This window comes from Micromonospora sp. R311 (assembly GCF_056780015.1).
The window spans coordinates 1-53,429 of sequence record NZ_JBSWCE010000043.1; the positions used below are offsets into that span (position 1 = coordinate 1).

Consider the following 53,429-nt stretch of genomic DNA (forward strand, 5'->3'; position numbering starts at 1 on the left):
CCGACGACGCGGTGCTCGCCGGCCGGACGGATATCGGCGACCTCGCGGCGCTGGTCGCGTACGCCCGGCTGGTGGTCAGCGGCGACACCGGGGTGGCGCACCTCGCGACCGGCTACCGCACCCCGTCGGTGGTGCTTTTCGGCCCGGTCTCCCCGGCCCGGTGGGGGCCGCCGCCGGGCCGGCCGTGGCACCGGGTGATCTGGGCCGCGACCAGGGATGACCCGGGCTGGGACGGGGTAGGAAGCCACCCGACGTTGGCGGCCGTCGGCGTCGACGAGGTGCTGGCCGCCGTGGACGAGGTGGAACGGGCGGTGCGGATCTCCGGTGCGGTTGCGGCGTAGTGATCCGGGCAGGCCGGGGTACGGGCGCCGCCGGCGCGGCAAGGGCTGGCTCTTCCTCGACCCCGCCGGCGAGCCGGTCCGTGACCCGGACGAGCTGGCCCGGTTGAGCGACCTGGTCATCCCACCCGCCTGGCAGGACGTCTGGATCTCGCCGTACCCCAACGGGCACATCCAGGCCACCGGCATCGACGCCGCCGGGCGCAAGCAGTACCTCTACCACCCGCTCTGGCGGCAGAAGCGGGACGAGGCGAAGTTCGACCACGTGCTGGAGGTGGCCCGCCGGCTGCCGGTGCTGCGCAAGCGGGTGGCGGAGGACCTGCACTGCCGGGGCCTGTGCCGGGACCGGGTGCTGGCCACGGTGACCCGGCTGCTGGACATGGGCATGTTCCGGGTCGGCAGCGACCAGTACGCGGCCGGCGACGACCCCACCTTCGGGGTGGCCACCCTGCGCCCGGAACACGCCCGGTCCCGGGGCGGCTGCGTGGTCTTCGAGTTTCCCGCCAAGGGCGGCATCGAGCAGGTGCGCCGCATCGAGGACCCGGAGCTGTGCCAGGTGCTGACCAACCTGCGTCGCCGGCGCCGCCGGGCGGAGCGGCTCTTCGGCTACTGGGACGGCCGGGACTGGCGCGACGTGCGCAGCGACGAGGTCAACGACTACCTGCGCGTGGCGAGCGGCGGGGAGATGACCGCCAAGGACTTCCGCACCTGGCACGCCACCGTGCTGGCGGCGACCCAACTGGCCACGGTCGGGTCGCAGCGCTCCGCCACCGCCCGCAGGCGGGCGGTCGCCGGGGTGATGCGGGAGGTCGCCGAGTTGCTCGGCAACACCCCGACGGTGGCCCGGACGTCCTACGTCGACCCCCGGGTGGTCGATCTCTACCACGACGGCGTGGTGGTGCCCGTGGATCCGGGCGCGCCCCGCGAGGAGGCCGAACGGGTGGTGCTGGAGCTGCTGGAGGAGGCCTGACCGGCTCCGCCGCGACGCTGGGGGGACGGGACGGAGCCGGGGGTCAGGACGTCGCCGGGCGCCACCGGGCGGCCGCCCGCCGCCGCCTGGGCGGCGGGCGCCTCGCCACGGCCCCCGTTCGCGGACGACCGGGCCGGGCGGCAGCGCCGGCGGTCGACCGCGTTGGTGGTCAGTCTGCCGGGCCCGAGTTGACTGCGGACGCCGAGCGGTTGACGATCCGTGCCGGCTCGGCCCGCATGGTGCGCCACGCCTGTGGCGTCACGCCGTGGGCGGCCCGGAACACCCGGCTGAAGTGCGCCTTGTCCCGGAATCCCCAGCGGGCCGCGATGGCCTGGATCGGCTGGTGGCGCAGGCTCGGGTCGAGCAGGTCGTGGCGGCAGCGGGCCAGCCGCAGGTCGCGCACGTAGCCGGCGACCGTGCCCTCCTCGGCCTCGAAGAGGCGGTGCAGCGTCCGGAGGGAGATGTGGTGGGCGTCCGCGATCACCTGGGGGTTCAGCGTCGCGTCGCCGAGGTGCCGCTGGACGTACGTCTGGATCTGGGTGAGCAGGGCCCGGCGGCGCACCTCGGCCGGAACGGCGTCCTCGGCGACCAGGTGCCGGCCGAGCATCGTGGACGCCAGGTCGAGCCCGATCGTGCCGAGCCGGACGGCGTCGCTGGCGTGGTACTGCTCGGGGCGGGTGGTCACCTGGAGCAGGTACTGGGCCAGCAGGGCGCCGATGCCCTCGGTGCCGGACATCCGGCTGCCGAGCAGGGGAGTCAGCCGCTGCGGCGGCAGGGGCAGCGCGGCGTGCGGGATGATCGCCACGACCGAGCTGGCCGGTCGCTGCCCGTGGTCGGCGCCGTGGTGGCTGACGTCGTGCGGGCGGGACCCGTCGTAGAAGGTGAAGTCGCCCGGCCCCAGGTTGCTGCGCCGGCCGGCCTGGCCGGCCGCGCTCTCGCCGTCCACCGTCAGTGCCAGCAGGTAACACTCCGGGTCGGACTGGCGGACCAGCCTGCGGGTGCGGGTGGCGTCCAGTGAGGGGTACCGGTAGGTCGCCAGCTGGATCGGCCCCAGGTCGATGAACTCGGCCCGGGCGGAAAAATCGTGCGCGTGGTCGGTGCGGATCCGCAGCGGTGCGGTGGAGCGCGCGACCAGGTCGAGCCACATGCCGAAGCGGTCGGCCGGGGCCACCAGCGTGGTGTCGACCGCGCTCGCCTGCAGCATCGCCGCCCCCTCCTCCCCGTCGAGGCTCCATTCTCCACGGCGGTCGCAGCACCGCTTTCGCCCGGCGCTCGGTCGCCGGGGCTCAGGCGGTCGCGGAGCGCTCCCGGACGAGCACCTCGATGCCGTCGAGCAGCCGGTCGAGGCCGAACCGCCACTCGGCGTCGAACTCCTCGGTGTCCTCCACGACCTCTTCGGTGAGCAGGCCCCGGATCTCGGGGTAGGAGCCGCCGCGGGTCAGCCGGTCCAACTGCTGCCAGTAGCGCACGCCCAGCTCCTCGGGGCTCTGCCCGGCCCGGGCCGCCGCCTCGGCGATGTCGGCGGTGAGCGACGCCCAGTTACGGGCGTACCCGCTGACCAGCAGGACGGTGGAGACCCGCTCGTTGGCGTGCAGCCCGGTGCCGCGCAGCGTGGCGAGCCCGTGTTCCAGCCAGCGCACCTGGTTCGGGCCCATCGGCGGGCCGCCGACCGGCACGTGCCGGATCCAGGGGTGCCGCCGGATGGCCTCGATGTTGCCCGACGCCCACCGGGCCAGCGCGGGCCGCCACCCCTCGTCCGGCCGGCGGGCCTGCGGCGGCGGCCCGTACGCGGCGTCCGCCATCAGTTCGAGCAGGTCGTGCTTGGCCGGCACGTAGCGGTACAGCGACATGGTGGCCACGCCCAGCTCACCCGCGACCCGGCTCATCGACACCGCGGCCAGACCGTCGGCCTCGGCGACCCGGATCCCGGCGGCCAGCACCTGGTCCAGGGTGAGGCTCCGCTTCGGCCCCTTGCCGGGGCGTTCGCGCAGGCCCCAGGCGAGCTCGATGCTCTCGGGCAGGTCGACGTCGGAGTCGCTCATCCTCACCTCTCGGTCCAGGTCTTGACGTCCATCCTAGCTTCTGCGTATGGTCTACGCAGTATAGCGTATGCTATACGCAGAACACGGAGGGTGAGACATGACAGCACCTCCGGCGGTGGAGACCGTCGACCTGTGCAAGTCGTACGGCGGGGTCGCCGTGCTCGACCGGCTGACCATGCGGGTGTCCCGGGGCAGCGTCCACGCCCTGCTCGGCCCGAACGGCGCGGGCAAGACCACGACCGTGCGGATCCTGGCCACCCTGACCGCGCCGGACGGCGGCACCGCCCGGGTGGACGGGCACGACGTGCTCCGCGACCGGCGGCGGGTACGGCGGGTGATCAGCCTCGCCGGCCAGCACGCGGCGGTCGACGACGGGCAGACCGGCCGGGAGAACCTGGAGATGATGGCCCGGCTGAGCGGGCTGACCCGGGCGGCCGCCCGCCGGCGGGCGGACGAGCTGCTGGAGCGGTTCGACCTGGTCGCCGCCGCCGGCCGCCGGGCGGCCACCTACTCGGGCGGGATGCGCCGCCGGCTCGACCTCGCCGCCAGCCTGGTCGGCGAGCCGTCGGTGATCTTCCTCGACGAGCCGACCACCGGGCTGGACCCGCGCAGCCGGCAGGCGCTCTGGGAGGTGGTCGGCGAACTGGCCGGGGCCGGGGTGAGCGTGCTGCTCACCACCCAGTACCTGGAGGAGGCCGACCGGCTCGCCGACCGGGTCGCGGTGCTGCACGGCGGCCGGCTCGCCGCCGAGGGCACCGCGGCCGAGCTGAAGCGCCGCTACGGCGCCCAGCGCCTGCACCTGACGCTGCGCGACGCGGCGAGCTTCACCGCCGTCGACCGTGGGCTCGGTGACCGGGTGACGCACCGCGACCCGGCCCGGCGCGAGCTGGAGGTGGTCACCGACGGCAGCGCGCCGGGGATCCGCGACCTGCTCGACGAGGTGGATCCGGGGCGGGCCGCGGTGGCCGCGTTCACCGTGCGCAGCGCCACCCTCGACGACGTCTTCCTCACCCTCACCGGCCGACCGGTGACCGCCGACCGGGAGGTGGCCCGTGTCTGAGCTGACCGCGCGTCCCGCCGCCGCCGTCGTGATGATCGGGCGCTGCGTACGGCTGTCCCGGCGCAACGTCGACGCGCTGCTGACCTCGCTGCTGCTGCCGGTGATCCTGATGCTGCTCTTCGTCTACCTCTTCGGCGGCGCGATCGACACCGGCACCGCGTACGTCACCTACGTGGTCCCCGGCGTGCTGCTGCTCTGCGCCGGCTTCGGTGCGGCGGGCACCGCGGTGAGCGTGACCACCGACCTCACCAACGGGGTGATCGAGCGGTTCCGCACCATGGACGTCAGCCCCACCGCCATCCTCGGCGGGCACGTGGTGGCCAGCGTGGTGCGGAACATGGTCTCCACCGTGCTGGTGCTCGCGGTCGCGGTCGCCATCGGCTTCCGGCCGACCCGCGACCCGCTGCTCTGGTCGGCCGCGGCGGGGGTGCTGCTGCTCTTCCTGCTCGCCGTCTCCTGGCTGTCGGCGGCGTTCGGGCTGCTGGCCCGCACCCCGGAGGCGGCCAGCGGGTTCACCTTCCTGGTGATGTTCCTGCCCTACCCGAGCAGCGCGTTCGTGCCGGTGGAGACGATGCCGAGCTGGCTGCGCGGGTTCGCCGACCACCAGCCGGTCACCCCGGTCATCGAGACGCTGCGGGGGCTGCTGCTGGACACGCCGGTGGGCTCCGCGCCGGCCCGGGCGGTGGCCTGGTGCCTCGGCATCCTGCTGGTCGCGATGGCGCTGTCGGGGGTGCTGTTCCGCCGCCGGGTCGGCTGACGCGCGGCACGGACGCGGCGCCGGACCCCGTCCGGCGCCGCCGTCCAGGTCAGTCGGTCAGGACGTGCGCGAGCCGGTCCCGGAACCGCCGCTCGGAGTCGCTCACCACGTCGCCGCCGAGGCCCAGCAGGCCGCCGGTGGACGCCGCGCCCACCACCTGGTCGGCGATAGCCACGAGCCAGTGCTTGTACGCCCCGGCCTGCCCCTCGTCCACCCGCTGGGCCAGCAGCGCCGCGGCCGCCTTGGCCCGGGCCAGCACATCGTCGATCATCGCCTGCGGGTCGGCGGGCTCGATCACCGGCATCTCCTCGCCGGCCTCCGGGTCGCCCACCCGGGTGACGATCTCCCCGGCCACCGCGGCGACCAGCGGGCTGGCCGACTCCCGGCCGGCCGAGATGGTCTCCAGCCCGGCTGCGTTCTCGGCCATGGTGCGCCGGGTGCCGTCCGACTCCGCGGCGCTCGCCGCGGTCAGCACCGACTGCGGCAGGCCGACCAGCAGCCCCCACTCCCCGTCGGAGAAACCGAACCCGGTGTACGCCGGCTGCTCGATCACGACAACGCCCCTTCCGCCCTGTCCTGCTCGTCGTTCACGTCCGCGGGCCCCGCAGCGGTGCCCGGCCCAGGCTAGTCCAGTGTCAACAGGCCCTGTTCGGACACCACGCTGACGGACAGCGTCTTGTACCCCACCTCGTCGAAGAGAACCGTCATCCGGTCGTCGTCGTAGCTGAGCACCAGCCCCGGACCCCACTCCGGATGGCGCACCTGGCTGTGCACCGGGAACGGCCCGACCGCGCCGTTGTCCGGGGTGCTGGTGCCGGCGTGGCAGTTGTCGCAGTGCCCGCAGACCTGGGTCATCTGCTCGCCGAAGTAGGCCAGCAGGGTCTGCCCGCGGCACGCGGAGGTCTCGGCGAAGGCCCGCATCATGTCGGTCCGTGACCTGGTCACGCTCTGCTGCCGTTCCGCCTCGGTCAGGGCGGCCGCCGCCGCGTCGACCGGGTTGGGCGAGTAGCGGGGCGCGCCGATCCGCTGCCGGCCCCGCGGCTCGGCCGCGCCGACCTGCTCCAGCAGGGCCAGGTACTGCCCGAGCTTGCGCGGCCCGAGCCCGGTCAGCTCGCGCAGCTCCTTCTTCGTGGCGGGCTCGCGGCGCAGCAGCGCGGCCAGGTCCCGCAGCTCGGTGGCGTCGGGCAGCCGCCGGTGAAGTAGCGCTGCAGGCCGACGTCCTCGGCCTGCCAGAGCAGCAGCACCCGGGCCGGTTCGCCGTCGCGGCCGGCCCGACCGATCTCCTGGAAGTAGCTGTCCGGCGAGTCGGGCAGTGCCATGTGGACCACCCAGGCGATGTTCGGCTTGTCGATGCCCATGCCGAACGCCGAGGTGGCCACCATGATCGGCACCCGGTCGGCGAGGAACGCCTCGTGCAGCTCGGCGCGGGCGCCGGCCGGCATGCCGCCGTGGTAGTACTGCGCCGGGAAGCCGGCATCGGTGAGCCGGGCGGCCAGCTCCTCGGCGGCGCGGCGGGTGGGCACGTAGCTGATGCCGGGTCGCCGGTCGTCGCGGAGCAGGGCGGTCAACCGCCGCCACCGGTAGTCCTCGGTGGGGCAGTGGGCGACCTCCAGGAACAGGTTGGGCCGGTCCAGTCCGGAGACCACCACCTCGGGCGCACGCAGCCGGAGCCGGCTGACGATGTCGTCGCGTACCGGCGGGGAGGCGGTGGCGGTCAGCGCGACCACCGGCGGCCGGCCGATGCCCTCGATGAGGTGGCCCAGCGCCAGGTAGTCGGGGCGGAAGTCGTGGCCCCAGGCGGAGATGCAGTGCGCCTCGTCGATCGCCACCAGGGCCGGCCCGAGCGAGCGCACCTCGGCCATCCGGTCCGGGTTGGCGAGCTGCTCCGGGGTGATGAAGAGGAACTCCGCCCGACCCTCGCGTACCTCGCTGATCGCCTCCGCCTGCTGGGCGGGCGACTCGTCGGAGCTGATCCGCACCGCGCGCAGCTCCGGCCGCTGCCGCTCGTTGAGCGCCGCGATCTGGTCCTGCTGCAGGGCGAGCAGCGGGGAGATCACCACGGTCGGGCCGGGGATCAGGCTGGCCGGGATCTGGTAGATCGCCGACTTGCCGGCGCCGGTGGGGAGCACCACCAGGGCGTCGCGCCGCTTCATCACCGCGCGCATGGCGGCCAGTTGGTTGGGCCGGAGCGCGGTCCAGCCGAACAGGCTGCGCGCCGCGCGGCGCAACGTCGTCGAGTGCGTGGTCAGCTTCATCGAGGGCCGGAGGTACCCGGGCTGATCACCGGCGAAACGCCGTCCCGGGATGGCGTGAGCGGCAGGTCGGAAACGGTGCGGGATCAGCGCAGCCGGGGGAGCACCTCCCGCTGGTAGAGGTCGAACAGCCCCGGCGAGTTCGGGCCGGTGTTGGCCACGTAGACCTCGTCGAAGCCGGCCTCGGCGTACTGGTTGATCATCTCCAGGTGCGCCTCGGCGTTGTTGCCGCAGACGAAGGACTCCTTCACCATCTCCGGCTTGACCAGCTGGGCGGCCTGCTCGAAATGGCGCGGCGAGGGGAGCACCTGGGACAGTTCGCCCGGCACGCCGGAGTTCGGCCAGCGCTCGTACGCGATCCGCATCCCCTCCTCCTCGCTGTCCGCGTACGCCGCCTTGAAGCCGGCCTGGCACGGCTTGTCGCCCCCGCCGCCCTGGCGGAAGCGCCGGACCAGCTCGGCGTCGGGCATGGTGCTGACGTAGCCGTCGCCGATCCGGGCCGCCAGGTCGACCGCCTTCGGGCCGAAGCCGGAGACGTAGACCTTCGGCGGGGTGTCCGGCAGCGTGTAGATCCGGGCGTGCTCGACGGTGTAGTGCCGGCCACGGTGGTTGACGAAGCCGCCCTGCCAGAGTTCGCGCATCACCGCGACCGCCTCCTCCAGCATCTCCAGCCGTACGTCGGTCTGCGGCCAGGCGTCGCCGAGGATGTGCTCGTTGAGCGCCTCCCCGGAGCCGACCCCGAGCACGAACCGTCCGGAGTGCAGCACCGCGCTGGTCGCCGCCGCCTGGGCGAGCACCGCCGGGTGGATCCGCACGGTCGGGCAGGTGACCGCGGTGGTCACCGGCAGCCGGCAGACCTGACTGAGCGCGCCGATCATCGACCAGACGAAGGGGCTCTGCCCCTGCGCGTCCACCCACGGGTGGTAGTGGTCGGAGATCCACAGCGCCTCGAAGCCGGCCCGCTCGGCGCCGCGCGCCTGCTCCAGCAGCTCGGCCGGCGTGAACTCCTCACAGGACAGGAAGTATCCGATCTTCATGGTTCCCCCTCGCCGCGTCGCGGTCGCCACGCACCTGGTCAACGAGGCAACCGGTACCCCGGCGGCCGCCGGCCACACCCGGCGGCGCCGCGACCGGCGGTCAGCGACGGAACATGGCCCGGATCGCGGCCAGCAGCAGCAGGCCGCCGACCACCAGCCCGAGCAGGCGTACGCCGGGGACGTCGGCCGGGCTCGTCGCGTCGGCCAGCAGCGCGGAATCCACCCCCGCACTCTCCCCAGCCCGCGCCCGCACGGCAACTGTAAGGTTTATTGACTATTTGATCGGCCGGTGTGACCATGGCAGCACCGCCGCCTTTGGCGGGACCGCCGCGGGCGGTGCGGACGGGGGTACGGGGGGCTGCATGATCGAGCGAACGGGCAACCTGGCGGAGCTGGCGGCCGCCGTCCTGCAGCCCGGATTCGTCGGCACCACCCCACCCCCCTGGATCTGCCGCTGGCTCGGCGAGGGCCTCGGCTCCGTGGTGCTCTTCGCCCGCAACGTGGTCGACCCGGCGCAGGTCGCCGCGCTCACCGCCACGCTGCGCGCCGAGCGGCCGGACGTCATCGTCGCGATCGACGAGGAGGCCGGCGACGTCACCCGGATCGAGTCCGCCCGTGGCAGCTCCCGGCCGGGCAACTACGCCCTCGGCGCGGTCGACGACCCGGCGCTGACCGAGGCGGTCGCCCGCGACCTGGGCGGGGAGCTCGCCGGGCTGGGAATCACCCTGGACTACGCCCCGGACGCCGACGTCAACTCCAACCCGGCGAACCCGGTGATCGGCGTCCGCTCCTTCGGCGCCGACCCGGCGCTGGTCGCCCGGCACACCGCCGCCTGGGTCCGCGGGCTGCAGGCCGGCGGGGTGGCCGCCTGCGCCAAGCACTTCCCCGGGCACGGCGACACCCGGGTCGACTCGCACCACGACCTGCCCCGGATCACCGGCGACCGGGCCCGGCTGGAGGCCGTGGAGCTGGCCCCGTTCCGGGCCGCGGTGGCCGCCGGGGTGCAGGCGGTGATGACCGGTCACCTGCTGGTCCCGGCGCTGGACCCGGAGCTGCCGGCCACCCTCAGCGGCCGGATCCTCGGCGGGCTGCTCCGCGACGAGCTGGGCTTCTGCGGGGTGGTGGTCACCGACGCGGTCGAGATGCGCGCGGTCGCCGACCGGTACGGCTTCGCGGGCGCGGCGGTGCGCGCGCTCGCCGCCGGTGCCGACGCGATCTGCATCGGTGGTGAGCGGGCCGACGAGGCCGCGGCCCGCGAGCTGCGGGACGCCATCGTCGCCGCGGTGGTCTCCGGCGAGCTGCCCGAGGAGCGCCTGGCCGAGGCGGCCAAGCGGGTCGGCCAGCTCGCCGCCTGGAGCGTCACCGCCCGCGCCGACCGGCCGGCCGGGGCGGCCATCCCGGCCGAGGGCTCGGCGGTCGGGCTGGCCGCCGCCCGCCGGGCGCTGCTGGTCACCACCGCGCCGGCCGGGCGGGGCGCGCTGCCGCTGACCCGCGCCGCGCACGTGGTGGAGTTCGAGCCGCCCCGCAACATCGCCATCGGGGCGGAGACCCCGTGGGGCGTCGGCGCCCCGCTGGCCGCCCTGCTGCCCGGCACCACCACCGTCCGGTACGCCGAGGCCGCGGTGCCGGCCGACCCGACCGGCGGGGCCGGCGACCGCCCGGTGGTGCTGGTCGTGCGGGACCTGCACCGGCACGGGTGGATGCGGGCCGCGGTGGCCCGGGCGCTGGCCGCCCGGCCGGACGCGGTGGTGGTGGAGCTGGGCGTGCCCGAACTGGTCACCGGGGCGGTGCACGTGGCCACGCACGGGGCAACCCGGGCCGGTGGCCGCGCCGCCGCCGAACTGCTCGCCGGCTGCTGACCCGCCGCCACGGCGTGGCTCGGCCGCGCCGCGTCGGCCGCTGACCGTTCGCCGCCCGGATCGCCGCGCGACGGGGCCGGGGCCCCGAGGTGGGTTGAGCCGTACAGAGCGATACCTCGGAGGCATCAAGATGACTCCGAGGTATCGCGCTACCGGGACAGCCTGTCGGTCGGTGCCGACCCGCCCTGCCGTGCCGCCGGGCGGACCGGGTCAGGGGCGGGCGATGACCAGGTCGTTGTACTCCGGATGGCGGTCGATGAAGGCGGCCACGAACGGGCACTGCGGCACCACCCGGCCGCCGCGTTCCCGCACCTTGTCCAGGGTGGCCCGGACCAGCGCCCCGCCCACGCCCATGTTCTGGAACTTCGGGTCCACCTCGGTGTGGGTGAAGACCAGCACCTCACCGCGGGGACGGTAGGCGGTGAACCCGGCCAGCGCGTCGTCGACCAGGATCTCGAAGCGGTTCTTGGCGGGATTGTCCTCGACCAGGGTGCTCACCCGGTCATTCTCCCCCCGGTGCCGGCCAGCCGGTCCAGTTCGGTGAGCAACCGGTCCACCTCGTCGGCGGTGTTGTAGTGGTAGATGCTGGCCCGCACCGCACCGCCGCTGTCCCGCAGCCCCATCGCCTGGAAGTACTCGTAGGCGTAGTAGTCGCCGGCGGAGAGGCAGCAGCCCGCCTCGCCCAGTGCCGCCTGGGTCCGCGCCGGGGAGAGCCCGTCGAGCCGGAAGGAGACCGTCGGGCAGCGGCCGGCCGGCGCGGCGAGCACCCGTACCGCGGGCAGCGCGGCGAGCCCGGTCAGCAGCCGGTCCAGCATCGACTGCTCGTACGCCTGGGCGGCGGCGAGGCTGGCCCGCAGCCGCTCCCGCCGGCTGCCGGTGGCCGACGGGTCCAGCCCGGCCAGATGGTCCACCGCGGCGGCGACCCCGGCCAGCAGCGGGAAGCTCGGGGTGCCGAACTCGAAGCGGTCCGGCACGGCGTCCGAGGAGGGGAGCAGCTTCGCCGGGCGCAGCCGCGCCCAGCGGGCCGGGTCGGCGACCATCGCGGCCAGGTGCGGCCCGGACCACTTGTAGGCGCTGGTCACCAGGAAGTCGGCACCGAGCGAGGCCAGGTCGGTGGGGCCGTGCGGCACCGCGTGCACCCCGTCCACGCAGACCAGGGCGCCCACCGCGTGCGCGGTCTTGGCGATCGCGGCCACGTCCGGGACGGTGCCGACGGCGTTGCTGCCGGCGGTCACCGCGACCAGCCGGGTCCGCTCGCCGACCAGGTCGGCGTACTGGCCGGCGGGCAGCTCGCCGGTGTCCCGGTCGAACTCCGCCCAGCGCACCGTGGCGCCGGCCGCCTCGGCGGCCTGCACCCACGGGCGCACGTTCGCGTCGTGGTCGAGCCGGGAGACCACCACCTCGTCACCCGGGCGCCAGTCGGCGCCGAGCGTGCGGGCCAGGGTGTACGTCAGCGCGGTCGCGCTCGGCCCGAGCACCACCCCGTCGGGCTCCCCGCCGACCAGGTCGGCCACCGCGGCCCGGGCCGCCGCCACCAGGTCCAGCGACCGCTGGCCGGGAGTGAACGCCGCGCTGCGGTTGCCGATCGCCGCCCGCATCGCCGCGGTCACCGCGTCGACCACCGGGGCGGCGGTCTGGGTGCCGCCGGCACCGTCGAGGTGGACGAAGCCCTCGGCCAGGGCGGGGTAGGCGGCCCGGATCCGGGCGATGTCGAACGGCATGCCCGGGACCCTAACCCCACCCGGTTGATCACCGCGCGCTGCCCGGTCGCCGGCGTCTCGTACCCTTGGCGGGGTGACGAACCGACGCGTTGACTCTCCGCTGACCCCCACCCGCCGCGCCGCCGGCCTGCTGGCCGGCCTGGCGCTCGGCCTCGCCGTGCTCGCCGGCTGCAGCTCCGACGGCGCCTCCACCGACTGCAGCATCGCCGGCTCCTGCACGGTCACCTTCCAGCGCGGCGTCGACGCGAGCGCCAGCATCCTCGGGGTCGAGGCCAAGCTGGTCGGCGCCAAGGGCGACCAGGTGACCGTCGAGGTCGCCGGCGAGCAGGTCACCCTGGTCACGGGCCAGCAGGCCGCCGAGGTGGGCGGCTTGGCGGTCACCCTGGACAGCGTCACCGACCAGGAGGTCAAGATCCGCGTTTCGCAGGGTTCCGGCGGCTGACCCCGGTGCGGGTGGCGGTGGCCGACGTTTGGGGATCTTCGCGTTCGGAGATTGTGGCGCCATGTCACTCACCCGGAACGCCGAAGCCACCGCCGCCCGCACGGCGAACAGCCGGTGGCTCGAACTACTGGCCCGGGCCGGTTTCATCGGCTACGGCATCGTGCATCTGCTCTTCGCCTGGCTGGCGTTGCAGATCGCGTTCGGCAACTCCGCCGACGACGGCGACCAGTCCGGCGCGCTGCGTACCATCGCCGCCCAGCCGCTGGGCAAGTTCCTGGTCATCACCATCGCGGTCGGCCTGCTCGCCATGGCGATCTGGCAGGCCCTCGAGGCGGCCGTCGGGCACCGCGTCGAGCGGGGCGGGGAGCGGGTCTGGGAGCGGCTGGCCTCGCTCGGCCGGACCCTCGTCTACCTCTACTTCGCCTGGACGGCCTTCAAGGTCTTCAAGGACGCCGGCTCCAACAGCGCCGACCAGCAGGAGGCGCTCACCGGCCGGGCGATGGAGTCCAGCGGCGGCCGCTGGCTGGTCGGCCTGGCCGGGCTGGTGCTCGCCGCGATCGGCGTCGGCCTGGTGATCTACGGGCTGGTCAAGCGCTTCGAGAAGCACCTCAAGCTGGGTGAGATGCGCCCGCGGACCCGCCAGTTGGCCCGCCGGCTCGGCATCGCCGGCTACGTCGCCAAGGGCGTCGCGTACGGCATCGCGGGCCTGCTGGTGATCGTGGCCGCGGTGAACTACGACCCGGAGAAGGCCCGCGGCCTGGACGCCGCGCTGCGCACGCTGCGCGAGCAGTCGTACGGCCAGGCGCTGCTCACCCTGGTCGCCCTCGGCATCGCCGCCTTCGGGACCTTCTGCTTCCTCCAGTCCCGCTACCGCAAGGTCTGAACTGGTTTATTCCGGGTCAGCCGGGCACCATTGGGCCTTCGCCCGAAGCACCGCAGCCTGGCTGGAGGGAGTAGTACCTGTGCAGAGTTACCTCGGTACGGTCGCCGCCGCGTTCGCCGCGGCGGCGATCGCGCTCGCTGTCGTCGAGGTGGTGCACCGGGTGATCCGCCGGTTCGGCCGGCGCTCGCTGCTGATGACCGAACTCACCGACCACGCGCACCGCCCGTTCCAGGCGGCCGCCACGGTCCTCGCCGTTCAGTTCGCCGTCCGGTTCAGCACCGGGTACGCGGTCGGCACCCCGTGGCGGCAGGTGCTGCTGCACCTGCTGGTGCTCGCGGTCATCGCCAGCGTGGCCTGGCTGGTCGCCGCGCTGCTGGTGGTGGTCGAGGACACCGCGCTGGCCCGGTTCCGGGTCGACGTGCCGGACAACCGGCACGCCCGCCGGGTACGGACCCAGGTGGTGATGCTGCGGCGGTTGACCATCGCGGTGATCGTCATCCTGACCGTCGGCGTGATGCTGATGACCTTCCCCAGCGTGCGCGGTATCGGCGCCGGCGTGCTGACCTCCGCCGGAGTGGCCGGTGTGGTGGCCGCGCTGGCCGCGCAGAGCCTGCTGGGCAACGTCTTCGCCGGTCTCCAGCTCGCCTTCAGCGACGCGGTGCGCCTCGACGACGTGGTCGTCGTCGAGGGGGAGTGGGGCCGGATCGAGGAGCTGACCCTCACCTACGCGGTGGTCCAGATCTGGGACGACCGGCGGCTCATCCTCCCCACCTCCTACTTCACCAGCACGCCGTTCCAGAACTGGACCCGCACCGAGGCGGCGGTGCTGGGCACCGCCGAGTTCGACCTGGACTGGGCGATCCCGGTGCAGGCGATGCGCGAGGAGCTGCGCCGCCTGGCGGAGAGCAGCGACCTGTGGGACGGCCGGGTCTGCGTGCTCCAGGTGACCGACGCGACCGGTGGCACGGTCACCGTCCGCGCGCTGGTCAGCGCGGCGGACGCGGGCAGCCTGTGGGACCTGCGCTGCCTGGTGCGGGAGCAGCTGGTCGCCTGGGTGCGCGACCAGCGTCCCACCGCCATGCCCCGGATGCGCGCCGAGGTCGGCGACGCCGGCGGCGGCCTGCCGTGGCAGTGGGTGCAGCCGCGCCGGCCGGTCCGCCGCCGGGCCGACGGCGACCTGCCCGACGACGCGCGGGTGTTCGGCGGCAGCGACGACGGCGACGCGCGCAGCGAGGCCTTCGTGGGCCCGGAGGAGCCCGTCGACGCCCGCCGCTGACCACCGACCGACCCCTCCCCAGGAGCCCCCGGCCGCCCCGCGCGGCCGGGGGCTCCGCCGTGCGGGCCGCGGTCGTGACCTGACGGGGTGGGGGGCGTTGGGACGGGTGGGCGGCTTGGTGTCGCCTGGGAGGGGGCGCGCCCATCGCGGCCGGCTCGGGAAGTTTGGCCGGGCGTTTCGTGGGGACGTGCTGCGCGACGCCGCTGATCCCTGCCCCGGCCCGGCTGGTGCGGGAGACGCGACGGTCCGGGCCCTCCGGCGGTCGTAGCCAGGATTGACGGGCGGCGACTCCGGGCATACAGCGCGGTGATGATGAAAGGAGGACAGCATGGCTGACGTGGCGAACGCCCGCACATCCCGCAACGGGAGCGAGCCGTCCACCGCCGAGCTGGTGCAGCGGGCCACGGAGCAGATCTCCCGGCTGGTCCGCGACGAGCTGGCGCTGGCCCGGGCGGAGCTGACCCAGAAGGGCAAGCACGCCGGCATCGGCATCGGCCTCTTCGGCGGTGGCGGTGCGCTGGCGCTCTACGGTCTCGGCGCCCTGGTCGCCGCCGCGATCCTGCTGCTCGACCTGGCCATGCCCGCGTGGCTCGCCGCCCTGATCGTGGGGGTGGCGCTCTTCGTGATGGCCGGCGTCCTCGCCCTGGTCGGCAAGAAGCAGGTCAGCCGTGCGGTCCCGCCGGTACCGGCGGCGGCGGTGCGCAGTGTCCGGGCCGACATGGACACGGTCGCCGCCGCGGTGAAGGACAGGGGACGGGGATGACCGGCAACGGCAAGGGCCCGGACACCGAGGCGCTCCGGGAGGAGATCCGGCGGACCCGGGTCGAGCTGGGCGAGACGATGGAGGCGTTGGCCGCGAAGGCCGACGTGAAGGCGCGGCTGAAGTCCTCCGCCGACCAGGCGAAGGAGCGGATGCGCGAGCAGGCCGCACAGACCATGGCCCGGGTACGCGGGCAGGCGGCCCAGAAGGCGGAGGTCGCCCGGGCGCAGGCCCAGCAGCGGGGTGAGGTGGTCCGGCGCAACCCGGCGCCGCTCGCCGCGCTCGTCGCCGGCGCGGTGGCCGCCGCCGTCGTGCTGCTGATCATCCGGGGGAGGCGCAGGTGAGCAGGGGTATCAACAGGGCCGCGTACAGGCCGGTCGGGGTGCTGCTGGGCATCGCCGCCGGCACCGTCGCCGGGGCCATCTTCCGACAGGTCTGGAAGGTGACCGCGGGCGACGGCGAGGCGCCCAGCGCCACCGACGAGGACCGCGGCTGGGGTGAGATCCTCGCGGCGGCGGCCTTGCAGGGCGCCATCTTCGCGGTCGTCCGGGCCGCTGTGGACCGTGGTGGCGCGGTGGGCGTACGTCGGCTCACCGGCCACTGGCCGGACTGAGCGGATTCGCGCGGAAGGCCCCCGAGCCGGTCGTCGGCAAGGGGGCCTTTCGCATGGCGGTAAGCGCCCACCCAGCGGATCTTCGGCATCCGTCAGGTCACATGTCGGAGAATTTCGTCGGGTAGGCTGTGCAGAGTTTTTGCGTACGTGGTTTGCTGTTCCACGCTGTTGAGAGATGGCGTGGGTTGAGAGAAGTCTCCTTCGTGGGGGCCGCCTCAGGCGCCGCTGCTCGAAAACGGCCAACCGGCCGCACGGCGTGCTCGGCCGCCAGTTTTAGAAGGAGATACACATGGCGCAGGGAACCGTGAAGTGGTTCAACGCTGACAAGGGCTTCGGCTTCATCACCGTCGACGGCGGGGGTGCTGACGTGTTCGTCCACTTCTCGGCCATCCAGACCAGCGGCTACCGCACGCTGGAGGAGAACCAGCGGGTGGAGTTCGAGATCGCCCAGGGCCAGAAGGGCCCGCAGGCTGAGCAGGTCCGCCCGATCTGAGCAGCGCCGGCCGGCGCCGGTCGGCCAGTGGGTGATCCGGCCCCTCGGATCGACACGAAGCCCCGTATCCCCCAGGGATGCGGGGCTTTCCACGTCGGTGCCGCGGTTGCCCGGGGAGTGACCGGGCGGGTGCGGACGGCGGTCAGCGGCGACGGCGGGCGCGCAGGCCGAACCAGAGCACGACCAGTCCAACCAGGACGACGACCGGCCCGACGACGGCCCAGATCCGCTGGTCGGTCATGATGCTGTCGCTGACGTACCCCAGGCCCTGCACGGTCCAGACCGCGCCGACGACCACGGCGAGCAGGCCGAGGGTGAGCCGGAGCCAGCCCCTCATCGCCCTCCCCCGTCCCGGACGCGTGCCGCGGCGGTGTCCACCCGGGCGGCCGGGCTCACCACCGGTCGTGCACCTGCGGGCGGATCAGCTCGTCGTAGACCTCCCGCACGGCGGCCTGCTCCGCCGCCGTCAGCGGCGCCAGGTCGGCCACGGCGGCGTTGCGCCGGGCCTGTCCGGCGTCCCGGGCGCCGGGGATGACCACGGTGACCCCGGGCTGGTCGACCACCCAGCGCAGCGCGAACTGCGCCATGGTGCGGTCCGCGCCCACCAGCGGCAGCAACCGGCGTACGGCGGTCAGCCCCAGCTCGAAGTCGACCCCGGAGAACGTCTCGCCGACGTCGAACGCCTGGCCGTGCCGGTTGTAGCTGCGGTGGTCGTCGGGGGCGAAGGTGGTCTGCTCGTCGTAGCGGCCGGAGAGCAGCCCGCTGGCCAGCGGCACCCGGGCGATGATGCCCACGCCGGCGGCCGCGGCGGCCGGCAGCACCCGTTCGAGCGGCTTGAGCCGCAGCGCGTTGAGGATGATCTGGACGCTCGCCACCCCGGGCCGGGCGATCGCGGTGAGCGCCTGGTCGCAGGTCTCCACGCTGACCCCGTAGCCGGCGATCCGCTTCTCGGAGACCAGGGTGTCCAGCGCGTCGAAGACCGCGTCGTCGGCGAAGACCGCGGTCGGCGGGCAGTGCAGCTGCACCAGGTCGAGGGTGTCCACCCCGAGGTTGGCCCGGGACCGGTCGGTCCACGCGCGGAAGTGCGCCAGGGTGTACGCCTCCGGCGTCTGCGCCACCCGGCGGCCCATCTTGGTGGCCACCGTCAGCCCGGCGTCGGGGCGGCTGCGCAGGAACCGGCCGATCAACTGCTCGCTGCGCCCGTCACCGTAGACGTCGGCGGTGTCGAGGAAGGTCACCCCCGCCTCGACGGCGGCGGTCAGCACGCCCATCGCGTCGTCCTCGGTGACCGTGCCCCAGTCGGCGCCGAGCTGCCAGGCGCCCAGGCCGATCACGCCGACGTCCCGGCCCAGCCGGTGGAAGGTGCGCTGCTCCATACCGCAGAGCCTAGTGAGGAGCTTGCCGGCCCGCCCAACCGGCCGTACGGTAAACAAGACGGACGTACGGTTTTGGAGGCTGGCATGTGGGATCCGACGGCGTACCTGCGCTACGGCGACGAGCGGTCCCGGCCGTTCCACGACCTGCTGGCCCGGGTGGCGGCCGACCGGCCGCGCGCGGTGGTCGACCTCGGCTGCGGTCCCGGCCAGCTGACCGCCGCCCTCGCCGGGCGCTGGCCGGCCAGCCGGGTGGTGGGGCTGGACTCGTCGGCCGAGATGATCGAGCGGGCCGCGGCACTGGCCGCCCCGGTCAGCTTCGCCGTGGCCGACGTCCGGGACTGGCGCCCCGACCCGGACGTGGACGTGGTGGTGGCCAACGCGGTGCTGCAGTGGGTCCCCGGCCACCAGGAGTTGCTCGCCCGCTGGGCCGGACAGCTGCCGGCCGGCGCCTGGCTGGCGGTGCAGGTGCCGGGGAACTTCGACGCGCCCTCGCACCGGGCGCTGCGCGAGGTCGCCGGGCGCCCGGGCTGGCGCGCCGACCTCGCGCCGCTGCTGCGCGAGGCCCCGGTCGACGGTCCCGCCGACTACGCCCGGCTGTTGACCGGTGCCGGCTGCGCGGTGGACGCCTGGGAGACTACCTACGTGCACCTGCTGCCGGCCCGCGCCGACGCGGACCACCCCGTGCTGGCCTGGATGGAGGGGACCGCGTTGCGGCCCGTCCGGGCCGCCCTGGACGCCGCCCGCTGGGCCGACTTCCGGGCCGAGCTGGGGGCGTGTCTCGCGCAGGCCTACCCGGTACGGCAGGGTCAGGTGTACTTCCCGTTCCGCCGCGTCTTCGTCGTGGCCCGTACCGGCGCCCGTGCCGAGGAGAACCCGTGACCGACCTGCCCACGTTCATCGCCGGACTGCCCAAGGTGGAGCTGCACGTGCACCACGTCGGCTCCGCCTCACCCCGGATCGTCGCCGAGCTGGCCGCCCGCCACGAGGGGCGCAGCCCGGTGCCGGCCGATCCGGCGGCGCTGGCCGACTACTTCGCGTTCCGCGACTTCGCCCACTTCATCGAGGTCTACCTCAGCGTGGTGGACCTGATCCGCGACCAGGAGGACGTCTGGCTCCTCACCCACGAGGTGGCCCGGGAGCTGGCCCGCCAGCAGGTCCGCTACGCCGAGCTGACCGTGACGCCCTACTCGCACGTGCACCGGGGGATCCCCGCCCCGGCCTTCTGCGAGGCGATCGAGGACGCCCGCAAGCGGGCCGAGGCGGACTTCGGCATCGAGCTGCGCTGGTGCTTCGACATCCCGGGCGAGGCCGGCCTGCCGGCGGCCGAGGAGACCCTGCGGATCAGCCTGGCGGAGAAGCCGGACGGGTTGATCAGCTTCGGCCTGGGCGGCCCGGAGATCGGGGTGCCCCGGCCGCAGTTCAAGCCGTACTTCGACCAGGCCCGGGCGGCCGGGCTGCGGTCGGTGCCGCACGCGGGGGAGACCACCGGCCCGCAGACCGTCTGGGACGCGCTGCGCGAGCTCGGCGCGGAGCGGATCGGGCACGGCATCTCCGCCGCGCAGGACCCGGAGCTGCTGAGCCACCTGGCCGAGCGGCAGATCGGCATGGAGGTCTGCCCGACCTCCAACGTCCGCACCCGGGCGGTGGCCAGCCTGGACGAGCACCCGCTGCGGCAGCTGGTCGAGGCGGGGCTGCTGGTCACCATCAACTCCGACGACCCGCCGATGTTCGGCACCACCCTCAACGACGAGTACGCGGTCGCGGCCCGGCTGCTCGACGCCGGCCCCGAGGGGTTGGCCGCGCTGGCCCGCAACGCGGTGACCGCCTCGTTCCTCGACCCGGCCGGGAAACAGCGGATCAGCGCCGAGATCGACGCCTACCTGGCCACCTGTCCCCGCTGAACCATCGCGGGATGCGAGGAGAGCTGGGCGCGCGGCGGGAGCTGGTGTGGGGGGACCGTTTCTCCCGCCGCGCGCGCGGCTCCACCGGCGGTGGGTGCGCGGGGCGCCGTCCGGTGGAACTGATGGGTTCGTACCCCGATCGTGGCAGCCCGGGGCCGGCGTGGCGCCGGCGTTAACCCGGATCTAAGGAAGACTTGCGCCGGCCCACAGCCGGGCGGGTCCACGCACCCGCCCGGTCGCCGGCGAAGCCGGCCGGGACGACGCCGCACGGGTGGCTCAGCGGTCGGAGGGGCGCTGCCGGGGCCAGCGGCGGCCGGCGCTCTTCTGCTCCCGCGCCTCCCGGGCCATCCGGCCGACCAGCCCGAACCGGTTGACCTGCCGTGGCGCCGCCTCCGGGTCGGCGAGCAGCATCACCACGCTGGCCCCGCCGAGCCGGGCCCGGTCGATGCTCACCGACCCGTTGGCCTGCAACGCCACCCGCTTGGCGATGTCCAGCCCGAGGCCGGTCGAGCCCTGGTCGCTGGCGCCCCGGCGCAGCGCCCGGTCCGGGTTGGCGATTCCCGGGCCGGCGTCGTCGATCCGGATGGCCACGTAGCCGTCCCGCCGGGAGACCGCCACCTCGAACGCGGTGCCCTGTGGCGTGTACCGGAACACGTTGCCGATCACCGCGTCCAGCGCGGCGGCCAGCTCGGCCCGGGGCACCGGCGCGGGGATGCGCAGCTGGGCGCCGATCACCCGGTGCGGGCGGTTCTGGTCCCCGGCCAGCGCCGCCCAGAACACCATCCGGTCCCGGACCACCTCGCTGACGTCGCACATGGCCGGCCCGGCCTCGTGGGTGACCGCCTTGCGGGTGGTCTTGATCAGTACGTCGATCTCGCCCTCGAGGGTGACGATCGCCTGGCGGATCCGGCGGATGGTGCGCCGCCGGTCCAGCTCCGCCTCGCTGAACGTGCCCACGCTGGTGTCGTCGGACTCCAGCGCCTCGGCGTCCAGCCGCAGCACGGTCAGCGGGGTGCGCAGCCGGTGCGACAGGTCCGCCACCAGTTCCCGCTCGTCGGTGCGGGAGACCACCAGCCGGTCGGCCATCCGGTTGAAGGCGTAGCCGGCCTCGGCCAGCTCCCGCGGGCCGCTCGGCTCGATCCGGACGCCGAGGTCGCCGTCGCCCACCGCGAGCGCCGCCTTGACCAGCCCCTGGGCCGACTCGACGGCCCGGGCGGCGATCCGGTCGACCACCAGCACCGCCGCGCCGACCAGCGCGGCGGCCACCCCGAGCAGCAGCAGCCAGCGCCCGCCGACGCCGTCGCCCAGCGCCGACTCCGGCACGAACACCTCGACCACGGCCGTCCGGTCGCCGAGCACCACCGGATCGAGCCGGACCACGCCGCCGTCGACGTCGACCACCAGCGAGCGCCGTTCGGCCCGGGCCCGGTCCAGGTCCGCGCCGCGGGCCCGCGCCGCCGACTCGTCGAGACCCAGCCCGTGCACGACCGGCCGGGTCGCCGGGTCGTCGCCGCTGGCCTCGACGGCCCGCCGCACCACCGCGGGGTCGGCGCTGACCGCGAGCGCCCCGGTGACCAGCGCGCCGCGCCGGGCGGCGTCCGCGACCGCCTCGTCGTGGGTACGGTCGCCCAGCACCGCGCCGAGCGGGATCAGGAAGGCGAACGCGACGAGGGCGCACATGCCGGCCGTGAGTACGGCCAGCGTCACCCTCAGTCCGGCGCCACCAACCGGAAGCCGACCCCCCGCACGGTGCGCAGGTAGCGCGGCTTCGCCGCGGACTCGCCCATTTTGCGGCGCAGCCAGTACAGGTGAACGTCGATGGTCTGATCCTCGCCGACCGATGGCTGCCGCCATACCTCCTCCAAGAGCTCCCGGCGGGACACTACCCGGCCCGGTCGTGCGGCGAGATACGCCAGCAGGTCGAATTCCTTGCGGGTCAGCGCCAGGGGCTCTCCGTCGAGGTGCGCGCTGCGCTCGCCGACGTCCACCCGGAGCCCGCCGACGACGTGCACGGCCGGCTGGACCGTCCGGCTGGCCCGGCCGGCCCGGCGCAGCACGGTGGTGATCCGGGCGTCCAGGTGCGCGCCGGTGAACGGCTTGACCATGTAGTCGTCCGCCCCGGCGCGCAGCAGGCGGACCACGGACTGCTCGTCGTCGCGGGCGGTGGCGATGATGATCGGCACGTCGGTGATGCCGCGCAGCATCCGCAGCGCGTCCGAGCCGTCCAGGTCGGGCAGGCCGAGGTCGAGCACCACGAGATCGGGCGTCTCGGCGGCGACCCGACGCAGGGCGTCCAGGGCGGTGCCGACGGCGTGCACGGCGTGCCCCCGGTCGGCGAGGGACCGCAGCATCGCGCCGCGTACGACGTGATCATCTTCGACCAGGAGCACGGTGGCCACGTCAAGACGGTACTGACCGTGGCAAGTTGATCGCGTTGCGGCGCACCTGCCGACCCGGCAAGCTGGTACAACGATGTCCTTCACGCTCTTTGCCGACACCCGCCTGGCGCTCGCCCGGGACAGTCTCGCCGGCCTCTCGGTCGGCGACGCCCTCGGCTCGCAGTTCTTCGTCCCCGGCCGGCACCCGGCCGACCTGGCCGCCGGGAAGCTTCCCCCGCCGCCCTGGGAGTGGACGGACGACACCGAGATGGCCTGCTCGGTGGTCGCCGCCCTCGCCGACGCCGGCCGGATCGACCGGGACGCGCTCGCCGCGGCCTTCGCCGAGCGCTGCGAGCCCTACCGGGGGTACGGCCCGGGGGCCGTGACGATCCTGCGGCTGATCCGCACCGGCACGCCCTGGCCGGTGGCCGCCGCGTCCGCCTTCGACGGGCAGGGCTCGTGCGGCAACGGCGCGGCGATGCGGGTCGGTCCGCTGGGCGCGTGGTTCGCCGACTCGACGGCCCGGGCGGCGGCGCAGGCCCGGGCGTCGGCGGAGGTGACCCACGCCCATCCGGAGGGCGTCGCCGGGGCGGTGGCGGTGGCGGTGGCCGCCGCGCTGGCCACCCGCGCCCGACTGGACGGGTACCGGCCGGCGCCGGACCGGCTGCTCGCCGGGGTGGCCGCCACGCTGGATCCGGGCAGCGACGTGCACCTGGGCGTACGCCGCGCGGTGCGCCTGCTCGGCCGGCCGCTGCCGGCGGTGGTCGACGCGCTCGGCAACGGCTCCCGGGTCACCGCCCAGGACACCGTCGCCTTCACCCTCTGGGTGGCCGCGGTCCACCTGGACGACTACCCGGCGGCGATCCGGGCCTGCGTCGAGGCGGGCGGCGACGTCGACACCACGGCGGCGATCGCCGGGGCGGTGGTGGCCGCGCACACCGGGGTGGGCACCCCGGGCGGGGTTCCGTCCGAGTGGGTGGCCGCCCGGGAGCCGCTGCCGGACTGGCTCGGCTGACCCCGTCGCCGCCGTGGTGCCGGCACCGCTCACCGCCGGCTCCGGCGCGGCGGTTCAGATCGGCGCGGAGCCGCGGCCGGCGCCGAGCGGCGCCGCCGCCCGGGTCTCCGCCGGGGCGGGCGGCGGCGCGTCGAGCACCGACCGGTCGACCGGTTCCGCCGGGGTTGGTTCCGCGTCGAGCACCGACCGGTCGACCGGTTCCACCGGCTCGCGGCGCCGCCACCGGCTCGCCAGCCAGCCGACCGCCGCCCCGCCGCCCAGCCCGGCGAGCAGCCCGGCCGCGAGCAGCGCGTCGGCGTTCCCGTCGCCCTCCGCCGCCGGGGCTCCCCCGTCGACGGCCGCCCCCGGCGCCGCGCCCCCGGCGTCCGTGCCCCCCGCCGGCGCCCCGTGCCCGCCGTGCCCGGCGACCGCACCGGGCGCCGCCGGCGACAGGGCCAGCACCGGCGCCCGGTGCGCCCCGGCCGGGTCGGCCCAGCGCACCACCGTGCCGTCGGCGTACGTCTGGATCACCTGGAAGGTGAGCCGGTCGACCCGCGGCAGCGGCCCCATGGAGAGGGTGAGGCGGGCCGGCGCGGTGCCCGATCCGGGCATCCGGGTCCAGGTCACCGCGCTGGTGACGGTGTCGATCCGCAGCCCGTGCAGGCCGGTCATCGGCTGGTCCAGCTTCCGGGAGCTGATCCGGGGCGCCCAGCCGTCGACCGACATCGGATACACCTCGGCGACCGGCGCGTCGGCCGGCAGCCGGACCTCGATCCGGTCGGTCCGGGTGCCGGGGCGCTCCTCGGGTACCACGAACTCCAGCTTCACCGCGTCGCCCTGCCGGGCCTGCGTGGGGTTGGTCGTCACGTCCGCCGCCCAGGCCGTGGCGGGCCAGGCCAGCACGCCGGCCGCGGCCAGGACGGCGAGCGCCCCGGCCCGGCGGCCCGCGCCGCGTGTCATCGCCATCTCGGGTCCCCATCCGTCTCCACGCGGCCGGCACCGGTTTCCGGCCACACGGGGTAGTTCGGATCGCGCGCGGAAAAGGTTCAACCGGCCCCGGGGCGGTTCCCCCTCACCGGACCGGGTGGCGGGCGCCCCGGCGTCGGCCCGCTCGCGGGCGGGATCGGCCCGCCGCCCCCCGGCTGGCGGGTGGCCCGGGCGGTGGGCGTCGCCGACCGTGCCGGCGGGCACGACCGATAGCATCGGCAGGAGCCGCGCGTCGGCGAGCATCCGTTCCGTCTGCTGGAGGAGTCACCGTGTCCGCACCCCGTACCCCCGCCGTGGCCGACCCCGTCGTCGTCACCGCCGGGACCACGGCGGCCGACGCGGTGGCCGCGGCCGGGCTGCCCGCGGCCGGCCCGAAGGCGATCGTCGTGGTCCGGGACCCGCAGGGCCAGCTGCACGACCTGGACTGGCAGCCGGCCGTCGACACCGAGGTGGAGCTGGTCAGCCTGGACTCCCCGGACGGGCTCACCGTGCTCCGGCACTCCACCGCGCACGTGCTGGCCCAGGCCGTGCAGGACGTCTTCCCCGAGGCCAAGCTCGGCATCGGCCCGCCGATCGAGAACGGCTTCTACTACGACTTCGCGGTCGACAAGCCGTTCCAGCCGGACGACCTGGCCCGGCTCGAGAAGCGGATGCAGGAGATCGTCAAGTCCGGCCAGCGGTTCCGCCGCCGGCGCTTCCGCAGCCTGGACGAGGCGCGGACCGAGCTGGCCGCCGAGCCGTTCAAGCTGGAGCTGATCGACGTCAAGGGCGAGGGGCTGGACTCCTCCGAGGTGATGGAGGTCGGCGGCGGCGAGCTGACCATCTACGACAACCTGGCCGCGAACGAGGACAAGGTCTGCTGGTCGGACCTGTGCCGCGGCCCGCACCTGCCGAACACCCGGCTGATCGGGGCGTTCAAGCTGATGCGATCGGCCGCCGCGTACTGGCGTGGGTCGGAGAAGAACCCGCAGCTGCAGCGCGTGTACGGCACCGCCTGGCCGACCCGGGACGAGCTCAAGGCGTACCTGAAGCTGCTCGAGGAGGCCGCCCGGCGCGACCACCGCAAGCTCGGCGCGGACCTCGACCTGTTCAGCTTCCCCGACGAGATCGGCTCCGGCCTGGCCGTCTTCCACCCCAAGGGCGGCATCATCCGCCGGGAGATGGAGAACTACTCGCGCCGCCGGCACGAGGCCGCGGGCTACGAGTTCGTCAACAGCCCGCACATCACCAAGGCGCAGCTCTTCGAGACCTCCGGCCACCTGCCGTACTACGCGGACACCATGTTCCCGCCGATGCAGCTGGAGGGTGCCGACTACTACCTCAAGGCGATGAACTGCCCGATGCACAACCTGATCTTCAGGGCGCGCGGGCGGTCCTACCGGGAGCTGCCGCTGCGGCTGTTCGAGTTCGGCACCGTCTACCGGTACGAGAAGTCCGGTGTGGTGCACGGGCTGACCCGGGTGCGCGGCCTGACCCAGGACGACTCGCACATCTACTGCACCCGCGAGCAGATGGCCGGTGAGCTCACCACCCTGCTGTCGTTCGTGCTGGACCTGCTCCGCGACTACGGCCTGGACGACTTCTACCTGGAGCTGTCCACCCGCGACGACTCGCCGAAGTTCATCGGCTCGGACTCCGACTGGGCCGAGGCGACCGAGGCGCTGCGCACCGCCGCCGAGCAGTCCGGGCTGGACCTGGTGCCCGACCCGGGCGGCGCGGCCTTCTACGGCCCGAAGATCTCGGTGCAGGCCAAGGACGCCATCGGCCGGACCTGGCAGATGTCCACCATCCAGGTCGACTTCAACCAGCCGGAGCGGTTCGGCCTGGAGTACCAGGCCGCCGACGGCACCCGGCAGCGGCCGGTGATGATCCACCGGGCGCTGTTCGGCTCGATCGAGCGCTTCTTCGGCGTGCTCACCGAGCACTACGCGGGCGCCTTCCCGGCCTGGCTGGCCCCGGTGCAGGTGGTCGGCATCCCGATCCGCGAGGACCACACCGACTACCTGCACGGCTTCGTCGCCGCGCTGCGCGCCGAGGGGATCCGCGCCCAGGTGGACGCGGGTGACGACCGGATGCAGAAGAAGATCCGGACCGCGCAGCAGCAGAAGATCCCGTTCATGGTGATCGCCGGTGACGACGACGTGGCGGCCGGCACCGTCTCGTTCCGCTACCGGGACGGCTCCCAGCGCAACGGGGTGCCGATCGCCGACGCGGTGGCCCACGTGCTGGACGTGGTCAGCTCGCGGACCAACATCGGCCCGTCCGCCCAGCAGTGACCGCGGGTGCCCCCGCCGCGCCACGGCGCGACGGGGGTGCCGGTGTCAGATCCCGCAGTTCGGCGCGGACCAGGTCCGGGTCGACTTGTGCGCGACGTGGGTGTGGTCGTTGTGCCCGGGGTATCCGGGGCCGAGGATCTCGTTGAAGCCGTGGTAGCGGGCCCGCTGGGCGAGCTTGCAGAGCGAGTGCGGACCGGCGCCGAGGTCGACGGCGTCGCCGTAGAGGTGCCGGCTGGTCGACGACCCGCCGACCGCGCTGTTGCAGGCGTAGCTGCGGAAGGCGCTGGTCACGATGATCTGCTGGTCGCCGAGCGCGTGCCGCATGGCCTGGAGCTTCCACATCGAGACGCGGGCGTTGAACCGGGCCGTGCTGGCCGACACCGCGCCGCCGGACCAGTCGCTGTTGCAGTCGTTGAACTCGGCGTAGCTGAAGTTGACGGGCGTGCAGTCGTCGTCCTGCAGGGCGTAGATCTTGTTGAAGGTCTGCGGGCCGGCGATGCCGTCGGCGGGCAGGCCGTACGCCTGCTGGAAGCGGGTCACCGCCGACTTCGTGGCCGGGCCGTACGCGCCGTCGAGGCCGAGCACGGCGCCGTAGCCCGGGTAGCCGGCGACCCGGATCTGGAGTTGCCGGACGTCCTCGCCGGACATCCCCTGGGACAGCGTGCGTCCCCACGTGTAGCAGCCGTCGGCGTGCGCCGCGCCGGGGGCGACGGTGACGCCGACCACCGTGGTGGCGGCGGCCAGCGCGAGCGCCGCGAAGAACCTGCCGAGCCGTCGGATCATGGAGCCCTCCATCGGTAAATGGAAGTACCTGGATGCATGGAATTTTCAGACGTGGGCTTCGATTCGTCAACAAGTTGCAGCAACGGAGTTCCCGTCCGGATGTGGTGGCCACCGCCACCCGTGACCCGAGGAGGACGGGCCGGCGGCGTCGCCGCCCGCCCGCCGGGTCCGTAGGATCGGCGTGTGACTGGGGCGGAGCGGCACACGGACAGCGGCATGGCCGACGGCCTGGAGCGGCTCTGGACGCCGCACCGGATGACCTACATCTCCGGCGAGGACCGGCCCGATGGCGGCTACGAGAAGCCCGCCGGCTGCCCGTTCTGCCTGGCCCCCGGCCGGCCACCGGAGGAGAGCCTGGTGGTGGCGCGGGGCGAGCACGTCTTCGTGGTGCTCAACCTCTACCCCTACAACCCCGGCCACCTGCTGGTCTGCCCCTACCGGCACGTCGCCGACTACACCGACCTGGACGCGGCGGAGACCGTCGAGCTGGCGACCTACACGCAGACCGCGATGCGGGTGATCCGCAAGGTCAGCAACGCGCACGGGTTCAACCTCGGGATGAACCAGGGCGGGGTGGCCGGCGCCGGGATCGCCGCGCACCTGCACCAGCACGTGGTGCCGCGTTGGGGCGGGGACGCCAACTTCATGCCGGTGATCGGGCGCACCAAGGTGCTGCCGCAACTGCTCGGCGACACCCGCGACCTGCTGTCCCGCGCCTGGCCGTCCTGAATCGGCCGGCTGCCACCCGCCGGCGGCCGGCGGGTGGCACGATCTGGCGATGGCAGTCAGCACGCGGACGTTGGGCCGCAGCGGCATCGAGGTCAGTGCCCTCGGCATGGGGTGCTGGGCGATCGGTGGCCCGTGGGCCGAGGGCACCCAGCCGCTGGGCTGGGGCGCGGTCGACGACGAGGAGTCGGTACGCGCGGTGCGGCGCGCGCTCGACCTCGGCGTCACCCTCTTCGACACCGCCGACACCTACGGGGCGGGACACAGCGAGCGGATCCTCGGCCGCGCGCTCGCCGGCCGGCGGGACGCGGCGGTGATCGCCACCAAGTGGGGCTACACCTTCGACGAGGCGACCCGGCAGGCGACCGGCGAGGACGCCTCACCGGCGTACCTGCGGCGGGCGGTGCGGGACTCGCTGCGCCGGCTGGACACCGACCGGATCGACCTCTACCAGCTGCACCTGGCCGACCTGCCGGCGCCCCGGGCCGAGGCGCTGGTCGGCACGCTCGAGGAACTGGTCGCGGAGGGCCTGATCCGGGCGTACGGCTGGAGCACCGACCGCCCCGACCGGGCGGCCGCGTTCGGTCACGGCGCCCCGCACGCCACCGCCGTGCAGCACGCCCTCTCGGTGCTCCGGGACGCCCCCGAGCTGCTCGCCGTCTGCGACAAGTACGACCTGGCCAGCGTCGTCCGGGGCCCGCTCGGGATGGGTCTGCTCACCGGCAAGTACACCGCCGGTTCCACGCTGCCCCGCGACGACGTGCGCGGCGTCGCGCCGGGCTGGCTGGAGTGGTTCCGGGGCGGCCGGCCGGCCCCGGAGTGGCTGCGCCGGGTCGGCGCGGTACGCGCGGCGCTGACCGGGGACGGGCGCACCCTGGCCCAGGGCGCGCTCGGCTGGATCTGGACGCGCAGCGGCCGGAGCGTGCCGATCCCGGGCTGCCGTACCGTCGCACAGGTCGAGGAGAACGCCGCCGCCCTACGCTGGGGCCCGCTGCCGCCGGACCAGTTCGCCGAGGTGGAGCGCCAGCTCGCCGCGCTCCGGTCGGCGGCGCTGCGCTCCGCCGACCGCCCCTACTGGCCCAGCCCCACCCTCCCCGCCACCCACCCGTGACCCCACCCCGACGCGCCCTCGGGCGGGCGCCGAGCCGCCGAGGCGCGAAGCGACAGAGGCCACGAGGCCGCATCTTCGGGGAAAGTGCGGCCTCAACGCCGCGCGAGGCCGCACTTTCCCCGAAGGTGCGGCCCCGGGCAGACCGGCGGATCGCGCGGCGCGGCGCCGGGCGGGGTGCGGGCCGCGGGTCAGGTGCGGTTGGCGTGTTCCTTGCGGACCTGGTCGGCCAGGTGGGTGGGCATCGGCTCGTAGCGGGCGAACTGGCGGCGGAAGGTGCCGGTGCCGGAGGTCATCGAGCGCAGCTCGACGGCGTACCGGAGCAGCTCGGTGGCGGGCACCTCGGCGCGGACCAGGGTGCGCCCCTCGCCGTCCGGATCCGGTTCGGTGCCGAGCACCCGGCCGCGCCGGCCGGACAGGTCGCCCATCACCGCGCCGACCGCCGAGTCGGGCACCCGGATGACCACCTCGTCGACCGGTTCCAGCAGCGCCGGCTGGGCCTTCTCGGCGGCGTCCTTCAGCGCCAGCGCGCCGGCGGTCTGGAACGCCGCGTCGGAGGAGTCGACGCTGTGCGCCTTGCCGTCGAAGAGCGTCACCCGCAGGTCGACCACCGGGTAGCCGGCCACCAGGCCCCGCTCCATCTGGGCGCGTACCCCCTTCTCCACGGAGGGGATGTAGTTGTGCGGCACCGCGCCGCCGACCACCCGGTCGACGAACTCGAAGCCGGCGCCGCGCGGCAGCGGCTCCACCTCGATGTCGCAGACTGCGTACTGGCCGTGCCCGCCGGACTGCTTGACGTGCCGGCCGTGCCCCTTGGCCGTCGCGGTCAGCGTCTCCCGCAGCGCCACCCGCACCGGCTCGGTCTCCAGCTCGACGCCGCCCGCGCGGAGCCGGTCCAGCACCACGTCGGCGTGCGCCTCGCCCATGCACCAGAGCACCAGCTGGTGGGTCTCCGGGTTGCGGTCCAGCCGCATGGTCGGGTCGCCGGCGACCAGCCGGGCCAGGTTGCGGGCCAGCGCGTCCTCGTCGGCCCGGCTCTTGGCGACGATCGCCACCGGCAGCAGCGGCTCGGGCATCTCCCAGGGGGCGATCAGCAGCGGCTCGTCCTTGGCCGAGACGGTGTCGCCGGTCTCCGCGCTGCCGGACTTGGTGATCGCGCAGATGTCGCCGGCCACGCAGCTGGCCACCTCGCGCAGGGTCGCGCCCAGCGGGGTGTAGATGTGCCCGACCCGCTCGTCGGCGTCGTGGTCGGGGTGGCCGCGCTCGGCCATGCCGTGCCCGGAGACGTGCACCGTCTGCTCCGGGCGCAGGGTGCCGGAGAAGACCCGGACCAGGGAGACCCGGCCGACGTGCCGGTCGATGGTGGTCTTGACCACCTCGGCCACCAGCGGGCCGTCCGGGTCGCAGGTCAGCGGCGGGCGGGGGGAGCCGTCCACCCCGGTCACCGCCGGCAGGTCGTGCTCCAGCGGCGACGGGAAGCCGGCGGTGAGCACCTCCAGCAGCGCGTCCAGCCCGACCCCGGTCTCCGCACAGACCGGCACGACCGGATAGAAGTGGCCGCGGGCGACCGCCTTCTCCAGGTCCTCGATGAGGATGTCCGTGCCGATCTCCTCGCCGCCGAGGTAGCGGTCCATCAGCGACTCGTCCTCGCTCTCGGCGATGATCCCCTCGATCAGCTCGTTGCGGGACTCGGCGATCGCCGGCAGGTGCTCCGGGTCCGGGTCGCGGACCACCGGCGGGTGGCCGGCGGTGTAGTCGAAGACCCGGCGGGTGATCAGGCCCAGCAGGCCGACGGTGGAGACGCCGTCGTCGCCGAGCATCGGCAGGTAGAGCGGGAGCACGTTGTCGCCGAAGACCCGCTGGCACAGTGCCACCGCCTCGTCGAAGTCGGCGCGCGGGTGGTCGAGCCGGGAGACGGCGACCGCGCGGGGCATGTCGACCGCCGCGCACTCCTCCCACAGGGCGGCGGTGGCCGCGTCCATCCCGTCGACGGCCGACACCACGAAGAGCGCGGCGTCGGCGGCCCGCAGGCCGGCGCGCAGCTCGCCGACGAAGTCGGCGTAGCCGGGGGTGTCCAGCAGGTTGACCTTGATGCCGCCGTGCAGCAGCGGCGCGCAGGCCAGGCTCACCGAGCGCTGCTGGCGTACCGCCGCCGGGTCGTGGTCGCAGACCGTGGTGCCGTCGGTGACGGTGCCGGCCCGGGTGATCGTGCCGCTCGCGGCGAGCAGCGCCTCGACCAGGGTCGTCTTGCCCGCTCCGGAGTGCCCGACGAGCACCACGTTGCGAACCCTGCCGGGTTCGGTCACCACCGGCGCGCCGGTGATCCCCTTCTCCTGATTCTTCTGCGCCATGGGGCGCACCTCCCTCAGCCGGTGGTGGTGGCGACCGCCGCGCGCGACGGGGAAGCGGCCCGGGGCGGGTCCCGCGGCGATATCCTCCGCTGTCTGCTGGATTCCGGGTACGTGACGGGCGGGCGGGTGAGCTGGCTCACCTCCCCGCTCGATCTCACACCCGATGCCCGGTCGGCACAAGGGCGGCTCGCCTGACCGGCCGTAGAGCCGGCCCTGGCCGGACCGTTATCGTGGGACCGCCATGGCGAAGATCTTCCAAGTGTCGGCCCGCGCGGGGATGACCCGCGTCGTCGAGCCGGTCGCACGCGGCCTGCTCCGAGCGGGCGTAACCCCCAACGCGGTCACCGTGACGGGCACCCTCGGGGTGCTCGTCGGCGCACTCGGCTTCGGTGCCCGCGGTCATCTGGTCGCCGGGGCCCTGATCGTCACCCTCTTCGCGCTCACCGACCTGCTCGACGGGACGATGGCCCGGATGAGCGGGGGCTCCACCCGGTTCGGCGCGTTCCTCGACTCGAGCATGGACCGGATCGCCGACAGCGCCGTCTTCGGCGCGGTGGCGTACTGGCTCGCCACCGAGCACCAGTACTCCGGGGTGGCCGCCGCGCTGCTCTGCCTGGCCGCCGGCAGCCTGGTCTCCTACGTCAAGGCGCGCGCCGAGGGGCTCGGCATGACCTGCAACGTGGGCATCGCCGAGCGCACCGAGCGGCTGCTGATCGTCGGCGTCGGCGGCCTGCTCACCGGCCTCGGCCTCGACCGGGCCCTGGAGATCGCGCTCTGGCTGCTCGCCGCCGTGTCGGTCTTCACCGTCGGGCAGCGGATGCTGCACGTGTACCGGCAGACACAGCGGATCCACACCCCGGACGGAAATCGGTGAATCTCACCGAGCTCGGCTACGTCGCCGGTTGGCGGGTGATCCGCGCGCTGCCGCGGCCCGTCGTGGCCGCGGCGTTCCGGGCGGGCGCGGACCGCGCCCACCGCCGGGGTGGCGGCGGTACGGCCCGGCTGCGGGCGAACCTGCGCCGGGTGGTCGGCCCGGACCTGCCCGACGCCGAGCTGGACGAGCTGGTCCGGGCGGGCCTGCGCTCGTACGCCCGGTACTGGATGGAGGCGTTCCGGCTGCCCGCGCTGAGCCGCCAGCAGATCCTGGCCGGGTTCCGGCTGGACGGCGAGGAACTGCTCGCCGCCGACGTGGCCGCCGGCCGGGGCGCGGTGGTGGCGCTGCCGCACGCCGGCAACTGGGACGCCGCCGGCGCCTGGGTCGCGGCCACCGGCTGGCCGATCACCACCGTCGCCGAGCGGCTCAAGCCGGAGGGCGTCTACGAGCGGTTCCTCGCCTTCCGGAAGAGCCTGGGCATGGAGATCCTGCCCACCCACGGCGGCGAGCGGCCCGCGTTCGACGTGCTGGTGGACCGGCTGCGGGCCGGGGCGGTGGTGCCGCTGCTGGCCGACCGGGACCTCTCCGCCCGCGGGGTGGAGGTCGACTTCTTCGGCGCCCGGACCCGGATGCCGGCCGGGCCGGCCCTGCTCGCGCTGCGCACCGGGGCGCCCCTCTACGTCGCCTCGATGTGGTACGAACCGGATGCGGCGCGCGCGTCGTTGGCGGGCCCGCTGCCGGTGCCCGGCCCCGAGGAGGGCCCGCTCGACGAGCGGGTCCGGTCGTTGACCCAGCGGATCGCGGACGGTCTGGCGGCGGGTATCGCCCGGCATCCGGAAGACTGGCACATGTTGCAACGGATGTGGCTGGACCAACGCGGTCCAGTCGACGGCGCGGCCCTGCGCTCGCCGGCCACCGGACAGCTCTGAGGGAGAGGCAGCGGTGAGCGCGAGGAGTGCGGCGGAGCGGGGCCTGGCAGTCGCGAACAAAGGGCGTTGACGTGCGGATCGGCATCGTGTGTCCGTACTCGTTCGACGTGCCCGGTGGGGTGCAGAACCACGTCATGGACCTGGCCGAGGCGCTGATCGGGCTCGGCCACCAGGTGAGCGTCCTCGCCCCGGCCGACGAGGACTCGCCGCTGCCGCCGTACGTGGTGCCGGCCGGGCGGGCCGTGCCGCTGCCGTACAACGGCTCGGTGGCCCGGATCGCCTTCGGGCCGGTCTCCACCGCCCGGGTGCGGCGCTGGATCACCCGGGGCGAGTTCGACGTGCTGCACGTGCACGAGCCGCTCACGCTCAGCCTCTCGCTGCTGGCCGTGCTCTCCGCCCGCGGCCCGGTGGTGGCCACCTTCCACACCGCGATGACCCGGTCCCGGGCGCTGGCCGCCGCGCAGGGCGTGCTCCAGATCGTGCTGGAGCGGATCACCGCCCGGATCGCGGTCAGCGCGCTGGCCCGCAAGGTGCAGGTCGAGCACATGGACGGCGGGGCGGTGGAGATTCCCAACGGGGTGGCCGTCGCCAAGTTCACCGACGCCGAGCCGCTGCCCGGCTGGCCGGGGGAGTGCGCGCCGGGGGAGGGCGGCTCGATCGGTTTCCTGGGCCGGTTCACCGAGGCCCGCAAGGGCTTCCCGGTGCTCCGCGACGCCTTCGTCGAGCTGGCGGGTGAACGCCCCGGGTTGCGGCTGCTGGTCGCCGGGCCGGGCGACCCGGACGACCTGTACGACCGGTTCCCGGCCGGGCTGCGCGACCGGGTGACCTTCCTGGGGCTGGTCTCCGAGGAGGACAAGGCGCGGATGCTGCGCAGCGTGCACCTCTACGTGGCGCCGAACACCGGCGGGGAGTCGTTCGGCATGATCCTCACCGAGGCGCTGGCGGCCGGCACCACCGTCGTGGCCAGCGACCTCGACGCGTTCCGCCGGGTGCTCGACGGCGGGCGGGCGGGGCGGCTCTTCCCGACCGGGGACCCGGCCGCCCTGCGCGCCGCGCTCACCGAGCTGCTCGACGACCCGCGGCAGCGGGCCGAGCTGACCGCCTGCGGCGACCAGGTGGTGGCGAATTTCGACTGGCCCGTGGTTGCCCGGCGGGTTCTGGAGGTATACGCAGCGGCGATCGAGGCCACCGACGGGCGGGTCATCGACACGGAATGGGTGGGGCTGGGCTGACCGCGGTGGCGGGTGGTGCGAGAGTGACCGGTCTGTCGGGCCGGTGACGGCCGGAGGAGACCGAACGGAGCAGCACTTACGATGCCGGGCATGTGGTGGGTGGTGGGCACGACCCTGGTCGTCGGGCTGGTCGCGGCGTACCTGATCTGGACCGCCGGCCGGGTCGAGCGGCTGCAGGAGCGCGCGGAGCTCGCCGCCCGCGCGCTCGACGCCCACCTGCTGCGCCGGGCCGCGGCCGCCGCGGTGCTGGCCGAGCGGCGCTACGGCGTCGAGCTGTACGCGGCGGCACGGATCGCCCTGGACGCCCGCCCGGACGAACGGGAGGCCGCCGAGAACGACCTCACCCGGCAGTTGCGCGCGGTGCAGCTCGACCCCACCGATCCGGACTGCGAGGCGGTGATCGCCGCCAGTCGCCGGCTGGCCCTCGCCCGGCAGGTGCACACCGACCTGGTCCGGGACGCCCGCGCCGCCCGCAGCCGGCCACTGGTGCGGTTGTTGCGGATGGGGCGCCGGCACGCCTGGCCCCGCTACTTCGACATCGACGACCCCACGCTCACCGTCCCGGCCGACGTCCCGGCCGGCTGATCCGCGGCCGCCCGGTCGCCCGGTCGCCGGTGGGCGGCGGGCAAGGTCGTCGGCCGCGGCGGGTCGTGGGCCGCGTGATGGGTGCCACATCGCAGGCCACCGTGGGTCTGATTGGCCGTCGGAGCGGCGTTGACCCCGGCGTAGCATTTCCGCTGCCACCCCCCGAGCACGCCTGAGGAGCGATAACCCGTGCCCGACACCACTTCCCAGCACACCAGCGCCCCCGTCGTCGGCACCGCGCGCGTCAAGCGCGGCATGGCCGAGATGCTCAAGGGCGGCGTGATCATGGACGTGGTCAACGCCGAGCAGGCCAGGATCGCCGAGGACGCCGGCGCCGTCGCGGTGATGGCGCTCGAGCGGGTGCCGGCCGACATCCGTGCCCAGGGCGGGGTGTCCCGGATGAGCGACCCGGACATGATCGACGGCATCATCAACGCCGTCTCCATCCCGGTGATGGCCAAGGCCCGGATCGGCCACTTCGTGGAGGCCCAGATCCTGCAGTCGCTCGGCGTCGACTACGTCGACGAGTCCGAGGTGCTGACCCCGGCCGACTACGAGAACCACATCGACAAGTGGGCGTTCACCGTCCCCTTCGTCTGCGGCGCGACCAACCTGGGCGAGGCGCTGCGCAGGATCACCGAGGGCGCCGCCATGATCCGCTCCAAGGGCGAGGCCGGCACCGGTGACGTCTCCAACGCCACCACCCACATGCGGAAGATCCGCCAGGAGATCCGCCGGCTGCAGTCGCTGCCGGAGGACGAGCTGTACGTCGCGGCCAAGGAGCTGCAGGCGCCGTACGAGCTGGTCAAGGAGATCGCCCAGACCGGCAAGCTGCCGGTGGTGCTGTTCACCGCGGGCGGGATCGCCACCCCGGCCGACGCCGCCATGATGATGCAGCTCGGCGCGGAGGGCGTCTTCGTCGGCTCGGGCATCTTCAAGTCCGGCAACCCGGCCCAGCGCGCCGCCGCGATCGTGAAGGCCACCACCTTCCACGACGACCCGGACGTGCTGGCCAAGGTCTCCCGCGGCCTCGGCGAGGCGATGGTCGGCATCAACGTCGACGACATCCCGCACCCGCACCGGCTGGCCGAGCGGGGCTGGTGACGATGAGCGGGCCCACCATCGGTGTGCTCGCCCTGCAGGGCGACGTGCGCGAGCACGTCGCGGCCCTGACCGGGGCGGGAGCGGAAGCCCGTCCGGTCCGCCGGCCCGAGGAACTGGAGGCGGTGCACGGGCTGGTCATCCCCGGCGGGGAGTCCACCACGATCAGCAAGCTGGCCGACATCTTCGAGCTGCGCGAGCCGATCGACAAGCGGATCGCCGCCGGCATGCCGGTCTACGGCTCCTGCGCCGGGATGATCATGCTGGCGCGGGAGGTGCTGGACGGCCGGCCCGACCAGCGCGGCTTCGACGGCATCGCGATGACCGTGCGGCGCAACGCGTTCGGCCGGCAGGTGGACTCGTTCGAGGCGCCGGTGGCGGTCACCGGCGTCGAGGGCGGCCCGTTCCACGCGGTGTTCATTAGGGCGCCGTGGGTGGAGCGGGTCGGCGACGGGGTCGAGGTGCTCGGCACGGTGACCGAGGGTCCGGCCGCCGGCCGGATCGTGGCGGTGCGGCAGGGCAACCTGCTGGCCACCTCGTTCCACCCCGAGCTCACCGGCGACCTGCGGCTGCACCGCTATTTCGTGGACCTCGTCCGCGCCGCCCCCTGAGCGGTTCCACGGCACGTCGGGCGGGTCTCCCTCACGGGGCCCCGCCCGGGCCGTTCCCACGTCCCTGCCGCCGCCGTTCACCCGGTGCCGGGTTCGGCTCACCCCGCGCCGTTCAGCCGGCGACCGAGCGCAGTTGTCCGGGCCGCCGGCCGAGGAGCCGGTCCAGGTTGGTGGCCGAGGTGGCGTCCGCGGGGCACTGGACGACGATCCGCTGCTGGGCGGCGTCGGCGAGCTCCAGGGTCTCGTAGGCCAGCCGCAGCAGGCCGACCTCCGGATGCCGCAACCTCCGGACACCGGTCCGTGGGGCGGTCACCGGACGCCGCTTCCACCGGTCGGTGAACGGCGCGCCCACGGTGCGGGCCAGCCGGTCGGCGAAGGCGTCCGTGGCCGGGTCACCCCGCCGCAACCGGTGCAGCTCGGCGACCTGCTGGTCGGCCAGCTCCGCCCACTCCGGAAAGTGGTCGCGGGCGCGCTCGTCGGCGAGCGTGAACCACAGCAGGTTCGGCCGGGTGCCGTCGAGCAGACCGAGAGGGCGGGCCAGCCGGTCGAAGGCGTCGTTCCAGGCCAGCACGTCGCTGAGCTGGTTGACCACGTACGCCGGGGCGTCGCGCAGCCCGTCGAGCACGGCCCGGACCGTCGGACGGACGGTGCGGGCGGCCGACGGTCGCTCGCGCGGGCACAGCTGCCGGCTGTGGCTGACCATCGCAAGCTGTTGCAGGTGGTCCCGATCGGCGTCGTCGAGGAGCAGGGCGTCGGCGAGCGCGGCGAGAATCTCCGCCGACGGCCGGGTGTCGCGCCCCTGCTCCAGCCGGGTCAGGTACTCGACGCTGACCTGGGCCAGCGTCGCCAGCTCCGCCCGGCGCAGACCAGGCGCCCGGCGGCGCGGACCCGGGGCGAGACCCACGTCGGCCGGCCGGAGGGCCTCCCGCCGGCTGCGCAGGAACGCCCCCAGCTCTCCGTCCATCATCCGCCCAGTCTGACAGCGCGCCACGGCCGCTGGGTGGCCCCGGCAGGGCCACCCTCGCGCAGGCCTCCCCGCCGGTGACGGTCGGCCCGACGATCGTCGGCATGAGCACTACACAGACAGCACGACCGATCCGGATCGGTCTGATCGTGGGAAGCACCCGCCCCGGCCGGCGCGGCAGCGCGGTCACCCGATGGGCCGAACAGGTGGCGACCCGGCACCCGGCGGTGCAGGCCGGCGCCGTCGAGGTGGAGGTGATCGACCTGGCGGAGCAGGCGTTGCCGCTGCTCGACGAGCCCGTGCCGGCGATGTTCGGCGACTACCGGCAGGCGCACACCCGTCGCTGGAGCGGGCTCGTGGCCGCCTGCGACGCGTTCGTCTTCGTCACCCCGGAGTACAACCACTCGATCCCCGCCGGGCTGAAGAACGCCGTCGACTACCTGTACGCGGAGTGGAACGACAAGGTGGCCGGGGTGCTCAGCTACGGCGTGCAGGGCGGCAACCGGGCGGCCGACCACCTGCGGCTGATCCTGGCCGAGGTGCGCGCGGCGGTCGTACCCACCCAGGTCTCGGTCTCCGTATTCGCGGATTTCGACTTCTCCGGCTCGGATCCCGGCGATCCCACGGCGCCGGGCACCTTCGCTCCGGGCGAGGGGCGGGAGGAGTCGTTCTCGACCATGCTGACCGAGATCGTGACCTGGTCCGACGCCCTGCGGGCCGGCATCCGCACCTCCGCCGTCGCGGGCGGTCCGGAGCTGGTGGGGTGAGCGTGGAGACGATCCTGATCCGCTACCGGGTCCGTCCCGAGCGCCTGTCGGAGCACCTGCTCCTGCTCCGTGCCGTCCACGACGAGGTGGCCCGGGCCCGGCCGCCAGGACTGCGCAGCGGACCACCTCCGAATTCACGGTGGTCGGATCGTACGGCTTCGGGGAATGATCGGCCGGCCCGTCCCGTTGTCCCTGTTCGGGCGGCATGGGGCGGGCCGGCGCCGTGCGGTGCGTGACAGTGACCCGCCGGCCGCCGGTAGGATTGCCGAGATTCGGCAGGGCCATCAGCCCGCCGCGGCTCCCACGAGAGATGACCGGCACCTCGGCGTGCGCCGGCGGGAGCGGGGCGTGTGCGGTGCGGTCGATGCAGACGGCGGGTAGCAACGGAGGTAACAGATGTCCGGCCACTCAAAGTGGGCGACGACCAAGCACAAGAAGGCGGTCATCGACGCCAAGCGCGGCAAGATGTTCGCCAAGCTGATCAAGAACGTCGAGGTGGCCGCGCGGACCGGCGGCGGCGACCCGGCCGGTAACCCGACGCTCTACGACGCCATCCAGAAGGCGAAGAAGAACTCGGTTCCGAATGACAACATCGACCGCGCGGTCAAGCGCGGCTCCGGCCTGGAGGCCGGCGGCGCCGACTACCAGACGATCATGTACGAGGGCTACGGCCCGAACGGCGTCGCGCTGCTCATCGAGTGCCTGACCGACAACCGCAACCGCGCCGCGACCGAGGTGCGCACCGCGCTGACCCGCAACGGCGGCTCCTTCGCCGACGCCGGCTCGGTGTCCTACATGTTCTCCCGCAAGGGTGTGGTGATCGTGCCCAAGGCCGGCACCACCGAGGACGACGTGATGATGGCCGTCCTGGACGCCGGCGCCGAGGAGGTCAACGACCTGGGCGAGGCGTTCGAGGTGGTCTCCGAGCCGGGCGACCTGATCGCGGTGCGCACCGCGCTGCAGGACGCCGGCATCGAGTACGAGTCGGCCGAGTCGTCGCTGATCCCGAGCGTCAACGTCCCGCTGGACGAGGACGGCGCGCGGAAGATCTTCAAGCTGATCGACGTGCTGGAGGACTGCGACGACGTGCAGAACGTCTACGCGAACTTCGACGTCAGCGACGAGATCATGGCTGCCGTCGGCTGACACGGCCAGCAGCACGTCGCTCGACGGTGACCGCCGCTGTCGCTCCCCGCGGGCGTCGGCGGCGGATCGCGGTCACGCGGGCGGGCCGACCAGGCTCGGGAACGGGAAGTCGAGGTCGAACTTCTCGTTGTTCCGCGCGTCGCGGTAGACCCACTGCCGCGGGCCCACCTGTTCCGCCGTCGACCCGCGGGTCCAGCCGCGGAGCCCGCCGTAGGTGACCGCGACACCACCGAAGTTGTCACCGAACCACAGCTCCACCCGGTGCCGGTCCGGCCCGACCTCCTGGTGCTGGATGTCCTGCACGACCATGCCGCCCGGGCCGATGCCGTGGTACGTCTCCTGGAAGCGCTGGTACGGCGAGTGGTCGCCGGCCAGGCGGGCGAAGTCGACCTGCTCGAAGACGAACGCGGCGAACTCCCGGATGCTCCCGGGCGACTTCAGCGGAAACTCGGTGACCAGGGTGAAGGTGCCACGCCGCGGGTCGTGCACGTAGGAGAAGACGAGGGCCTCCATGATGTGGTTGAGCGCCCCGCGTGGGTCGCGCATCGGTTCCACGGTCTCTCCTTACGGGTACGGGCCTTCGTACATGATGTGCGTCTTCTCGGCGAACAGCGGATCGCTCTTGTCAACGATCTCGCCGTCCTGGTCGAGGAAGAGGTTATCCGCCGGGCTGTCGCCGGACTGGGACGACTGCCAGCGCAGGTAGCCGTTGGCCTGGCGGCTCCAGTCGCTGCTGGTCGGGTTTTCGCCGGTGGGCCGCATGAAGCGCAGCCGTTCGACGCCGTTCTCGTCCTTCCAGATGAAACCCTCGTGGTTGCGGGTCGGCGTCTCGGTCCAGTTGCGGGGTCGTTGCCGGCGCAGCGCCCGGATCGAGACGCCGCGCAGGGACCGCACGGGGAAGGGCGTGGCGTTGGGATGGCGCAGCCGGTTGCGGGGCAGGTTCAGGTTGGTGAGGTCCTGACCCGGGCGGAGCAGGTCGCCGACCGGCCCGAAGATGCCCCGGGCGAAGCCGCCCCGGCCCTGTCGCCGGAGCCGGCGTAGCTTCCCCTTACCCATTGAGCACCGCGTCGATGGCGAGGTTGAGCAGCTGGTCGATGACCAGCGACGTGATCATCTTGAAGATCGGGATCTCGGCCAGCGAGGCGCCGAACGTCGGGGCGGCCGTGGCGATCGCCTGCGCGATCTGGATCGCCAGCAGGACGAGCTGCACGATCACGTTGATCTTCAGGACGAGGACCACCCCGGCGGCGAGGAACAGCCCCACCGCGACGCCCTGCGCGGCGGTGCCGCCGTCGGCGAGGTTCGCCACCGGCGCCTCCTGGCCGCCCCACCGCTGGTGGAACGCCGCCACAGCCTGGCCCGTGTTGGCGGCCCAGACCGACTCGCCGGCCCGCTGCGCCTCGGCGCCGACCGCCTGCACCGTCGCGGCCAGGCCGAGCCAGTGCTGGCCCAGCTCGAAGAGCTTCTCCTCGTCGGCCTCCGGCCAGCTGTAGCCGAGCATGCCCAGCAGCGAGACCAGTTCGCCGGGAAGTTGCAGCCCCATCGCGTCACCCGCCCAGCGCCTGGCGGATCCGCCGCAGGCCCGCCTCGACCTGCTGATCGGCCTCCTCGAACGCGTCGGCCATGGTGTGCAGGCCGGCGGCGAACTGCCCGAGCACCTCGCCGTTGCTCTCGAAACAGCTCATGGCTAGGTCGTGGATGCCGAGGTAGAGCTCGCCGATCAGGCTGCCGAGATCGTCGGCGCCCCACGGCTGGCCGAGCGCCTGCACGGTGCCCTCGAACTGTGCCAGGGCGTCGGCCATCCGATCGACCGTCTGGTCGAGCGACTCCGCGCTGGCGCGCAGTGCTTCGGGATCCACCTGGAAGCCGGACATCGACACGCTCGCCTCCATGGTCGTGGGCGGGCTTGCGACAGCGATGCTAGTGGCTGCGTCCACTGTGGGTTGTCCCGTGCGCGACTTCTGTCCGGCTCGCGACCCTTGCCTTGCCCGGTGTCCGGGTCCGTGTTCCGGGCGGGGTGCGGCGGCCGGAGCCCCGGCGGCGCCACCGGCGCGGTCGCTAGGCTGGGCCCGTGGATCTACCGGGTGGTGCGCGCGAGAGCGCTGGTCAGGCGGGTGACGGGCAGCGCTTCGCGCCGGGCGACGTGGTGGTCCGGCGGGAGATCCTGCTCGGCGAGGTCTGGTTCGGCTGCCCGACCGTCTGCGTCGAGGACTCGCCCGAGCTGCTCGCCCTCTACCTGCCGCCGGGCGCCGAGTTCGGCTTCCCCCGGCGCGGCGTCTTCCCGGCCGGCCGGCACCCGTGGGAGGCCGCCGGCCACCGGGCCTGGAGCGGGCACGGCAAGCTGATGCTGCACCGCCCCGGTGAGGCGCACTCCCTGGACGTCTTCTGGACCGGCCCGGACCGCGCCTTCGCCGGCTGGTACTTCAACCTCCAGGACCCGTTCCGGCGTACCCCGATCGGGGTGGACACCCTGGACCACGAGTTGGACCTCTGGTGGCCGGCGGACGCCGAGCGCTACGTCTGGAAGGACGTGGAGATGTTCGCCCAGCGCCTCGAGGAGGGGCGCTACCCGGGGATGGCGGAGGCCATCCGCGGCGAGGGCGACCGGATCGCCGCCCTGCTGGACGCGGGGGAGCGTTGGTGGGACGAGAACTGGGCCTCCTGGAAGCCCGACCCGGCCTGGCCGGTGCCCCGGCTGCCGGCCGGCTGGGACACCGTCCCCTGCTGACCGGCGCCACCCCGCCGGTGGCCGTCCGGGTTGATCGACTCCGGATCGCCGACATCGCGGTGTCCAAGGCATAGCGCACCATCGGCGACACGGGTCACCGCCGGCCAGGCCGACCGCCGGCGCCGGCGCTCAGCCGGTGGTCTCCCGGGAACGCCAGGCGGCCCGGACCGAGGTGCGGCCGTTGGTGCGCAGCAGCGACCCCTCGTACACCCGCGCCCCGGCGGCCAGGAACGCGGCGGCCGTCACCAGCAGCAGGGCCAGCGACACCAGCGGCTCCCAGCCGGCCGCGTCGCCGGTGAACAGCCGCAGCGGCATCGCCGTCGGCGCGGAGAACGGCAGGTAGGACAGCAGCCGCATGGCCGTCGCGTTGTCGTTGAGGAAGATCACCGCGAAGAACGGCAGCATCACCGCGAGCTGCACCGGCGTCGACACGCCGGCGATGTCCTCCTGCCGGTTGACCAGCGCCCCGGCCGCCGCCCACATGGCCGCGATCAGCACGAAGCCGAGCAGGAAGAACGGTACGAACCAGCCGATCGGCGGCCCGAGCAGCGCGAGCAGCCCGCCGCTGTCGGCGAACCGCATGCCGACGATGGCGACCAGGGCGATCAGCGTGATCTGCCCGAGCGCCAGCACCGTGCCGGCGAGCAGTTTGCCGGCCAGCAGCGCCCGGACCGGCACCGCGGCCACCAGGATCTCCACCACCCGGGTCTGCTTCTCCTCCACCACGCTCTGCGCGATCTGCACGCCGAAGGTCTGGGAGGTGACGAAGAAGACGAACGCGAAGGCGAACGGCACCAGGAACGCCACCACCGGGTCCACCGCGTCCGGGTCCAGCAGCCGGACCGCGGGTTGGCTGCTCAGCGCCGCCACCACGTCGTCGGGCGCGTCGTCCATCGCCAGCACCGCCGGCCCGGCGACCACGGCGGCGTCCACGTCGCCGTCGCGGACGGCCTGCTCGGCGGCCCGGTCGTCGGCGACCGTCCGCACCTCCAGGCCGGCGTCGCGCAGCGGCCCGGCGGCCGCCTCGGTCACCGCCACGCTCGACGGGCCGCCGGAGAGCAGCGGCGGCAGGATCGTCGCCGCGGCGGCGATGAGCAGGAAGAACAGGGTGCTGAACAGGAACGTGCGGTCGCGCAGCTTGACCCGGATCTCGCGGGCGGCGACCAGGCGGGTGGCCTGCGTGGTGTTCACTGGGCGACCTCTCGGAAGATCTCGGTGAGGGAGGGGCTGACCGGGCGGAACGCGCGGACCGGGCCGCGGGCGAGCGCCGCGTGCAGCACCGGTTGCTCGTCGGCGCCGGGGGCGAGGTCGAACACCGCGCGGGCGCCGTCCAGGTCGACCAGGGTCACCCCGGGCTGGTCCCGCAGCCAGCCGGCGTCGGTCGCCACCACCAGCTCGAACCGGGGCGAGGTGTACGTCCGGCGCAGCTCCTCCCGGCTGCCGGCGGCCCGGATCACCCCGCCCGCGATGATCACCAGGTCGTCGCAGAGCCGCTCCACCACGTCGAGCTGGTGACTGGAGAAGAGCACCGGCACGCCGGCCGCGGCCCGCTCCCGCAGCACGCCGACGACCGTGTCCACGGCGAGCGGGTCGAGGCCGGAGAACGGCTCGTCGAGCACCAGCACCTCGGGGTCGTGCACCAGCGCGGCGGCGATCTGCGCGCGCTGCTGGTTGCCCAGCGACAGCGTCTCCAGCAGGTCGTCGGCGCGCTCGGCGAGGCCGACCCGCTCCAGCAGCGCGTCGGTGTTGCGCCGCGCCGCCGCCGCGGTCATCCCGTGCAGCCGGCCCAGGTAGGCCACCTGTTCCCGGGCGCTCATCTTCGGGTAGAGGCCGCGTTCCTCCGGCATGTAGCCGAAGCGCCCGCGGACCTCCCGGGTCAGCGGCACGCCCTGCCAGCTGACCTCGCCGGCGTCCGGGGCGAGCACCCCGAGGATGATCCGCATGGAGGTGGTCTTGCCGGCGCCGTTGCCGCCGACGAAGCCAGTCATCCGGCCGGCGACCACGTCGAAGGACACGTTCCGGAGCACCTGACGGTCGCCGAAGCTGCGGTCGACCCCGTCGAGGCGGAGCACGTTCGTCACGGCGACCACGCTAGATCGGCACGCGCCGGCCGCCGTCCGCCCGCCGGTGGAACCGGGCCGTCCCCCGCAAGGCGGAGACGGTCACCCGCCGGGCCGCACCACCCCGTGCTCGTACGCGAAGACCACCGCCTGCACCCGGTCGCGCAGCCCGAGCTTGGCCAGCACCCGGCTGACGTGCGTCTTCACCGTCGCCTCGCCCAGGTGCAGCTCGGCGGCGATCTCGGCGTTGCTGGCGCCCCGGGCGACCAGCACCAGCACCTCCCGTTCGCGGGGGGTGAGTTCCCGCAGCGCCGCCTCCGGCGAGACGCCCGCGCCGGCCGCGTCACCGGGCCGGGCGAAGGTGGCGATCACCCGCCGGGTGAGCTCCGGGGCGAGCAGCCCGTCGCCCCGGGCCAGCACCCGGATCGCCTCGACCAGCGCCTCCGGCGTGCCGTTCTTCAGCAGGAAGCCGCTGGCCCCGGCGCGCAGCGCGGCGAACAGGTAGTCGTCCCGGTCGAAGGTGGTGAGGATCAGCACCGCCGGCCCGCCCGGCCCGTCGGAGTCGGCGGTGATCCGCCGGGTGGCCGCCAGCCCGTCGACGACGGGCATCTCCACGTCCATCAGCACCACGTCCGGGCGCAGCGCCCGGGTCATGCCGACCGCCCGGTCGCCGTCCGCGGCCTCGCCGACCACCTCGATGTCGTCCTCCACCTCGAGGATGACCCGGAAACCGGTGCGGACCAGGTGCTGGTCGTCGGCGAGCAGCACCCGGATCGGCCGGTCCGCCACGGGCCCGTCCGCGCTCACGCCGGACGCTCCGCCGGGAGCGGGAAGCGGGCGCGGACCCGCCAGCCGCCGCTCGCGCGCGGGCCGACCTCCAGCGCCCCGCCGTGCGTGGCGACCCGCTCGCGCATGCCGATCAGGCCCAGCCCGTCGGCGTTCGCCGGCCGGCTGGCCCGTCCGTCGTCGGTCACGTCGACCTCCACCTCGTGTGCCAGGTGGCGGATCCGTACGTCCAGCACGGTCGCCCCGGTGGCGTGTTTGAGCGCGTTCGTGACGGCCTCCTGGGCCACCCGGTACGCGGCCTGGGACACCGACTCCGGCAGCGGCACCGGGTCCCCGTACACCCCCAGGGTGGCCCGCAGCCCGGCCTCGCGGGCGCGGGCGACCACGGCCGGGATCTGGTCGATCCCGGCGGGGCCGGCGGGCTCGGGGCCGGCCGGGCCGGCGTCGCGGGCGCGCAGCAGGCCGAGCATCCGGCGCAGCTCGTCGACCGCCGTGCGGGCGGTCTCCTCGATCGCGGTCAGCGCCGTGCGGGCCTTCACCGGGTCCTTGTCGAAGACCCGCCGGGCGGCGGACGCCTGCACCCCCATCACCGACACGTGGTGGGCCACCACGTCGTGCAGCTCCCGGGCGATGCGGACCCGCTCGCCGACCACCGCGTGCTCGCGGACCTCCGCCTGGGACCGGCGCAGCTGTTCGGCCCGCTCGGCCAGCTCGTGCTGGCGCCGGGCGGCCAGCCACGCGGTCTCGCCGAAGAAGTACGCGAAGCCGAAGTACAACCCGTTGACCAGCACGCCGCTGACGATCGCGGCGAGCACCGGGGGCACCGGCCCGACCGCGCGGGCGAACGCGTCCGGCGGGATGCTGCCGATGGTGGTCGCGTAGTAGACCCCGAGCCAGACGAACATGACGGCGATGACGCCCATCCGCAGCCGCTTGGAGAGCCGGCGGTCGCGCCCCCAGGCGCCGAGGGTGTAGATCGCGGCGAACAGCGCCCAGCCCGACAGCTGCGTCTCCGGGGCGGAGCGCGCCTGGGCGGCGATGAACGCGGCCGAGATCACCAGCGTGACGGTGGCGGGGAAGCGGCGCCGCCAGATCAGCGGCAGGGTCACCGCGACGGTCCAGACGACCTGCTCCGGGCCGGACGGCGGGGGCCCGAGCAGGAACGCCCCGGTGCTGCGGGCCAGGGTGAGGCTGAACAGCGCCAGCACCGCGGCGGCCAGCCCGGCGTAGACGTCGAACCGCTGCTGCTCCGGGGTGGGGCCCGGTCGCCGCCAGTCGTCCGTCTCCGTGGTCACCCTGGTGAGGATCTCATCCCGCCGGCCGCCGCCGGTCAGGCACCCGGCCGGGTCGGCCCGCGCCGGCCCGGCGCCGCGACCGGGCGCCGGGTGCCGACCCGGCCGCGCTCACCCGGTCGAGCAGCCGGTCCAGCCGTCCGCGTTCGGCGGCCGCCCCGACCGGGCGGGTCCAGCCGACGAACCGGGCGAACAGCTCGGCCGGGTCCGGTGGCCGGGGGCGCAGCCGCAGCCAGTCCCCGGCGGCCTCGTGCAGCAGCACGCAGAGGTAGACCGAGAGCCCGACCGGGTCGTGCGCGTACTCGACGCGCAGCGCCAGCTTGGCCGGCTGGCAGGGCCAGGGCGCCGCGCAGACCCGGCACCGCCAGGCCGGCCGCGCGGCGACGTGCCGCCGCACGTTCCGGGGTACGGCATTCGCGCGCTCGCCCATCGTCGACCTCCTCCGTCGTGCCTGTTCACACTCTGCTGCCCGGACGACTACGGTCGGAAGGCATCGACGGGCCACCGCTGCCCGGTGCCGGCCGGCGTGACGCCGGTGACGGGCGGTGGTGACGCGTGGCCGGGTTGTGGTGGAGGTGTGATGGGCGAGGGGTCGTTGTCCACACTGGAGTTCCTCGGCGGCGAGCTGCGCCGGGCCCGGCGCGACCGGGGGCTCAGCCAGGAGGAGCTGGCCCAGCGGATCAACTACTCGTCGTCGCTGGTCGGCATGGTGGAGATCGGCCACCGGACCCCGTCGCAGGACTTCGTCGGCCGGGTCGACGCGGCGCTGGAGTCCGGCGGCTTCTTCGAGCGGCTGCTCGCCCTGGTCCGCGCCGACGCCGCACCGCCCTGGCTGCGGGAGTGGATCCAGGTGGAGGCGGAGGCGACGTTGATCCGCTGGTTCGAGCCGTCCCTGATCCCCGGCCTGCTGCAGACCGAGTGCTACGCCCGTGCGGTGCTCACCGGCGGCGGCATGCTGCGCGAGGCGGAGGTGGAGCAGCGGGTGACCTCCCGGTTGTCCCGTCAGGCCGTGCTCACCCGGGACACCCCGCCGGAGGCCGTCTTCGTGGTCGACGAGGCGGTGCTGCGCCGCCGGATCGGCGGCCCGGCGGTGATGACCGAGCAGTTCGCGCATTTGTTGGAGATGGGTGAGCTTCCTCAGGTCGATATTCATGTGGTGCCCGCCGAAGCGGGCATGCATCCTGGGCTTGCCGGGCCATTCATCCTGGCCCGCACGATGGACGGCGCTGAGGTGGCCCATCTCGACAACCAGTTGCGAGCGCAGGTCACAGATCGGTCCGAGGACGTTGATAGCCTTCAACGAGCATGGGAGCGGGTGCGGGGCGAGGCGCTGCCCCGCAGAGCCTCCCGGGAGCTGATTCAGGAGGTGGCACGGTCGTGGACCTGACCGGCGCCGTCTGGCGCAAGTCAACCCGGAGCAGCAACGGCGGGTCCACCTGCGTCGAGGTGGCGACGAACCTGGCCGGCGTGGTCGGCGTACGCGACAGCAAGGACCGTGGCGGGCCGGTGCTGGCCTTCGGCCCCGCGGCCTGGACCGGCTTCCTCGCCGCGGCCACCACCGGTGCGCTGCGCCCGGGCGGCGACCGGTAGTCCCGACCCCGGACGCGAGGTCGGGCCGCCCCCGACAGGGGCGGCCCGAGCGCGCGGGTCAGCCGGTGAACGACTCGGGGCCGAAGCGGCCCCAGGCCACGAAAACGGCCAGCGCGAGATAGACCAGGTCGGGCACGATCGTGGCCCGCTCGCCACGGCGCAGGCGCATGGTCGCCGCGCAGGCGAACAGCAACGCCACACAGGTGGCGGTCACCGGCACCAGCACCGGCGCGATGTCGAGTACGGCGGGCAGGATCAGGCCCGCCGCCGCCAGCAGCTCGAGGGCGCCGATGGCCCGGAGGGCGCCGGGGCTGAAGTCCAGGACCCATTCCGCGGCGTGGCCCGCGGAGGCGATCTTCTCCCTGGGCACGAACATCTTGGACGTGCTGACCAGGAGGACCGCGGCGAGCAGTCCGGTGACGATCCACAGCGCGAGGTTCATCAGGATCTCCTTGCGGGGTTGTCGATTCTCTCGGGTCGGGTGTCCGGGCTGAGCCGGCCAGGTGGCCGGCCCGCACACCTGACCGCTACCAGGGCACCGGGCCGTCCGCGCTGAAGAACCCGCCGGTCGGTCCGTCCGCACCGAGCGTGGCGAGGCGCACCACGACCGCGGCGCCCTGCGCGGGGGTGAGGTACCCACGGTGGTTGTTGATCTCGGTGTCGACGTAGCCGGGGTCGGCGGCGTTCACCAGCACGCCGTCCTTGCGCAGCTCGTTGGCGTACTGCACGGTCAGCGCGTTCAGCGCGGTCTTGGACGGCGCGTACGCGGCCGACGACAGCAGACCCGCCAGCGGGCCGTCGGGGTCGCTGGTGAGGGTCAGCGACCCGGCGGCGCTGCTGACGTTGACGATGCGCGGCGCCGGCGACCGCCGCAGCAGCGGGAGCAGGGCGTTGGTCACCGCGATCACGCCGAACACGTTGGTCTCGAACACCGACCGGACCATGTCCAGGTCGACGGAGCTCGGGACCTGGTCGTGGGCGTCTTCGGGCGAGACCTGCCCGGATCCGGTGATGCCGGCGTTGTTGACCAGCACGTCGAGGTGGCCGAAGCGCTCCTCGACCTGCCGCGCGGCCGCCCGCACGGTGGTCGGGTCGGTGACGTCCAGGGTGACCGCGTGCGCGTCGCCGCCCGCCGCGCGCACCGCCGCGGCGGCCTCCTCGCCGCGCTGCGGGCTTCTGGCGCCGATCACGACCGTCATGCCCAGCGCGGCGAGCTGCTCGGCGCTCGCGCGACCGATCCCCTTGTTCGCTCCGGTGATCAGCGCGACCTGCTGGTGGGTGGTGTGCTCGTTCATGACCAGGCTCCTGCTCGTGGGGTTGCCCGCCGCGCGGGTCGTCCGCGGCGTCTCGTGGACATGGAGATGCCGGCGATCCGGGCCCTGTGACAGGGCGGCGATGTGGCCTGCGCCACCGACCGCGGATGTCACGCGGCGGCGGGGACCGGCGTCCAATGGGTGGCACAGTCGACAGCGAACGGGGCAGGAGCCGGCTATGAGCGAGCGACCAGTGAGCACCGACGAGGCGCTGGACCCCGCCACCGAGGCGTTCCTCGCCCACCGCAACCTGCTGTTCACCGTCGCCTACGAGATGCTCGGCTCGGCCGCCGACGCCGAGGACGTCCTGCAGGAGACCTGGTTGCGGTGGGTGAACGTCGATCTCGGCACGGTGCGGGACCCGCGGGCGTACCTGGTCCGGATCACCACCCGCCAGGCACTCACCCGGCTGCGTACGCTCCGCCGGCGCAAGGAGTCCTACGTCGGCCCCTGGTTGCCCGAGCCGCTGCTGACCACGCCCGACGTGGCCGAGGACGTCGAGTTGGCCGACAGCGTCTCGATGGCGATGCTGCTGGTGCTGGAGACGCTCACCCCCACCGAGCGGGCGGTCTTCGTGCTGCGCGAGGTGTTCGACCTGGACTACGACGAGATCGCGGAAGCCGTCGACAAGAACCCGGCCGCGGTCCGCCAGATCGCCCACCGGGCACGGGCGCACGTCGCGGCCCGCCGACCACGCGGGGTGGTCTCCGCGGGCCAGACCCGGGACGCGCTCGAGGCGTTCCGGCGGGCGGTCGAGACGGGCGATCTGCAGCAGCTGCTCGACATCCTCGCACCGGACGTCGTCCTGCTGGGGGACGGTGGCGGAGTCAAGCAGGCCGTCCCGCGGCCGATCGTGGGGGCCGACAAGGTGGGCCGGCTGCTGGCCGCCGGGATGGAGAAGATCGCCGGGGCGTCGCTGCAGCCGGCACAGGTCAACGGCCACCCGGCGCTGATCCTCAGGTTCGACGGCGAGATCGACACCGTCGTCGCGGTGCGCATCGACGACGGCCTCATCACCGGGCTCTACGCGGTGCGCAACCCCGAGAAGCTGTCACACATGGAGCGGGAGACCGCCGTGAGCCGCTGAGTCCGGGAAGCTCCGTCGGGATACGAGCCGGCGCACGCGGCGCGGCCCGGCACCCCCGTGGGTGCCGGGCCGCGACGGTCGTGCGGTCAGTGCCGGTTGCGGTACGCCTTGATCGCGCTGTCGACGGTGTCCCAGAGCACGACCAGCGCCGTGCCGGCGACCACGACGGTGGCGACGGTGTCCAGGTTGTCGGCCTCGCCGAGCCACTCGAAGCGGTTCACGAAGTCGGGGTTGAGCAGCCGGTCGGTCGACATCAGCCAGATCACCGGCACCGCGAACGCCAGGTTGAGCACCGCGTTCACCGCGACCAGCGGCCAGGTCCAGCGGCCGGCCCGGTACTTGGCGATCTCCAGGCCGACGGTGGCGACCAGCACGGCGATCAGGAACGGCAGCCAGAAGCCCCACAGCGCCGGGTCGAGGATCGGCAGGTTGTCGTCGCCGTCGGCGGGAACGAACGACCGGAAGTGCTGCATCGGCAGGTAGGCGATGAAGAGGGCCAGGAAGCCGATCGCGGCGGCGGTGTCGGTCAGGGTGATCTGCCGGTCGACGGGCCCCTCCGGCAACTGGTCGACGCTCCACTCGGGCAGGTGCAGGGCGGTGCTGGTGCGCTCCAGCACCGCGAAGACCAGGGTGACCCAGAACGCGATGTGCAGGGCCACCGTGAGGGCGGTGGCGATGCCCTCGCCGACCGCCCCGCCGGGGTTCTCACCGTCGGTGGCCGCCAGCAGCCCGACCACGATGCCGACCGTGGCCGGCACGAAGCTGAGCAGGAGCTTCAGCAGCCGCTCCCAGGCCAGGTAGTAGGTCGGGCCGATGAGCTGCAACCGGCGGTCGGCGTAGCGGGCGGCCAACTGCGCCGGGTCGCCCAGCTCGGTGAGCACCTCCCGCTCGGCGGCGGCGGTGTCCTGCCCGCCGGCCGTGCGGCCCTCGATCATGTCTTCGATCGAGCCGCGCAGCTCGGTGGCGATCTCCTCGCGGCGCGCGACCGGCACCGAGCGCAGGGTGGCGGCGAGGTAGCGGTCGGTCAGGGTGGTCATCGGTCGGCTCCTTCGATCAGCCCGGTCAGGGAGGTCTGCACGGCGGCCACGTCGGTGAGGAGTCGGGCCAGCACCGACTCACCCTCCTCGCTGGTCCGGTAGAACTTGCGCGGCCGGCTCTCCTCGGTGTTCCACTCGCTGGTCAGCAACCCCTGCTCCTCCAGCCGCCGCAGCAGCGGGTAGAGCGTGTTGGCGTCGACCGGGAAGCCGTGGTCGGTGAGGCGTTGCAGCAGCGCGTAGCCGTAGTCGGGGCGGCGCAGGGCGACGAGGCTCGCCACCACGACCGTGCCCCGGCGTAGCTCCTGGAGGTGGGTCCGGAGGATCTCATCGCTCACCATGCATCACACGATACTGTGTGACACACACCGTTGTCCAGCTCCATATCATCGTGCTGGCTCATCATGATGTGGCTCGGCCCGGCGGTGTCGTTGGGTGCTCTTTACATCGCTCTCCGTTGTCCGTAGAGTTCGGCGCACGTCAATATCTTTGGCGGCAGGATCATCACGGGGGATCCATGTCTTGTCGATCGCGCGCAACCGGCTCTGCTGACTGACGAGTCGACGTCGGCCAGCCGGCGGCCGCCCCTGCGGGCGTCTTCGCTGCTTCCAGTCCGCATACCGGCGCTTCCTCGCCCAGGCCGGGCGGAAGGCTGCCGTCACGACGGCTCCGACCAGCGGAGGTCATCCCGTCGTCCCCTGTGTGTCCCTGTCCAGCGGTGCTCTGCTGAAAGGGAGCCGTACATGCGAAGAAGGGCATTGCCCGCCGCACTCCTGGTGTTCGCCCTGTTCGCCGCCGTCGGTGTCGCGCCGACGGCGGCCAGTGCAGCGGCGAGCCGCGCCACCCCGGCGCTGAGTGAGGACCGGTTGATGAAGGCCACCGCGCTGGCCCAGGACGCGTGGCGGGTGGCACACGACGACAGCCGGTTCGCCGGGCACTGGGTCGACCCGGAGGGCCGGGTGCACGTCTCCTACCAGGGACGGGCCGCGTCGGCGGCGAGTGCGGCATCGGTCCGGTCGATCTCCGGTGACGTCGTCGTGCACGAGGAGGCCCGGTACACCTACCGCGAGCTGGTGAATCGCCGCGACCGGGTGAGCGACCACGTGGCGGCGCTACGGCGGTCCGGCATCCGGCTGGTCGAGTGGGGGCCCCACGAGTCCACCAACACACTGCGCCTCGGGGTGGTCAAGCCGTCCGAGGCCACGGTGCGGACGCTGCGGGAGATGTTCGGCGCGGACATCGAGGTCGAGGAGGTTCCGGAGCCGGCGCAGGACGCGCTCTTCTCCCGCTGGGACGACTTCTCGCCGTGGACCGCGGGCGCCGAGCTGAACGACGGCCGCTCGTCGTGCACCATCGGCCCGGGCATCCGACGCAACGGGGTGAGCTACTTCCTCACCGCGGCACACTGCTTCGCCAACGGCGCCTACCTCTACAACGGTTCGGAGTACGTCGGTCGGAAGAACTGGATCGACACCCGCGACCGCGGGACGGACACGGCGATCGTCACCGGCACCGGTTCGGCGACGATGTTCGTCACCGACACCAGCATCCAGGGGATGTCCTCCTCGCCCTGGACGTCGGCAGAGGGCTCCGGCGTGTGCTTCAACGGCGCCTTCAGCGGCGAGGTCTGTGGCGGACTCACCGTCATCAAGACGAACTACTGCACCGACATCACCGGTCGGCTGACCTGTGGCACGGCGACCGCCGGACGGGACGGGGTGGCGGCCGCCGGGCACGGTGACAGCGGCGGGCCGGTGCACATCGTCAGCCCTCGCTGGGCCTACGCCGGCACCATCGTGGGCGCGGCGAGCCCGCTGTTCGCCTGTCCCCGTAACAACCCGAGCGGTACCCGGGGATGCTCCTCCTGGGTCCGTTTCCAGATGATCGGCCCCGTGCTGTCGTACTGGAACGCGACCCTGCTCTGACCCGGGCCCGTCCCGGCGGCGG

The 53,429-nt window shown here is 73.9% G+C and carries 59 protein-coding genes and 1 pseudogene; 31 read left to right on the forward strand and 29 right to left on the reverse strand.

Annotation, left to right across the window (positions count from 1 at the left end):
- On the forward strand, window positions 1-341 hold a 341-nt coding region (locus AC1WTP_RS28905; protein ID WP_481652401.1), incomplete at its 5' end, for a glycosyltransferase family 9 protein.
- Window positions 325-1,308 (forward strand): DNA topoisomerase IB, encoded by a 984-nt coding sequence (locus AC1WTP_RS28910; protein ID WP_481652402.1) that lies wholly within the window; start codon window positions 325-327, stop codon window positions 1,306-1,308. The genes AC1WTP_RS28905 and AC1WTP_RS28910, both read left to right, overlap by 17 nt.
- Window positions 1,309-1,477: 169 nt before the next feature.
- Here AC1WTP_RS28910 and AC1WTP_RS28915 read toward each other — a convergent pair whose 3' ends face one another.
- Both AC1WTP_RS28915 and AC1WTP_RS28920 read right to left on the reverse strand, forming a co-directional pair.
- Window positions 1,478-2,512, reverse strand: a complete 1,035-nt coding sequence (locus AC1WTP_RS28915; protein ID WP_481652403.1) for an AraC-like ligand-binding domain-containing protein — start codon at window positions 2,510-2,512, stop codon at window positions 1,478-1,480.
- Between the two features lie 82 nt (window positions 2,513-2,594).
- The gene (locus AC1WTP_RS28920) at window positions 2,595-3,350 is read right to left on the reverse strand and encodes a TetR/AcrR family transcriptional regulator (protein WP_481652404.1); all 756 of its coding nucleotides are present in this window, start codon (window positions 3,348-3,350) and stop codon (window positions 2,595-2,597) included.
- Window positions 3,351-3,447: 97 nt separating this feature from the next.
- Here AC1WTP_RS28920 and AC1WTP_RS28925 point away from each other — a divergent pair, with 97 nt between their 5' ends.
- Both AC1WTP_RS28925 and AC1WTP_RS28930 read left to right on the forward strand, forming a co-directional pair.
- The gene (locus tag AC1WTP_RS28925) at window positions 3,448-4,410 is read left to right on the forward strand and encodes an ATP-binding cassette domain-containing protein (RefSeq protein ID WP_481652405.1); all 963 of its coding nucleotides are present in this window, start codon (window positions 3,448-3,450) and stop codon (window positions 4,408-4,410) included.
- Complete coding sequence (locus AC1WTP_RS28930) at window positions 4,403-5,167, forward strand: ABC transporter permease (protein ID WP_481652406.1); 765 nt, start codon at window positions 4,403-4,405, stop codon at window positions 5,165-5,167. The genes AC1WTP_RS28925 and AC1WTP_RS28930 overlap by 8 nt, the downstream gene beginning before the upstream one ends.
- Before the next feature lie 49 nt (window positions 5,168-5,216).
- On the opposite strand, the gene AC1WTP_RS28935 is transcribed toward AC1WTP_RS28930, so the two are convergent.
- From AC1WTP_RS28935 to AC1WTP_RS28950, 4 genes and pseudogenes are all read right to left on the reverse strand, one after another.
- Complete coding sequence (locus AC1WTP_RS28935; protein ID WP_481652407.1) at window positions 5,217-5,720, reverse strand: hypothetical protein; 504 nt, start codon at window positions 5,718-5,720, stop codon at window positions 5,217-5,219.
- Window positions 5,721-5,791: 71 nt separating this feature from the next.
- Window positions 5,792-7,422, reverse strand: a pseudogene (locus AC1WTP_RS28940) (RecQ family ATP-dependent DNA helicase).
- Between the two features lie 83 nt (window positions 7,423-7,505).
- Entirely contained in the window at window positions 7,506-8,456 is a 951-nt protein-coding gene (locus AC1WTP_RS28945) for a TIGR03557 family F420-dependent LLM class oxidoreductase (protein ID WP_481652408.1), read from the reverse strand.
- Between the two features lie 100 nt (window positions 8,457-8,556).
- Window positions 8,557-8,679 carry a hypothetical protein gene (locus AC1WTP_RS28950; protein WP_481652409.1) on the reverse strand — a complete coding sequence of 41 codons (123 nt, stop codon included), beginning with the start codon at window positions 8,677-8,679 and terminating at the stop codon, window positions 8,557-8,559.
- A gap of 139 nt (window positions 8,680-8,818) precedes the next feature.
- Between AC1WTP_RS28950 and AC1WTP_RS28955 the strand changes: the two genes are divergently transcribed.
- Window positions 8,819-10,315, forward strand: coding sequence for a glycoside hydrolase family 3 protein (locus AC1WTP_RS28955; RefSeq protein ID WP_481652410.1), 1,497 nt, complete (start codon window positions 8,819-8,821; stop codon window positions 10,313-10,315).
- Window positions 10,316-10,525: 210 nt separating this feature from the next.
- Here AC1WTP_RS28955 and AC1WTP_RS28960 read toward each other — a convergent pair whose 3' ends face one another.
- Complete coding sequence (locus tag AC1WTP_RS28960; RefSeq protein ID WP_481652411.1) at window positions 10,526-10,813, reverse strand: GNAT family N-acetyltransferase; 288 nt, start codon at window positions 10,811-10,813, stop codon at window positions 10,526-10,528.
- Window positions 10,810-12,036, reverse strand: coding sequence for a cysteine desulfurase-like protein (locus AC1WTP_RS28965; RefSeq protein WP_481652412.1), 1,227 nt, complete (start codon window positions 12,034-12,036; stop codon window positions 10,810-10,812). Before AC1WTP_RS28965 ends, AC1WTP_RS28960 begins: the two co-directional genes overlap by 4 nt.
- Window positions 12,037-12,109: 73 nt before the next feature.
- Between AC1WTP_RS28965 and AC1WTP_RS28970 the strand changes: the two genes are divergently transcribed.
- The 7 genes from AC1WTP_RS28970 (at window position 12,110) to AC1WTP_RS29000 (ending at window position 16,503) form a co-directional block, all read left to right on the forward strand.
- Window positions 12,110-12,478: a hypothetical protein gene (locus AC1WTP_RS28970; RefSeq protein WP_481652413.1), complete on the forward strand. Its 369-nt coding sequence runs from the start codon at window positions 12,110-12,112 to the stop codon at window positions 12,476-12,478.
- A 61-nt stretch (window positions 12,479-12,539) separates the two neighbouring features.
- A complete protein-coding gene (locus AC1WTP_RS28975; protein WP_481652414.1) occupies window positions 12,540-13,361 on the forward strand; it encodes a DUF1206 domain-containing protein in 822 nt (273 codons plus the stop codon).
- A gap of 79 nt (window positions 13,362-13,440) precedes the next feature.
- Window positions 13,441-14,637 carry a mechanosensitive ion channel family protein gene (locus AC1WTP_RS28980; protein WP_481652415.1) on the forward strand — a complete coding sequence of 399 codons (1,197 nt, stop codon included), beginning with the start codon at window positions 13,441-13,443 and terminating at the stop codon, window positions 14,635-14,637.
- Between the two features lie 328 nt (window positions 14,638-14,965).
- Window positions 14,966-15,400 (forward strand): phage holin family protein, encoded by a 435-nt coding sequence (locus AC1WTP_RS28985; protein ID WP_481652416.1) that lies wholly within the window; start codon window positions 14,966-14,968, stop codon window positions 15,398-15,400.
- Window positions 15,397-15,741, forward strand: coding sequence for a DUF3618 domain-containing protein (locus AC1WTP_RS28990; protein WP_481652417.1), 345 nt, complete (start codon window positions 15,397-15,399; stop codon window positions 15,739-15,741). Before AC1WTP_RS28985 ends, AC1WTP_RS28990 begins: the two co-directional genes overlap by 4 nt.
- An 8-nt stretch (window positions 15,742-15,749) precedes the next feature.
- On the forward strand, window positions 15,750-16,010 hold the full coding sequence (locus AC1WTP_RS28995) for a DUF4235 domain-containing protein (RefSeq protein ID WP_481652466.1): 261 nt from the start codon (window positions 15,750-15,752) through the stop codon (window positions 16,008-16,010).
- A 289-nt stretch (window positions 16,011-16,299) separates the two neighbouring features.
- A complete protein-coding gene (locus AC1WTP_RS29000; RefSeq protein ID WP_007075740.1) occupies window positions 16,300-16,503 on the forward strand; it encodes a cold-shock protein in 204 nt (67 codons plus the stop codon).
- A 142-nt stretch (window positions 16,504-16,645) separates the two neighbouring features.
- Here AC1WTP_RS29000 and AC1WTP_RS29005 read toward each other — a convergent pair whose 3' ends face one another.
- Together AC1WTP_RS29005 and AC1WTP_RS29010 are read right to left on the reverse strand one after the other, a co-directional pair.
- A complete protein-coding gene (locus AC1WTP_RS29005; RefSeq protein WP_481652418.1) occupies window positions 16,646-16,840 on the reverse strand; it encodes a hypothetical protein in 195 nt (64 codons plus the stop codon).
- A gap of 55 nt (window positions 16,841-16,895) precedes the next feature.
- Entirely contained in the window at window positions 16,896-17,879 is a 984-nt protein-coding gene (locus tag AC1WTP_RS29010; protein ID WP_481652419.1) for an aldo/keto reductase, read from the reverse strand.
- An 84-nt stretch (window positions 17,880-17,963) separates the two neighbouring features.
- Between AC1WTP_RS29010 and AC1WTP_RS29015 the strand changes: the two genes are divergently transcribed.
- Both AC1WTP_RS29015 and AC1WTP_RS29020 read left to right on the forward strand, forming a co-directional pair.
- Window positions 17,964-18,758: a trans-aconitate 2-methyltransferase gene (locus AC1WTP_RS29015; protein WP_481652420.1), complete on the forward strand. Its 795-nt coding sequence runs from the start codon at window positions 17,964-17,966 to the stop codon at window positions 18,756-18,758.
- Window positions 18,755-19,780 (forward strand): adenosine deaminase, encoded by a 1,026-nt coding sequence (locus AC1WTP_RS29020; RefSeq protein WP_481652421.1) that lies wholly within the window; start codon window positions 18,755-18,757, stop codon window positions 19,778-19,780. The genes AC1WTP_RS29015 and AC1WTP_RS29020 overlap by 4 nt, the downstream gene beginning before the upstream one ends.
- Before the next feature lie 276 nt (window positions 19,781-20,056).
- Here AC1WTP_RS29020 and AC1WTP_RS29025 read toward each other — a convergent pair whose 3' ends face one another.
- Both AC1WTP_RS29025 and AC1WTP_RS29030 read right to left on the reverse strand, forming a co-directional pair.
- Window positions 20,057-21,460 (reverse strand): HAMP domain-containing sensor histidine kinase, encoded by a 1,404-nt coding sequence (locus AC1WTP_RS29025; protein ID WP_481652467.1) that lies wholly within the window; start codon window positions 21,458-21,460, stop codon window positions 20,057-20,059.
- A gap of 29 nt (window positions 21,461-21,489) precedes the next feature.
- Entirely contained in the window at window positions 21,490-22,179 is a 690-nt protein-coding gene (locus AC1WTP_RS29030) for a response regulator transcription factor (RefSeq protein ID WP_302921056.1), read from the reverse strand.
- 73 nt (window positions 22,180-22,252) lie between these two features.
- On the opposite strand from AC1WTP_RS29030, the gene AC1WTP_RS29035 reads away from it, so the two are divergent.
- Window positions 22,253-23,173, forward strand: coding sequence for an ADP-ribosylglycohydrolase family protein (locus AC1WTP_RS29035; protein WP_481652422.1), 921 nt, complete (start codon window positions 22,253-22,255; stop codon window positions 23,171-23,173).
- A 54-nt stretch (window positions 23,174-23,227) separates the two neighbouring features.
- On the opposite strand, the gene AC1WTP_RS29040 is transcribed toward AC1WTP_RS29035, so the two are convergent.
- Window positions 23,228-24,118 carry a YcnI family protein gene (locus AC1WTP_RS29040; protein ID WP_481652423.1) on the reverse strand — a complete coding sequence of 297 codons (891 nt, stop codon included), beginning with the start codon at window positions 24,116-24,118 and terminating at the stop codon, window positions 23,228-23,230.
- Between the two features lie 290 nt (window positions 24,119-24,408).
- Here AC1WTP_RS29040 and thrS point away from each other — a divergent pair, with 290 nt between their 5' ends.
- Entirely contained in the window at window positions 24,409-26,415 is a 2,007-nt protein-coding gene (gene thrS, locus AC1WTP_RS29045) for a threonine--tRNA ligase (protein WP_481652424.1), read from the forward strand.
- A 45-nt stretch (window positions 26,416-26,460) separates the two neighbouring features.
- On the opposite strand, the gene AC1WTP_RS29050 is transcribed toward thrS, so the two are convergent.
- On the reverse strand, window positions 26,461-27,198 hold the full coding sequence (locus AC1WTP_RS29050; protein WP_481652425.1) for a D-Ala-D-Ala carboxypeptidase family metallohydrolase: 738 nt from the start codon (window positions 27,196-27,198) through the stop codon (window positions 26,461-26,463).
- Window positions 27,199-27,414: 216 nt separating this feature from the next.
- On the opposite strand from AC1WTP_RS29050, the gene AC1WTP_RS29055 reads away from it, so the two are divergent.
- Together AC1WTP_RS29055 and AC1WTP_RS29060 are read left to right on the forward strand one after the other, a co-directional pair.
- Entirely contained in the window at window positions 27,415-27,927 is a 513-nt protein-coding gene (locus AC1WTP_RS29055) for an HIT family protein (protein ID WP_481652468.1), read from the forward strand.
- 49 nt (window positions 27,928-27,976) lie between these two features.
- Window positions 27,977-29,035, forward strand: a complete 1,059-nt coding sequence (locus AC1WTP_RS29060; RefSeq protein WP_481652426.1) for an aldo/keto reductase — start codon at window positions 27,977-27,979, stop codon at window positions 29,033-29,035.
- A 188-nt stretch (window positions 29,036-29,223) separates the two neighbouring features.
- Here the strand turns inward: AC1WTP_RS29060 and AC1WTP_RS29065 are convergent, their stop codons facing one another.
- Window positions 29,224-31,383: an elongation factor G-like protein EF-G2 gene (locus AC1WTP_RS29065; protein ID WP_481652427.1), complete on the reverse strand. Its 2,160-nt coding sequence runs from the start codon at window positions 31,381-31,383 to the stop codon at window positions 29,224-29,226.
- A gap of 241 nt (window positions 31,384-31,624) precedes the next feature.
- On the opposite strand from AC1WTP_RS29065, the gene pgsA reads away from it, so the two are divergent.
- The 6 genes from pgsA to pdxT all read left to right on the forward strand — a co-directional run bounded on the left by pgsA (window position 31,625) and on the right by pdxT (window position 36,715).
- Window positions 31,625-32,257 carry a phosphatidylinositol phosphate synthase gene (gene pgsA / locus AC1WTP_RS29070; protein ID WP_481652428.1) on the forward strand — a complete coding sequence of 211 codons (633 nt, stop codon included), beginning with the start codon at window positions 31,625-31,627 and terminating at the stop codon, window positions 32,255-32,257.
- Window positions 32,254-33,186: a phosphatidylinositol mannoside acyltransferase gene (locus tag AC1WTP_RS29075; RefSeq protein ID WP_481652429.1), complete on the forward strand. Its 933-nt coding sequence runs from the start codon at window positions 32,254-32,256 to the stop codon at window positions 33,184-33,186. Before pgsA ends, AC1WTP_RS29075 begins: the two co-directional genes overlap by 4 nt.
- A 71-nt stretch (window positions 33,187-33,257) precedes the next feature.
- Entirely contained in the window at window positions 33,258-34,418 is a 1,161-nt protein-coding gene (locus tag AC1WTP_RS29080; RefSeq protein WP_481652430.1) for a glycosyltransferase family 4 protein, read from the forward strand.
- 90 nt (window positions 34,419-34,508) lie between these two features.
- Window positions 34,509-35,003: a hypothetical protein gene (locus AC1WTP_RS29085; RefSeq protein ID WP_481652431.1), complete on the forward strand. Its 495-nt coding sequence runs from the start codon at window positions 34,509-34,511 to the stop codon at window positions 35,001-35,003.
- Between the two features lie 189 nt (window positions 35,004-35,192).
- Window positions 35,193-36,107 carry a pyridoxal 5'-phosphate synthase lyase subunit PdxS gene (pdxS, locus tag AC1WTP_RS29090; RefSeq protein ID WP_481652432.1) on the forward strand — a complete coding sequence of 305 codons (915 nt, stop codon included), beginning with the start codon at window positions 35,193-35,195 and terminating at the stop codon, window positions 36,105-36,107.
- A gap of 2 nt (window positions 36,108-36,109) precedes the next feature.
- Window positions 36,110-36,715 carry a pyridoxal 5'-phosphate synthase glutaminase subunit PdxT gene (gene pdxT, locus AC1WTP_RS29095; protein ID WP_481652433.1) on the forward strand — a complete coding sequence of 202 codons (606 nt, stop codon included), beginning with the start codon at window positions 36,110-36,112 and terminating at the stop codon, window positions 36,713-36,715.
- A gap of 112 nt (window positions 36,716-36,827) precedes the next feature.
- Here pdxT and AC1WTP_RS29100 read toward each other — a convergent pair whose 3' ends face one another.
- Window positions 36,828-37,682, reverse strand: coding sequence for an MmyB family transcriptional regulator (locus AC1WTP_RS29100; RefSeq protein WP_481652434.1), 855 nt, complete (start codon window positions 37,680-37,682; stop codon window positions 36,828-36,830).
- Window positions 37,683-37,783: 101 nt separating this feature from the next.
- Here AC1WTP_RS29100 and AC1WTP_RS29105 point away from each other — a divergent pair, with 101 nt between their 5' ends.
- Window positions 37,784-38,446, forward strand: coding sequence for an NADPH-dependent FMN reductase (locus tag AC1WTP_RS29105; protein ID WP_481652435.1), 663 nt, complete (start codon window positions 37,784-37,786; stop codon window positions 38,444-38,446).
- A 396-nt stretch (window positions 38,447-38,842) separates the two neighbouring features.
- Window positions 38,843-39,592: a YebC/PmpR family DNA-binding transcriptional regulator gene (locus AC1WTP_RS29110; RefSeq protein ID WP_091095719.1), complete on the forward strand. Its 750-nt coding sequence runs from the start codon at window positions 38,843-38,845 to the stop codon at window positions 39,590-39,592.
- 72 nt (window positions 39,593-39,664) lie between these two features.
- Here AC1WTP_RS29110 and AC1WTP_RS29115 read toward each other — a convergent pair whose 3' ends face one another.
- Genes AC1WTP_RS29115 through AC1WTP_RS29130 form a run of 4 tightly spaced genes read right to left on the reverse strand, consistent with a single transcriptional unit; the run spans window position 39,665 to window position 41,484 of the window.
- Complete coding sequence (locus tag AC1WTP_RS29115) at window positions 39,665-40,138, reverse strand: hypothetical protein (RefSeq protein ID WP_481652436.1); 474 nt, start codon at window positions 40,136-40,138, stop codon at window positions 39,665-39,667.
- Between the two features lie 18 nt (window positions 40,139-40,156).
- Window positions 40,157-40,648: a hypothetical protein gene (locus AC1WTP_RS29120; RefSeq protein WP_481652437.1), complete on the reverse strand. Its 492-nt coding sequence runs from the start codon at window positions 40,646-40,648 to the stop codon at window positions 40,157-40,159.
- On the reverse strand, window positions 40,641-41,135 hold the full coding sequence (locus AC1WTP_RS29125; RefSeq protein WP_481652438.1) for a WXG100-like domain-containing protein: 495 nt from the start codon (window positions 41,133-41,135) through the stop codon (window positions 40,641-40,643). The genes AC1WTP_RS29120 and AC1WTP_RS29125 overlap by 8 nt, the downstream gene beginning before the upstream one ends.
- A 4-nt stretch (window positions 41,136-41,139) precedes the next feature.
- Window positions 41,140-41,484, reverse strand: a complete 345-nt coding sequence (locus tag AC1WTP_RS29130; RefSeq protein ID WP_481652439.1) for a WXG100 family type VII secretion target — start codon at window positions 41,482-41,484, stop codon at window positions 41,140-41,142.
- A gap of 179 nt (window positions 41,485-41,663) precedes the next feature.
- Between AC1WTP_RS29130 and AC1WTP_RS29135 the strand changes: the two genes are divergently transcribed.
- Entirely contained in the window at window positions 41,664-42,320 is a 657-nt protein-coding gene (locus AC1WTP_RS29135) for a ribonuclease FAU-1 family protein (RefSeq protein ID WP_481652440.1), read from the forward strand.
- 129 nt (window positions 42,321-42,449) lie between these two features.
- Here AC1WTP_RS29135 and AC1WTP_RS29140 read toward each other — a convergent pair whose 3' ends face one another.
- The 5 genes from AC1WTP_RS29140 to AC1WTP_RS29160 all read right to left on the reverse strand — a co-directional run bounded on the left by AC1WTP_RS29140 (window position 42,450) and on the right by AC1WTP_RS29160 (window position 46,888).
- Window positions 42,450-43,511, reverse strand: coding sequence for an ABC transporter permease (locus AC1WTP_RS29140; RefSeq protein WP_481652441.1), 1,062 nt, complete (start codon window positions 43,509-43,511; stop codon window positions 42,450-42,452).
- Window positions 43,508-44,401 (reverse strand): ABC transporter ATP-binding protein, encoded by an 894-nt coding sequence (locus AC1WTP_RS29145; RefSeq protein WP_481652442.1) that lies wholly within the window; start codon window positions 44,399-44,401, stop codon window positions 43,508-43,510. Before AC1WTP_RS29145 ends, AC1WTP_RS29140 begins: the two co-directional genes overlap by 4 nt.
- An 81-nt stretch (window positions 44,402-44,482) precedes the next feature.
- Window positions 44,483-45,187: a response regulator gene (locus tag AC1WTP_RS29150; protein ID WP_481652443.1), complete on the reverse strand. Its 705-nt coding sequence runs from the start codon at window positions 45,185-45,187 to the stop codon at window positions 44,483-44,485.
- Window positions 45,184-46,461, reverse strand: a complete 1,278-nt coding sequence (locus AC1WTP_RS29155) for a sensor histidine kinase (protein ID WP_481652444.1) — start codon at window positions 46,459-46,461, stop codon at window positions 45,184-45,186. Before AC1WTP_RS29155 ends, AC1WTP_RS29150 begins: the two co-directional genes overlap by 4 nt.
- 13 nt (window positions 46,462-46,474) lie before the next feature.
- A complete protein-coding gene (locus AC1WTP_RS29160; RefSeq protein WP_481652445.1) occupies window positions 46,475-46,888 on the reverse strand; it encodes a hypothetical protein in 414 nt (137 codons plus the stop codon).
- A 150-nt stretch (window positions 46,889-47,038) separates the two neighbouring features.
- On the opposite strand from AC1WTP_RS29160, the gene AC1WTP_RS29165 reads away from it, so the two are divergent.
- Window positions 47,039-47,845: a helix-turn-helix domain-containing protein gene (locus tag AC1WTP_RS29165; protein ID WP_481652446.1), complete on the forward strand. Its 807-nt coding sequence runs from the start codon at window positions 47,039-47,041 to the stop codon at window positions 47,843-47,845.
- A complete protein-coding gene (locus tag AC1WTP_RS29170) occupies window positions 47,836-48,048 on the forward strand; it encodes a DUF397 domain-containing protein (RefSeq protein ID WP_481652447.1) in 213 nt (70 codons plus the stop codon). The genes AC1WTP_RS29165 and AC1WTP_RS29170 overlap by 10 nt, the downstream gene beginning before the upstream one ends.
- A gap of 58 nt (window positions 48,049-48,106) precedes the next feature.
- Here the strand turns inward: AC1WTP_RS29170 and AC1WTP_RS29175 are convergent, their stop codons facing one another.
- Both AC1WTP_RS29175 and AC1WTP_RS29180 read right to left on the reverse strand, forming a co-directional pair.
- Complete coding sequence (locus tag AC1WTP_RS29175) at window positions 48,107-48,490, reverse strand: DoxX family protein (RefSeq protein WP_481652448.1); 384 nt, start codon at window positions 48,488-48,490, stop codon at window positions 48,107-48,109.
- A gap of 85 nt (window positions 48,491-48,575) precedes the next feature.
- Window positions 48,576-49,343 carry an SDR family NAD(P)-dependent oxidoreductase gene (locus AC1WTP_RS29180; RefSeq protein WP_481652449.1) on the reverse strand — a complete coding sequence of 256 codons (768 nt, stop codon included), beginning with the start codon at window positions 49,341-49,343 and terminating at the stop codon, window positions 48,576-48,578.
- Window positions 49,344-49,539: 196 nt separating this feature from the next.
- Between AC1WTP_RS29180 and AC1WTP_RS29185 the strand changes: the two genes are divergently transcribed.
- A complete protein-coding gene (locus tag AC1WTP_RS29185) occupies window positions 49,540-50,448 on the forward strand; it encodes an RNA polymerase sigma-70 factor (RefSeq protein WP_481652450.1) in 909 nt (302 codons plus the stop codon).
- A gap of 86 nt (window positions 50,449-50,534) precedes the next feature.
- Here the strand turns inward: AC1WTP_RS29185 and AC1WTP_RS29190 are convergent, their stop codons facing one another.
- Window positions 50,535-51,485, reverse strand: a complete 951-nt coding sequence (locus tag AC1WTP_RS29190; RefSeq protein ID WP_481652451.1) for a permease prefix domain 1-containing protein — start codon at window positions 51,483-51,485, stop codon at window positions 50,535-50,537.
- The gene (locus AC1WTP_RS29195; protein WP_481652452.1) at window positions 51,482-51,823 is read right to left on the reverse strand and encodes a PadR family transcriptional regulator; all 342 of its coding nucleotides are present in this window, start codon (window positions 51,821-51,823) and stop codon (window positions 51,482-51,484) included. The genes AC1WTP_RS29190 and AC1WTP_RS29195 overlap by 4 nt, the downstream gene beginning before the upstream one ends.
- A gap of 402 nt (window positions 51,824-52,225) precedes the next feature.
- On the opposite strand from AC1WTP_RS29195, the gene AC1WTP_RS29200 reads away from it, so the two are divergent.
- On the forward strand, window positions 52,226-53,407 hold the full coding sequence (locus AC1WTP_RS29200) for a chymotrypsin family serine protease (protein WP_481652453.1): 1,182 nt from the start codon (window positions 52,226-52,228) through the stop codon (window positions 53,405-53,407).
- Window positions 53,408-53,429: the final 22 nt, after the last annotated feature.

Excerpts from the sequence above, each read along its gene's own strand:
- AC1WTP_RS28915 (WP_481652403.1), bottom strand. The coding sequence starts at position 2,512 with ATGCTGCAGGCGAGCGCGGTCGACACCACGCTGGTGGCCCCGGCCGAC.
- AC1WTP_RS28920 (WP_481652404.1), bottom strand. The coding sequence starts at position 3,350 with ATGAGCGACTCCGACGTCGACCTGCCCGAGAGCATCGAGCTCGCCTGG.
- AC1WTP_RS28925 (WP_481652405.1), top strand. The coding sequence starts at position 3,448 with ATGACAGCACCTCCGGCGGTGGAGACCGTCGACCTGTGCAAGTCGTAC.
- AC1WTP_RS28945 (WP_481652408.1), bottom strand. The coding sequence starts at position 8,456 with ATGAAGATCGGATACTTCCTGTCCTGTGAGGAGTTCACGCCGGCCGAG.
- AC1WTP_RS28955 (WP_481652410.1), top strand. The coding sequence starts at position 8,819 with ATGATCGAGCGAACGGGCAACCTGGCGGAGCTGGCGGCCGCCGTCCTG.
- AC1WTP_RS28965 (WP_481652412.1), bottom strand. The coding sequence starts at position 12,036 with ATGCCGTTCGACATCGCCCGGATCCGGGCCGCCTACCCCGCCCTGGCC.
- AC1WTP_RS28975 (WP_481652414.1), top strand. The coding sequence starts at position 12,540 with ATGTCACTCACCCGGAACGCCGAAGCCACCGCCGCCCGCACGGCGAAC.
- AC1WTP_RS28985 (WP_481652416.1), top strand. The coding sequence starts at position 14,966 with ATGGCTGACGTGGCGAACGCCCGCACATCCCGCAACGGGAGCGAGCCG.
- AC1WTP_RS28990 (WP_481652417.1), top strand. The coding sequence starts at position 15,397 with ATGACCGGCAACGGCAAGGGCCCGGACACCGAGGCGCTCCGGGAGGAG.
- AC1WTP_RS29000 (WP_007075740.1), top strand. The coding sequence starts at position 16,300 with ATGGCGCAGGGAACCGTGAAGTGGTTCAACGCTGACAAGGGCTTCGGC.
- AC1WTP_RS29005 (WP_481652418.1), bottom strand. The coding sequence starts at position 16,840 with ATGAGGGGCTGGCTCCGGCTCACCCTCGGCCTGCTCGCCGTGGTCGTC.
- AC1WTP_RS29010 (WP_481652419.1), bottom strand. The coding sequence starts at position 17,879 with ATGGAGCAGCGCACCTTCCACCGGCTGGGCCGGGACGTCGGCGTGATC.
- AC1WTP_RS29015 (WP_481652420.1), top strand. The coding sequence starts at position 17,964 with ATGTGGGATCCGACGGCGTACCTGCGCTACGGCGACGAGCGGTCCCGG.
- AC1WTP_RS29025 (WP_481652467.1), bottom strand. The coding sequence starts at position 21,460 with ATGTGCGCCCTCGTCGCGTTCGCCTTCCTGATCCCGCTCGGCGCGGTG.
- AC1WTP_RS29035 (WP_481652422.1), top strand. The coding sequence starts at position 22,253 with ATGTCCTTCACGCTCTTTGCCGACACCCGCCTGGCGCTCGCCCGGGAC.
- AC1WTP_RS29040 (WP_481652423.1), bottom strand. The coding sequence starts at position 24,118 with ATGGCGATGACACGCGGCGCGGGCCGCCGGGCCGGGGCGCTCGCCGTC.
- AC1WTP_RS29050 (WP_481652425.1), bottom strand. The coding sequence starts at position 27,198 with ATGATCCGACGGCTCGGCAGGTTCTTCGCGGCGCTCGCGCTGGCCGCC.
- AC1WTP_RS29055 (WP_481652468.1), top strand. The coding sequence starts at position 27,415 with ATGGCCGACGGCCTGGAGCGGCTCTGGACGCCGCACCGGATGACCTAC.
- AC1WTP_RS29060 (WP_481652426.1), top strand. The coding sequence starts at position 27,977 with ATGGCAGTCAGCACGCGGACGTTGGGCCGCAGCGGCATCGAGGTCAGT.
- AC1WTP_RS29065 (WP_481652427.1), bottom strand. The coding sequence starts at position 31,383 with ATGGCGCAGAAGAATCAGGAGAAGGGGATCACCGGCGCGCCGGTGGTG.
- pgsA (WP_481652428.1), top strand. The coding sequence starts at position 31,625 with ATGGCGAAGATCTTCCAAGTGTCGGCCCGCGCGGGGATGACCCGCGTC.
- AC1WTP_RS29085 (WP_481652431.1), top strand. The coding sequence starts at position 34,509 with ATGTGGTGGGTGGTGGGCACGACCCTGGTCGTCGGGCTGGTCGCGGCG.
- pdxT (WP_481652433.1), top strand. The coding sequence starts at position 36,110 with ATGAGCGGGCCCACCATCGGTGTGCTCGCCCTGCAGGGCGACGTGCGC.
- AC1WTP_RS29100 (WP_481652434.1), bottom strand. The coding sequence starts at position 37,682 with ATGATGGACGGAGAGCTGGGGGCGTTCCTGCGCAGCCGGCGGGAGGCC.
- AC1WTP_RS29105 (WP_481652435.1), top strand. The coding sequence starts at position 37,784 with ATGAGCACTACACAGACAGCACGACCGATCCGGATCGGTCTGATCGTG.
- AC1WTP_RS29110 (WP_091095719.1), top strand. The coding sequence starts at position 38,843 with ATGTCCGGCCACTCAAAGTGGGCGACGACCAAGCACAAGAAGGCGGTC.
- AC1WTP_RS29115 (WP_481652436.1), bottom strand. The coding sequence starts at position 40,138 with ATGCGCGACCCACGCGGGGCGCTCAACCACATCATGGAGGCCCTCGTC.
- AC1WTP_RS29120 (WP_481652437.1), bottom strand. The coding sequence starts at position 40,648 with ATGGGTAAGGGGAAGCTACGCCGGCTCCGGCGACAGGGCCGGGGCGGC.
- AC1WTP_RS29125 (WP_481652438.1), bottom strand. The coding sequence starts at position 41,135 with ATGGGGCTGCAACTTCCCGGCGAACTGGTCTCGCTGCTGGGCATGCTC.
- AC1WTP_RS29130 (WP_481652439.1), bottom strand. The coding sequence starts at position 41,484 with ATGGAGGCGAGCGTGTCGATGTCCGGCTTCCAGGTGGATCCCGAAGCA.
- AC1WTP_RS29160 (WP_481652445.1), bottom strand. The coding sequence starts at position 46,888 with ATGGGCGAGCGCGCGAATGCCGTACCCCGGAACGTGCGGCGGCACGTC.
- AC1WTP_RS29165 (WP_481652446.1), top strand. The coding sequence starts at position 47,039 with ATGGGCGAGGGGTCGTTGTCCACACTGGAGTTCCTCGGCGGCGAGCTG.
- AC1WTP_RS29175 (WP_481652448.1), bottom strand. The coding sequence starts at position 48,490 with ATGAACCTCGCGCTGTGGATCGTCACCGGACTGCTCGCCGCGGTCCTC.
- AC1WTP_RS29180 (WP_481652449.1), bottom strand. The coding sequence starts at position 49,343 with ATGAACGAGCACACCACCCACCAGCAGGTCGCGCTGATCACCGGAGCG.
- AC1WTP_RS29185 (WP_481652450.1), top strand. The coding sequence starts at position 49,540 with ATGAGCGAGCGACCAGTGAGCACCGACGAGGCGCTGGACCCCGCCACC.
- AC1WTP_RS29190 (WP_481652451.1), bottom strand. The coding sequence starts at position 51,485 with ATGACCACCCTGACCGACCGCTACCTCGCCGCCACCCTGCGCTCGGTG.
- AC1WTP_RS29195 (WP_481652452.1), bottom strand. The coding sequence starts at position 51,823 with ATGGTGAGCGATGAGATCCTCCGGACCCACCTCCAGGAGCTACGCCGG.
- AC1WTP_RS29200 (WP_481652453.1), top strand. The coding sequence starts at position 52,226 with ATGCGAAGAAGGGCATTGCCCGCCGCACTCCTGGTGTTCGCCCTGTTC.